The following is a 57,671-nucleotide window of genomic DNA, read 5'->3' as shown; positions in this document are numbered from 1 at the left end:
GCCGGTGCGCGAGTGCGATCGGCAGTGGCATCAGTTCGGGGGTGTCACGGATCGCATAGCCGAACATCAGCCCCTGATCACCGGCACCCTGAGCGTCGAGCGGATCCCGCTCGCCCTCGACTCGGGCCTCGTAGGCCTCGTCGACACCAATGGCGATGTCCGGCGACTGCGCGCCGATGCCGATGTTGACCCCGCAGGTCTCCCAGTCGAAGCCCTTCTCGGAGGAGTCGTAGCCGATCTCGCGGATCCGGTCCCGCACGGTCTTGGTGATGTCGGCGAACGCCTCCTTGGCGTTGGTGGTGACCTCGCCGACGACGTGCACCTGACCGGTGGTCACCAGGGTCTCCACCGCGACGCGCGATTTCGGGTCTCCGGCGAGCAACGAGTCCAGCACCGAGTCGCTGATGGCGTCGCAGATCTTGTCGGGGTGTCCCTCGGTCACCGACTCGCTGGTGAACAGCCGACCGCTCACGGTGTCAAACCCTTCTGATCCAGGAACGCGGCGATCGCGTCCACGATGCGGCTCGCCATCAGTGTCTTCGAGGCGTGCTCGAGGGTGGTCTCGGTGCCGTCCGCGGCCAGCAGCCAGCCGTCGTTGCTGTCCACCTCGAACGCGCGGCCTTCGCCGACGGCGTTGACCACCAGCAGATCGCAGGCCTTGCGCCGCAGCTTAGCCCGGGCATAGGACAGGACGTCGCCGTGGGCGTCGCCGGTCTCGGCGGCGAACCCGACGATCGCCCTCAGATCCGGAAGCTGTCCCTCGGCACGCTGGCGAACGACACCGGCCAGCACGTCGTCGGTGCGCACCAGTTCCACCGTCGGCCGCTCCCCGGCGTCGGCGCTCTTCTTGATCTTGGCCGGGGCGACCCGGGCGGGCCGGAAGTCGGCGACCGCGGCGGCCATCACCAGCACGTCGGCCGCGGGCACATGCTTGGACACCGCCTCATGCATCTGGGCCGCCGACGTGACGTGCAGCACGTGCACGCCGGCCGGATCGGCCAGCCCGGCGGTCTGACCGGCGATGAGGGTCACCTCGGCGCCCCGCTGGGCGGCGACCCGGGCCAGCGCGTAGCCCTGCTTGCCCGAGCTGCGATTGCCGACGAAGCGCACCGGGTCGATCGCTTCGCGGGTGCCCCCGGCGGTGACCAGGAACCTCACACCCCGCAGATCGTGGGGCAGGGCGTCGGCACGCTCGAGGAGCAGCTCCGCGAAGGTGGTGATCTCCTCGGGTTCCGGGAGCCGCCCGGCGCCGGTGTCGGCACCGGTGAGCCGACCGGTCGCCGGCTCCAGCACGATCGCGCCGCGGCGGCGCAGGGTCGCCACGTTGTCGACCGTGGCCGGGTGCTGCCACATCTCGGTGTGCATCGCCGGGGCGAACAGCACCGGGCAGCGCGCGGTGAGCAGGCATGCGGTGAGCAGGTCGTCGGCACGGCCGGTGGCGGCCCGGGCCAGCAGATCGGCGGTGGCCGGGGCGACCAGCACCAGATCGGCCTGCTGGCCGAGGCGAACGTGCGGCACCTCCGAAACGTCCTGGAAGACGTCGCTGCGCACCGGGTGCCCGGACAGCGCCTCGAAGGTCGCGGCCCCGACGAAACGCAGGGCCGCCCGGGTGGGCACCACCTGGACGTCGTGGCCTGCCTCGGTCAGGTGACGAACGACCGCACAGGCCTTGTAGGCGGCGATGCCGCCGGACACCCCGACGATGATCCGCTTGGGTCTCATGGGAGGAACCCGCGGTGGCCGCGGCTACTCGCCTTCGGTGTGTTCGAGTTTGTCGCCGTGGATCTCCCGCAGCGCGATCGACAGCGGTTTCTCCTGCAGCCCCGGCTCGACGAGCGGGCCGATGTATTCCAGGATGCCGTCGCCGAGCTGGTTGTAATAGTCGTTGATCTGGCGGGCGCGCTTGGCCGCGTAGATCACCAGCGCGTACTTGCTCGACACCCGGGCCAGCAGTTCGTCGATGGGCGGATTGGTGATGCCCAGCGGGGTGTCGTAGGCCCTGGCCGCGCCGGGCGCCGGATCGTAGTGATCCGAGTTGGTTGTCACGTGGACCTTCTCCTGGGTTTCGAGGGTTGTCAGGTGGGGCTCGCGGGTCGTTTCGCGATCTCTGCCTGACCGCTCGCGCCCGGTTTCGGCGCGTTTCCCACCAGCAACGATATCAATTCAGCGCAGGCCGATTCCAATCGGCTGTTGACCACGACAGCGTCGAACTCGTCCTGAGCAGCCAACTCCGCCTCGGCGGCGGCCAGCCGGCGCGCCATCCGTTCGGGGGTTTCGGTGCCCCGCTCGGCCAGCCGTCTGCTCAGGGCATCCCGATCGGGCGGAGCCAGGAAGACCGTCACGGCGTCCGGGAGCACCTTCTTCACCGCCCGGGCACCGGCCAGGTCGACTTCGATCAGCACCGGATGCCCCGCAGCGGCGGCCTGCAGAACCGGCGCCGACGGCGTTCCCGACCGGTGCAGTCCGCCGTGGATCTCGGCCCACTCCAGCAACTCGCCGCTGTCGATGAGGTGCTGGAAACGGTCCGGGGAGACGAAGGTGTAGTCCACGCCGTCGACTTCGCCCGGGCGTGGCTCCCTGGTCGTCACCGACACACTGAAGTAGAGGTCGGGAAACCGGTCGCGCAGCACCCGGACAACTGTCGACTTCCCCACCGCCGACGGGCCGGACAGCACCAGTACGCGACCACGGCGCGCGCTGTCGGGAGATGACCCCCCACTGCTGGCCGGTCCACCGCCGGGGTCGGTCGGTCTGGCCATCGTGCGGCTCAGGCCGGACTCAGGCCGGGCTAGGCGAAGTCGAACTTCTCCAGCAGGGCCTTGCGCTGCCGATCGCCGAGTCCGCGCAGGCGGCGGGTCGGGGCGATCTCCAGCTCGGTCATGATTTCCTGCGCCTTGACCTTGCCGACCTTGGGCAGGGCCTCCAGCAGAGCGGAAACCTTCATCTTGCCGAAGACCTCGTTGGTCTCGGCGTCCTTGAGCACCTGCTTGAGGTTGGTGCCACCGCGCTTGAGCCGATCCTTCAGCTCAGCTCGCGCTCGACGCGCAGCGGCGGCCTTCTCCAAAGCGGCTGCCCGCTGTTCGTCGGTCAACTGGGGAAGGGCCACGAGTTCCTCCGTCTCATCAGCTTCATTGATGTATTCGTTTATCTACTTTTTGCCTGGTCCGGGATCTCCAGCCAGCGACGATGACCGTACCCACGCCATCGCACGCAATCTAACCCCACCCCCAGGGCTGCGACGCAAACGCGCCGGTCAGTAGGGCTGCAGTCGCTGCTCGGCGCGGCCTGCCAGGTCCGTTCACAGCCTGGCCGGCGATGTCGGCCGCTAGGCTCCGATATGGCTTCTGAGCAGGGATTTCCCGGGCGATAGCGAGCCCGGCACCGATCCGCCGGGAGGCCCCGACCCCCGCGAGGGGCCGATCTGACTTGATTGCGCACGTCACGGCGTGTCGCGCGTGTCGCGCTCTGCCTGGTTATCCAGGCCCGATCACCCAGGCCCGATCACCCCAGGTAGGCCAGCACGTCGCGGAACCGTTCGGCGGCCGACCTCAGGGCGGCCGCCTGCGGTCCGGCCCGCAGGATGTCGCGCGCCACCGCTGCCAGCAGCTGACCTGGCCGCGCGCCGCCGAGGCCCCCGAGCGTCTCGGCGCGGCCGCCCTGCGCGCCCACTCCGGGCACCAGGACCGGACCGCCGAGTGCGGAGAGGTCGGGCACCTGCTGCAGGGTTGCACCGACCACGACACCGACCGAGCCCGGCGCGGGCAACGCCGCCCGGTTGAGCTTCGCGGCCTCGTCGACGATCGACTGCGCGACCGTGCGGCCGTCGGCGCGGGCGTTCTGCACCGAGGCGCCTTCCGGATTCGACGTGGCCGCCAGCACGAACACCCCGCGCCCGCGTGCCGCGGCCAACTCCAGCAGTGGCGTCAGCGAGCCGAAGCCGAGGTAGGGCGATGCCGTCACGGCGTCGGCGGCCAGCGGCCCCGCACCCACCCAGGCCTGCGCGTAGGCGGCCATCGTCGACCCGATGTCGCCGCGTTTCGCATCGGCGATCACCAGCACACCCGCCGCTCGCAGCGCCGCCGTGGTGCGCTCCAGCACGGCGAAACCCGTTGAGCCGTAGGCCTCGAAGAACGCGACCTGGGGCTTGGCAACCGCAAAACCGGCGAAGGCCTCGACGCAGATGTCGCAGAACCGGGCCAGGCCGTCCGCGCTGGACGGCAGTCCCCAGGACCGCAGCAGTTCGGGGTGCGGATCGATGCCCACGCACAGCGGACCGCGTGCGGCGATCGCGGCCACCAGCCGGGCCCCGAACACCGGGTCCCCTGCACCCGCCGCGGACCCCCCCACCTCAGGCGCCGCCGAGCGACGCGTGCAGTTCCTGCAGGGAGCGCACGTCGATATCGCCGCGGATGGCGGCTTCGATGCCCTGCACCGCCGCGGATGCGCCCTGCACGGTGGTCACGCAGGGGATGTTCATCGCCACCGCCGCCGACCGGATCTCATAGCCGTCACGGCGCGGGCCCGAGTTGCCGTAGGGCGTGTTGACCACCATGTCCACCTCCCCGGCGTTGATGGCGTCGACGGCCGACATCACCGGCCGGCCATTACCGGGTTGCTGGAAGTGCTTGCGCACCACTTCGCAGGGAATCCCGTTGCGGCGCAACATTTCCGCAGTGCCCTCAGTGGCCAGAACCCGGAACCCGAGGTCTGCCAACCGTTTGACGGGGAACACCAGCGACCTCTTGTCCCGGTTGGCGACCGAGACGAACACCGTTCCGGAGGTGGGCAGCGATCCGTAGGCCGCCGTCTGGCTCTTGGCGAACGCGCTGCCGAAATCGTGGTCGATGCCCATCACTTCGCCGGTCGATTTCATCTCCGGCCCGAGCAGCGAGTCCACTCCGGAGCCGTCCTCCCGGCGGAACCGGCGGAACGGCAGCACCGCCTCCTTGACCGCAATCGGGGCGTTGGGGTCCGGGGTGGATCCGTCGCCGATTGCGGCCAGCAATCCCTCCTGCCGCAACTGGGCGATGCTGGCCCCCAGCATCACCCGCGCGCACGCCTTGGCCAGCGGGATGGCGGTCGCCTTGGACACGAACGGCACCGTGCGGCTGGCCCGCGGGTTGGCCTCCAGGACGTAGAGCACGTCGTCCTTGAGCGCGAACTGGACGTTGAGCAGCCCGACGACTCCCACACCGTGTGCGATGGCCTCGGTCGCGCGCCGGACCGCCTCGATATCGCTTCGCCCCAGCGTGACCGGCGGCAACGCACACGCCGAGTCGCCGGAGTGGATCCCGGCCTCCTCGATGTGCTCCATCACCCCGCCGATGTACACCTCGGTCCCGTCGCACAGCGCGTCGACGTCGATCTCGATCGCGTCCTCCAGAAAGCGATCGACCAGTACCGGATGTTCGGGCGAGAGCTGGGTGGCCCGGGTGATGTAGCCGTGCAGCGTCTGCTCGTCGTAGACGATCTCCATGCCGCGTCCGCCGAGCACGTAGGACGGGCGCACCAGCACCGGGTAGCCGATGGTGGCGGCGATCTGGCGGGCTTCCTCGAAGGTGGTCGCGGTGCCGAATCTCGGCGCGGGCAGGCCGGCATTGGTGAGCACCTGGCCGAACCGGCCGCGGTCCTCGGCGAGGTCGATCGCCTCCGGCCGGGTGCCGACGATCGGGACCCCGGCGTCGGCAAGCCGCTGGGCCAGTCCGAGCGGCGTCTGCCCGCCGAGTTGCACGATCACCCCCGCCACCCCCGGACCGCCCTCGCCGGAGTGCGCCTCGGCCTGGTAGACCTCCAGGACGTCCTCGAAGGTCAGCGGCTCGAAGTACAGCCGGTCGGCGGTGTCGTAGTCGGTGGAGACCGTCTCGGGGTTGCAGTTGACCATCACCGTCTCGAAGCCGGCCTGGCTCAGGGTGGTGGCGGCGTGCACACAGCTGTAGTCGAACTCGATGCCCTGCCCGATGCGGTTGGGGCCCGAGCCGAGGATGAGCACCTTGGGCCGCGAGGTCTGCGGAGCCACCTCCGTCTCGGCGGCAGGGTCGAGCTCGTAGCTCGAGTAGTGATAGGGGGTCTTGGCCTCGAACTCGGCGGCACAGGTGTCGACGGTTTTGTAGACCGGGCGGATACCCAGCCGGGACCGCAGCGAGCGCACGCCCGCCTCGCCGGCCAGTTCGGGACGAAGCGCCGCGATCTGGCGGTCCGACAGCCCGCTGTGCTTGGCCCGGCGCAGCAGATCGGCGTCCAGCACGGGAGCGGCGATCAACTCCGCACGCAGCCGCACCAGACCGTTGATCTGCTCGACGAACCACGGGTCCACCTTGGAGGCGTCGGCGACCTGCTCCACGCCGGCCCCGAGCCGCAGTGCCAACTCGATGTCGTAGAGCCTGCCCTCGGTCGGGGTGCGCAGCCGGGTCAGCACGTCATCGACCCAGCCGTCGTCGTCGGGCGCGGTCCAGAATCCGGCCCGGGTGGTCTCCAGCGACCGCATGACCTTGCCCAGCGCCTCAATGAAGTTGCGGCCCAGCGACATCGCCTCGCCCACCGACTTCATCGTCGTGGTCAGCGTGGGGTCCGCACCGGGGAACTTCTCGAAGGCGAACCGCGGCGCCTTGACCACCACGTAGTCCAGCGTCGGCTCGAAGCAGGCGGGGGTCTCCTTGGTGATGTCGTTGACGATCTCGTCGAGGGTGTAGCCGATGGCCAGTTTCGCGGCGATCTTCGCGATCGGGAAACCGGTGGCCTTGGAGGCCAGCGCGCTGGAGCGGGACACCCGGGGATTCATCTCGATGACGACCAGTCGGCCGTCCAGCGGATTGACCGCGAACTGGATGTTGCACCCGCCGGTGTCGACGCCCACTTCGCGCAGAATCGCGATCGCGAGGTCGCGCATCTTCTGGTACTCGCGGTCGGTCAGCGTCATCGCGGGCGCCACCGTGACCGAGTCGCCGGTGTGCACACCGAGCGGATCGACGTTCTCGATCGAGCAGACCACCACGACGTTGTCGTTGCCGTCCCGCATCAACTCGAGTTCGTATTCCTTCCACCCGAAGATCGACTCTTCGATCAGCACGTTGGCACTCGGCGAGGCGGCCAGACCGTCACCGGCCATCCGCTCGACGTCCTGCACCGTCTGGGCCATACCCGATCCCAGCCCGCCCATCGTGAAGGACGGCCGCACCACGACCGGCAGACCGAGCTCGGCGACGGTCTCCCGAACCTCCTCGAGGGTGAAACACACCCGGCTGCGGGCCGACTCGCCACCCACCTTGGCGACGATGTCCTTGAAGCGCTGCCGGTCCTCGCCGCGCTGAATCGCCTCGAAGTCGGCACCGATGAGTTCGACCCCGTAGCGGTCCAGCGCCCCGTTCTCGGACAGGGCGACCGCGGTGTTCAGCGCCGTCTGCCCGCCCAGGGTCGCCAGCAGGGCGTCAATCCGGTTGCCGCGGGCGGCCTGCTGGGCGATCACCCGTTCGACGAACGCGGGCGTGATCGGCTCGACGTAGGTGAAGTCGGCGAACTCCGGGTCGGTCATGATCGTCGCCGGATTGGAGTTGACCAGGCTGACGGTGAGGCCTTCGGAGCGCAGCACCCGGCAGGCCTGTGTGCCGGAGTAGTCGAACTCACACGCCTGACCGATCACGATCGGCCCGGATCCGATCACCAGGACGTGGCGCAGGTCCGTTCGGCGCGGCATCAGCGGTCCCCTTCTGCGCGGGTCACGAGCGCGCCTCCATCAACTCGGCGAACTGATCGAACAGGTAGTTGGCGTCGTGCGGACCGGCCGCGGCTTCCGGGTGGTACTGCACCGAGAAAGCCCGGCCGTCGACCAGCCTGACCCCCTCCACCACCCCGTCGTTGGCGCAGGTGTGGCTGACCGCGGCGGGCCCGAAGTCGGTGTCGAAAACCTCGCCCCGTTCTCCTTCCAGGGCGAACCCGTGGTTCTGCGCGGTCACCGCCACCCGCCCGGTCGCGTGGTCGATGACCGGCACGTTGATGCCGCGGTGACCGAACACCATCTTGTAGGTCGGGCGGCCCAGCGCCCGGCCGAGTATCTGGTTGCCGAAGCAGATTCCGAACAGCGGGATCCCGGCACCGAGCACCTCGCGGGTGACGGCGACGACGCCGTCCGCGGTGGCCGGGTCCCCGGGACCGTTGGAGAGGAAGACTCCATCGGGCTTGATGTCGGCGATCTGAGCGAACGTCGCCGTCGCGGGCAGCACGTGGGTGCGGATGCCGCGCTGGGCGAAATTGCGCGGGGTGTTGGTCTTGATCCCGAGATCCAACGCGACCACGGTGAAACGCTGCGGCCCTTCGGGTTCCACGACGTACCCCTCGGTGGTGCTGACCTCGCCACAGAGGTCAGCACCCAGCATCGCCGGCTGATGGCGCACGCGGTCGAGCAACTCGGCCTCCGCCGCCAGCGCCGGACCGGAGAACACCCCGGCGCGCATGGAGCCCTGGGAGCGCAGGTGGCGGACGACCGCACGGGTGTCGACGCCGGCGACACCCACCACGTTCTGGCTCGCCAACTCGTCTTCGAGCGTCCCGGTTGCCCGCCAGTTCGACGCCCGCGGCGACGGGTCACGCACGACGTAGCCGGCGACCCAGATCATCTCGCCCCGGCTCTCGGCGTCCTCGTGGTTCCAGCCGGTGTTGCCGATCTGGGGCGCGGTGGCGACCACGATCTGGCGGTGGTAACTGGGATCGGTCAGGGTCTCCTGATACCCCGACATGCCGGTCGAGAAGACCGCCTCGCCGAGAGTCTGCCCGATCGCGCCGAACGCGCTGCCGCGATAGACGCGGCCGTCCTCGAGTACCAGGACCGCCGGCTGCCGGTTCACTGGGAACCTCCTGTCTGCTGGATCCACTGGCTGTAGTCACGCGGGGGGTCGCCGCGAAATCCGGTGTCGATCTCGGTGCCCGAGGGCAGCCGCCACCGGATCACCAGGATGCCTCCCGGCCCGCCCGAGCCCGCGCCGGGCACGACCTTGCCGGCCAGGCCGCGCTCGGAACGCACCGCGGTGACCGACGCCTGCGGAATCCAGATCGGGCTCGCGCCCTGCCGGTCGACGAGGATGCCCTCAGGGTAGCGAGTGAGCACGGCCTTGGCGCGGTCGCCCAGATCGCCCACCGCGACGCGCTCCAGCCAGTTCGGGGCCAGGGTACTGCCGACGTACAGACCGCGGTCGGGCCCGACGACCGCCGGGCTGAGCCGGTCGGGCAGCGGCGGCAGAGTCCCGATCAGATCAGCCTGCCGCCGCGCCCGGCCCTCCCAGCCGCGCAGCATCCGGCGGATGGTCAACCCGATCAGCAGGACGATGACGATTCCGAAGACGTAGGTCGAGATGGCCGTCTCGGTGTTCACCTGCTGCCCGCCTGCACGATCGCACCGGCGCGGGCGGTGATGCGGCCGCGCAGCAGGGTCGCGGTCACGGTGGCCGGCAACGTCATCGACTCGAAAGGGGTGTTGGCCGAGCGGCTGGCCAGAGCGGCACCCTCGACCGTCCAGGTGGCCTCCGGGTCGATGACGACAAGGTTGGCGGGTTCCCCGACCTCCAGCGGACGGCCGTGGTCGTCGAGTCCGGCGATGCGGGCCGGGTTCTCGCTCATCACCCGGGCCAGGCCCCGCCAGTCCAGCAGACCCGGGACGACCATGGTGTCCACCACCACCGACAGCGCGGTCTGCAACCCGAGCATGCCCGGGCGCGCGGTGGCGAACTCACACGACTTCTCCTGCAGGGCGTGGGGAGCGTGATCGGTTGCCACACAATCGATCACGCCGTCGGCCAGCGCACGCCGCAGCGCGTGCACATCGCTGGCCTCCCGCAGCGGCGGGTTGACCCGGTTGACGCCGTCGTAGGTCTGCAGTCGGCTGTCGTCGAGCATGAGGTGGTGCGGGGTGACTTCCGCGGTGATCGCGATCCCCTGCCGGCGTGCCCAGTCCAGGATCGCAACGGTGCCCGCGGTCGATGCGTGACAGATGTGCACCCGCGCGCCGGTGTCGCGGGCGAGCAGCGCGTCGCGAGCGACGATCGATTCCTCAGCGGCCCGCGGCCAGCCGGCCAGTCCCAGCCGCGCGGCCGTCGGCCCCTCGTGAGCGACCGCCGACGCGGTGAGCCTCGGCTCCTCGGCGTGCTGGGCGACCAGCACCCCCAGTCCGCCGGCGTACTCCAGCGCGCGGCGCATCACCAGCGGGTCGTGCACGCACATCCCGTCGTCGGAGAACATCCGCACCTGGGCGACTCCGGCCGCCATCAGCCCCATCTCGGCGAGTTGTCGGCCGGCCAGTCCCACCGTCACCGCGCCGACGGGGTGCACGTCGACCAGTCCGACCTGCTGGCCGCGCCGCCACACGTAATCCGTCACCACCGGGGTGTCGGCGACCGGATCGGTGTTGGCCATGGCGAACACCGCGGTGAAACCGCCCAGTGCCGCGGCGGCCGACCCGGTTTCGATGTCCTCGGCGTATTCGCGGCCCGGCTCCCGCAGGTGGGTGTGCAGGTCGACGAGCCCGGGCAGCAGCACCTGGCCGGCCGCGTCGATCACCTCGGCGTCACCGGGTACCGGCAGAGCAGGGCCGATGGCCGCGATCTGCCCGTCAGCCACCAGCACGTCGACCCGCTCACCCTCCCCGTAGAGACGGACACCCCTGAGCGCCACGCTCACACGCCCACCTCCTCGCCGGTGCCGACCAGAAGATGGAAGAGCACCGCCATGCGCACGTGCACGCCGTTGGAAACCTGCTGCAGCACCGCCGACTGCGGCGAATCAGCGACGGCGAAGGCGATCTCCATGCCGCGCACCATCGGGCCGGGATGCAGCACCGCGGCGTGCCCGGGCAGCATCGCCTGGCGCCGGTCGGACAGTCCGTAGAGCGCCGAGTACTCCCGGGCCGACGGGAAGAAGCCGCCGTTCATCCGCTCCTCCTGCACCCGCAGCATCAGCACCGCGTCAGCGGCAGGGAGTTCCGCATCAAGGTCGTGCGAGATCGCCGCGCCGCCCCAGTCGGCGACCCCGAGCGGCAGCAGCGTCGGCGGTGCGACCAGAACGACCTCGGCGCCGAGGGTTTTCAGCAGTGCGACGTTGGAGCGCGCCACCCGGCTGTGCAGCACATCGCCGACGATCACCACCCGCCGGCCCTCGATCCCGCCCAGCCGCTGGCGCAGCGTGAGCGCGTCGAGCAGCGCCTGGGTGGGGTGCTCGTGGGTGCCGTCACCGGCGTTGATCACGCTGGGCCCGCCCGGGTCCTCTTCGGTGGCGGTCCACTCGGCCAACCGCTGGGCCGCGCCCGAGGCCGGATGCCGGATGATCAGCGCATCGGCGCCGGCGGCCCGCAGGGTCAGCGCGGTGTCGCGCAGCGACTCCCCCTTGGCCACCGAGGAACCCGAGGCGCTGACGTTGATGACGTCCGCGCTCATCCACTTGCCGGCGACCTCGAAGGACACCCGGGTGCGGGTGGAGTTCTCGTAGAACATCGTGATGACGGTCCGGCCGCGCAGCGTGGGCAGTTTCTTGACATCGCGGCCCAGCAGGGCCTGGCGGAACCGGTCGGCATCGTCCAGAATCGCCGTCGCCGCGTCCCGGGTCAGATCGGCGGCCGAGAGCAGGTGCCTGGCGTTCATCGTTGCGTCCCGCTGATGGTGACCGCGTCGCGGCCGTCGTGCTCGACCAGCAGCACATTCACCGTCTCGGCCAGCGACGTCGGCACGTTCTTGCCGACGTAGTCGGCGCGGATCGGAAGTTGGCGGTGGCCGCGGTCGATCAGCACGGCCAGCTGGACGGCCCTGGGCCGGCCGATATCGCGCAGGGCGTCCAGCGCCGAGCGCACCGAGCGGCCGTGGAAGAGCACGTCGTCGACGAGGATCACCAGCGCGCCGTCGACGCCGTCGGCCGGGATCGAAGTGTCCTCCAGCGGCCGGGGCGGTTTGAAGTTCAGGTCGTCGCGGTACAGCGTGATGTCCAACGCCCCGTGGGCGACGCGCACACCGGAGAACTCCTCGATGCGGGCGGCCAGCCGAGCGGCCAGATCCACGCCTCGGGTCGGAATCCCCAGCAGGACCACCCGCGGACCGTCGCCGTCGAGGGCGGTCTTCTCGATGATCTGGTGAGCGATGCGGGAAACGGTCCGGCCGACGTCCGCTGCGGACATCAATTCCCGGCCGGTGGACCCGCCAGAGGTGGCCACGCTTGTCCCGGACCTCCTTCTCCGCCTCTCCGGACGGATCGTTAAAGGATGTCGAACGCCGCCAGCCTAGCACCCGCCGGTCGCGCCGCGCTGGGTAGACTCGCGCGGTGAGTCTCGCCGACAACCAGGTCCCCATCCGCGAGGCGGTCGACTCCGGCCTGCTCGCCGGCGCAGTCACCCTGGTCTGGCAGCGCGGAAAAGTGTTGCAGGTCAACGAGATCGGCTACCGGGACGTCGAAAGTGCGCTGCCGATGCAGCGCGACACCATATTCCGGGTCGCCTCGATGACCAAGCCGGTCACCGTTGCCGCCGCGCTCGCGCTGGCCGAACAGGGCAGGCTCGCCCTCGACGATCCGATCAGCCGGTGGCTGCCGGAAATGGCCGACATGCGCGTGCTGACCCAGCCGGCCGGGCAACTCGACGACACCGTGCCCGCCGACCGGCCGATCACCGTCGAGGATCTGATGACCCACCGCAGCGGGTTGGCCTACATGTTCTCGGTGTCCGGTCCGATCAGCGCGGCCTACGCCGGTGTCTCCCAGCGTCAGGATCAGGACCGCTGGCTGGCCGAGATCGCCGCGCTGCCCCTGATGCATCATCCCGGCGAGCGGGTGACCTACAGCCACGCCACCGAGGTGCTGGGCATCGCCCTGTCCCGCATCGAGGGCAAACCGCTGCACACCGTGCTGGAGGAGCGGGTGCTCGGCCCGCTGGGTATGGCCGACACCGGGTTCTTCGTCTCCCCCGACAAGCGGCCGCGCGGGGCCATCATGTACCGGCTCGACGAGTCCGGTCTGCATCGCGACGCGCTGGGACCCGTTCCGGTGCGCGAACCGCGGTTCTGCCAGGGCGGATCGGGACTGGTCTCCACCGCCGACGACTATCTGCGGTTCATCCGGATGCTGCTGTCCGGGGGCACCGTCGACGGCGTGCGGGTGCTCTCCGAACAGTCGGTGCAGGCGATGCGCGCCGACCGTCTCTCCGACGAACAGAAGCTCCAGCCCTTCCTGGGCGCGCCGTTCTGGGTGGGCCGGAGCTTCGGCCTCAATCTGTCGGTGGTGACCGACCCGGCGACATCGGGGCGGCTGTTCGGACCCGGCGGGCCGGGCACCTTCAGCTGGCCGGGCGCCTACGGGACCTGGTGGCAGGCCGACCCGGCCAACGACCTGATCCTGATCTACCTGATCCAGAACTTTCCCGACCTGACCACGATGGCCACGGCCGTCGGCGGTACCACGCCGTTCGCCCGGCTGCAGGCCGTCCAGCCGCGCTTCGCGCGGCGTACCTACCAGGCACTGGGCTGCTAGCTAGTTCGCTTCGGTCTGACCGCGCAGGATGTCGGCGGCCGCCTTGATCTGGGGCGTCACCGTCATCACCTGACCGAGCACGCCGTTGACGAACCCCGGCGACTCGTCGGTGGACAGTTCCTTGGCCAGTTCGACGGCCTCGTCGACCGCCACCGGCGCGGGCACGTCGTGGGAGTAGAGCAGTTCCCACACCGCCACCCGCAGAATCGCGCGGTCGACGGCGGGCAGCCGCTCCAGCGTCCAGCCCTGGAGGTGCGACGAGATCAGCTCATCGACGTGGTCGGCGTGCGCACTGACGCCCCGCGCGATGGTCACGGTGTAGGCGTTGAGCGGCGTCACCTCGGCGTCCGACCCGGCCAGCGCCGCCCTCGACTCCGCCACCTCGGCCGCCGACAGGCCCCGCGCCTCGGCCTCGAAAAGCAGGCCGACCGCGCGCTTGCGCGCCTGATGCCTGCCCTTCTCGGGCTTGCGGCCGGCCACGGTCAGGCCTCAGGCATTGACTCGGCCCAGATAGCTGCCGTCGCGCGAATCCACTTTCAGTTTGTCGCCGGTGTTGATGAACAGCGGCACCTGGATCTCCGCACCGGTCTCCAGGGTGGCCGGCTTGGTGCCGGCGTTGGATCGGTCGCCCTGCAGTCCGGGTTCGGTGTGGGTGACCGCCAATTCGACGGTGACCGGCAGTTCCAGATACAGCGGGCTGCCCTCGTTGAAGGCGATCTGCACCGGCATGCCCTCGAGGAGGAAGTTGGCCGCATCGCCGACCAGCGACGCGGGCAGCGGGTGCTGCTCGTAGTCCTGGCTGTCCATGAACACGAAATCGCTGCCGTCGCGGTAGAGATAGGTCGCGTCGCGGCGGTCCACCGTGGCGGTCTCCACTTTGACCCCGGCGTTGTAGGTCTTGTCGACCACCTTCCCGGACAGCACGTTCTTGAGCTTGGTGCGCACGAAGGCCGGTCCCTTGCCGGGCTTGACGTGCTGGAACTCGATGATCGTCCACAGCTGGCCGTCGATGTTGAGCACGAGGCCGTTCTTGAAGTCGGCAGTGGTTGCCACGGTGGATCGGTCTCCTTAACATCTGCGGGCGCTGCGGGAACTGTGCGGAGCTTACCCGCCGCGTTTACCCGGCCTCGGCCCCGAGCGGCTGATACCGTCAGCCGCGTCGGTTGGTTTCCCGGGAAGTTTCCGGGATCGAGCGGCGCAGGTGCGCCGTGAGAGGGAACCCGGTGGGAATCCGGGACTGACCCGCAGCGGTATGCAGGAACGAAAACCGCCACCCGCACTGGCCGCGAGGCCGGGAAGCGGCGGTGAGTAGGTGCACCGAACAGGTGCGGGCCTGCGAGTCCGAAGACCTGCCAGCCGTGCCGGGCGCGCCGCGCCCGGCGGCGCATCGCCTCGTGGATTGGGCGCGCGGCCGAACCGGTTGCGCGCTCGCGGGCGAGAGCCAGAGGCTTCCATCCGAAGGGAACGTCCGTGCACATCGAACCGGGGATCGTCGAAGGGTCCAAGATCGCGCTGAGTTATGCCACCGCCGGGGGTGCCGGACTCTATGCGGTGCACGCGGCCCGCCAGGCGGTCGAGCAGCGCAACCTGCCCGCGCTGCTGGCCCGCAGTCTGGCCGCCACCGCCTTGGTGCTCATCGCGTTCCAGGTTCTCCCGCACCCGCCGGTGGGCGTCTCCGAAGTCCACCTGATCTTCGGTTCGACGCTGTTCCTGCTGTTCGGCACGGCGCCGGCCGCCCTGGGCCTGGCCGCGGGCCTGCTGATCCAGGGCATGCTGTTCGCGCCGTTCGACCTTCCCCAGTACGGCATGAACGTCACCACCCTGCTGGTGCCGCTGTTCGCGCTGCAGCTGGTGGCCGGTCGCGTGATCGCACCCAGCACTCCCTACGTGCAGCTGCGCTACCGGCAGGCACTGGCGTTGTCGACCACCTATCAGGCGGGCATCGTCACCTGGGTGGGCTTCTGGGCCTTCTACGGTCAGGGCCTGACCGGCCAGACCCTCGCCTCGGTGGCGACATTCGGGGCGGCGTATCTGGCGGTGATCGTCCTCGAGCCGCTGGCCGACCTGGCGGTCCTGGCCGCCGCCAAGGGCCTGCGCCACGCCGAGGGCCCGCTGCTGCAGCGGCGCCTGCTCAATCCGGCCTGACGGCCGGTCACACCACCGTGAGGCTTTTGGGGTAGCGGGTCAGCACCTCCGGGCCGCGCTCGCCGACGGCCACCGTGTCCTCGATCCGCACCCCGCCCCGGCCGGGCAGGTACACGCCGGGCTCGACGGTCACCGCCATGCCGGCCCGCAGGGTGCCCTCGGCGGCGGAGTTGATGCCCGGCGCCTCGTGGATCTGCAGTCCGACACCGTGGCCCAGGCCGTGCCCGAAGTTGTCGGCGAACCCGGCGGCGCCGATCACCCCGCGGGCGGCGGCGTCGATCTCGCACAGCGGCGCGCCGACCTCAAGGGCCTCCAGGCCCGCCTGCTGCGCACTGGCGACCAGACCGTAGAGGTCGCGCTGCCAGTCCGCGGGGCCGCCGAGGACGAACGTGCGGGTCATATCCGAGTGATAGCCGCCGACCAGCGCCCCGAAATCGATCTTCACCAGGTCGCCGTCGGCCAGCGCGGCATCGGTCGGACGGTGGTGCGGCACGGCCGAGTTCGCCCCGGTGGCGACGATGGTCTCGAAGGCGGGTCCGTCGGCGCCGTGGTCGAGCAGCAGGGCTTCCAGCTGCCGGGCGACGGCGCGTTCGGTGCGGCCGGCCCGCAGACCGCCGCCGTCCACCAGCTCCGTCAGCGCCGCGTCGGCAGCCTGACAGGCCAGCCGCAGCAGCGCGACTTCGCCGGCGTCCTTGACCTCGCGCAGCGTCTCCACCAGTCCCGGCGCCCGGACCAGCTCCGCGGGAGGGATGCCGGTGGGAACACCCTCGAGGGTCTCCGCAAGAGTCCGGTGGCCGTCGACGGTGACCACGTGACTCTCGAAACCGATACGGCGGGCACCCGCCGCGGCGGCCAGTTCGACGAGGTGGCGCCCGCACGCGCGCACCACCGCCAGCTCGAGATCGGGGGCCTGGCGCCCGGCCTGGGTGCGATACCGCGCGTCGGTGGCCAGAACCGCCGGGGTGTCGGCCGCGAACACCAGAAGCCCGGCGTTGGAGCCGGTGAAGCCGGACAGATAGCGCACGTTGACCAGGTCGCTGACCAGCAGGGCGTCCAGTTCCTGCGACGCCATCCGGGCGGCGAGCCGGACCCGCCGCTGGGAATGTGTCACGCCGACCGACGGTACTCGCTACGCTAGGCCCCCATGACAACGTGGTTGCTGCGCGGACTGGTGTTCGCCGCCGGGATGGTCGTCGTCCGCCTCGCGCAGGGAACCCTGATCAACCAGGCCGCGGCCAGTTCGCTGCTGATCAGCGTCATCCTGCTGGCGCTCTACTGGGTGGGCGCCTTCGTGTGGGGCCTGCTCGACGGACGGGCCGACGCCAACGACAGCCCCGATCCCGACCGCCGCCGCGACCTGGCGATGCGCTGGTTGCTCGCCGGGATGGTGGCCGGCGCGGTGAGCGGCCTGGTCACCTGGCTCATCTCGCTGTTCAACAACGACATCTACGTCTCGGGCCTGATCGCCGAACTCACCGCGGTCGCGGCGTTCACCGCCCTGGCGGTCTTCATCCCGGCGATCATCGCGGTCTCCCTCGGCCGCTTCCTGGTCGACCGGGCCAACCCCTACCAGGGCCGGCGGCGGGTCACCGACGGCGACGGCACCGACGTGTTCGACGCGGTCAGCGAGGACTACGAGGCGCCCAGCGACCGGGTCGCCGTCGCCGAGCGTCGCGAGGAGACGTGGCGCCAGGAGGCCCGGGACGCGGTCGAAGAGGTCCACGAAGCGGCCCGGCAGCGCCAGTACGGCCACGGCCGCGACGAGTAGCACCGGACCGCCAGGGGCGGCCAGGGGCGGCCAGGGGCGGCCCAGCCAACCGCCCGTCAGCTGATCGCAGCCAGGTACCGCAGCGCCAGCAGGTATCCCTGCACGCCGAGTCCGACGATGACGCCGGTGGCGACCGCGCTGAGGTAGGAGTTCTGCCGGAACTCCTCCCGCGCATACACATTGGAGATGTGCACCTCGATCAACGGGGCGCGCAACTCGGCGCAGGCGTCGCGCAACGCGATCGAGGTGTGCGTCAGCGCGCCGGCATTGAGGATCACCGGGTCCCCCGCGTCGGCCGCGGCATGCAACCACGCCAGCAGTTGCGCCTCGCTCTCGCTCTGACGCACCACGGCCGCCAGTCCCAGCTCGCCCGCCTCGGCCTCGATCATCGCCACCAGGTCGTCATAGCTGGTGTTGCCGTAGACCTCCGGCTCACGCCGGCCCAGCCGTCCCAGATTCGGGCCGTTGAGCACCAGCACGGTCGGCGGATTCGGGTCGTTCGGGGTCACTGCACCACCTCCTGGTCGCTCCGGTCACCCTGGGAACCCTCGCCGGCCACCTCCGCGTAAGCGGCGGCCAGCAGGGCCGGATCCGGACCCTCCAGCCGGCCGGGTTTGGCCAGACCGTCGAGCACCACGAAACGCAACACCCCCGAGCGGGTCTTCTTGTCACCGGCCATGGACTCCAGCAACTCGGGCAGCGCGTCGGCGTCGTAGCAGACCGGCAGCCCCAGGGCCGTCAACACGGCTCGGTGGCGCTGTGCGGTCTGGTCGTCGAGCCGGCCGGCCAGCCGGGCCAGTTCGGCGGCGAAGACCAGGCCGACCGACACCGCCGCTCCGTGCCGCCACCGGTAGCGCTCGCGGCGCTCGATCGCGTGCGCCAGGGTGTGGCCGTAGTTGAGCACCTCGCGCAGGGCCGACTCGCGCTCGTCGGCGGCGACGACGGCCGCCTTGACCGCGATCGCCCGGTGGATCAGTTCGGGCAGGACCGGACCCGCCGGGTCGGTCGCCGCGACCGGGTCGGCCTCGATCATCTCCAGGATCCGCGGGTCGGCGATGAATCCCGCCTTGACCACCTCGGCCATCCCCGCCACCAGTTCGTTGCGCGGCAACGTCTGCAAGGCGGCGAGGTCGACCAGCACCGCGCGGGGTTGGTGGAACGCGCCGACGAGATTCTTCCCGGCGGCGGTGTTGATCCCCGTCTTGCCACCGATCGCGGCGTCGACCATGCCGAGCAGAGTGGTCGGCACATGGACGATGTCGACCCCGCGCAGCCAGGTCGCCGCGGCAAAACCGGCGACGTCGGTGGCGGCCCCACCGCCCAGACTGACCAGGGCGTCGGTGCGGCCGATACCGATGCGCCCGAGCACCTCCCAGATGAACCCGACGACGGGAAGGTCCTTTCCCGCCTCGGCGTCGGGTAGCTCGATGCGGTGCGCGTCGACTCCCCTGCCGGCCAGATCCTCCCGGATCGACTCGGCGGTCTGGGCCAGCGCGGGCTGATGCAGGACCGCGACCCGGTGCCGGGACTGCAGAAGCGTGCCCACTTCGCCGAGCACACCGCTGCCGATGATGACCGGGTAGGGCGGGTCGACGGCGACCTCGACGGTGACCGGAGGGGTGCCGGAAGCGGTCGGCTCGGTCCGGTTCACTTGCGGATCCCCGCACGGCGGGCGGCCAGCGTCGCGGGGGTGACCGGTGCCGGGTCGGTCCGTTCCGACGGGGCCGGCTGGACGGCCTCGGACGGTTCGCGAGCGGCCTGCGGTGTGCGGTTCGCCGAATCCTGCCAGGGCGACGGGCGGCGTCGTGGCGGGCTCGGATTCTCCAGGCGCCCAGCGATATACCGCACCACCGCACCCGGATTTCGCCGGTTGGTGTTGACCCGGAAGGTGGCCACCCGCCGGTAGAGCGGGACACGCTCGTCGACCAGCTGCTGATACTTCTCAGCGCGGTCGGGCCCGGCGAGCAGCGGACGCACGGTGCTGCCGCCGGTGCGCCGCACGCCCTCGTCCGCACTGATCTCCAGATAGACCACGGTGTGGCGATCCAGTGCGGCGCGCACTCCGGCGGTGGTGACCGCGCCACCGCCCAGCGACAGCACACCGTCGTGGGTCTCGAGGGCCTCCCGGATCACCTGTTCTTCGATATCCCGGAAGGCCGCTTCGCCGTCGGTCGCGAAGATCTCGGCGATGCTGCGCCCGGTGCGTTGCTCGATCACCGCATCGGTGTCGATCAGCGTCAACCCGAGCGCTTTGGCAAGCCGCCGACCGATGGTGGATTTCCCCGAGCCCGGCAGGCCGATGAGTACGGCTTTCGGCGCCATCTCCGCTACCCCGAGAGAGCCGGGGACGATCCGTCGAAGGCTTCCCGTCCGGCGACCTCGCGCAGATAGCCCGCGACATTGCGCCGGGTCTCGGCCAGCGAGTCGCCGCCGAACTTCTCCAGCGCCGCGCGGGCGAGCACCAGCGCCACCATGGTTTCGGCCACCACCCCGGCAGCGGGCACCGCGCAGACATCCGAACGCTGGTGGATCGCCACGGCTTCCTGTCCGGTCGCCAGGTCGACGGTGGCCAGGGCGCGGGGCACCGTGGAGATCGGCTTCATCGCCGCGCGTACCCGCAGCGGCTGACCGTTGGTCATACCGCCCTCCAGGCCCCCGGCGCGGTTGGTCGAACGCACCACGCCGGCCGGGCCGGGGAACATCTCGTCGTGCGCGCGGCTGCCGCGGCGGCGCGCCGTCTCGAAGCCGTCGCCGATCTCGACCCCCTTGATCGCGTGGATCCCCATGACCGCGGCGGCGAGCTGGCTGTCGAGGCGGTTGTCCCCGCTGGTGAACGAGCCCAGTCCGACCGGCAGCCCGGTGGCGACGACCTCCACCACCCCGCCGAGGGTGTCGCCGTCCTTCTTGGCGGCTTCGATCTCGGCGATCATCGCCTGCTCCGCCGCGGGGTCCAGGGCGCGGACCGGGCTTTCGTCGATGCGGGTGAGATCACCGGCTTCCGGCGGGGGCCCGGCGTAGGGCTCCGACCCGCCGATCGAGATGACGTGGGAGAGCACCTCGACGCCCAGCGCCTGGCGCAGGAACACCCGTGCGATTGTCCCGGCGGCGACCCGGGCCGCGGTCTCGCGGGCGCTGGCCCGCTCCAGAACCGGCCGGGCGTCCTCGAATCCGTACTTCAGCATGCCGGCGTAGTCGGCGTGGCCGGGGCGCGGCCGGGTCAGCGGGGCGTTGCGCGCCCCGCCCTCCTCGTCCAGCGCGGCGGTCTCGACCGGATCGGCCGACATCACCGTCTCCCACTTCGGCCACTCGGTGTTCCCGATCTCGACGGCGATCGGCCCGCCCAGCGTGCTGCCGTGCCGGACTCCCGCCAGCACGGTCACCGCGTCCTGTTCGAACTTCATCCGCGCGCCGCGCCCGTAGCCGAGCCGGCGCCGGGCCAGTTGCGCGGCGATGTCGGCGGAGGTGATCTGCACACCGGCGACCATGCCCTCGACGACCGCGATCAGGGCGCGGCCGTGGGACTCTCCGGCGGTGGTCCAGCGCAACACGCCACTCATCTTCCCACGTCGCGGCTAGAACACCGCGAGCGCGGCCGCGGCCAGGCTCGCGACGCACATCGACGGACCGTGCGGCACGGTGGCCGACCGACGGCCGGCGGCCGTCAGCAGACCCGAGATCGCCGTCAGCACCGGCGCGCCGAGCGCCGCCAGGATCCACACCTGGCAACCGAACGCCCCGGTCAGTCCGCCCAGCCCGAGGGCCAGTTTGACGTCGCCGCCGCCCATCGCGGCCGGATCGGCGAGGTGGACCACCAGGTACAGCCCGCCCAGGGCGAGCGCCCCCGCCAGCGCGGGCAGGCCGCGCCCGCTCAGCGCCGCGCCCGCCAGGATCGCGGCCGCACCGGAGAGAGTGGCGGCGTTGGGCAGCCGACGCCGGGTGAGGTCGACCAGGCTCAGCCCGGCCGCCCAGGCCAGCACCGCCGCGCAGCAGCACAACCCGGGGACGCCCATCGGCGGCAGGCTAACCCAGGGCCGCCGCCATCGCCTGTCGCGGAGCGGGTTGCCCTGTGAATTGCTCGACCTGACTGAAGGCTTGGTGCAGCAGCATCTGCAGGCCGCTGATGACCTCACCCCCGGCACCCTCGACCGCCCGGGCCAGGCGGGTCGGCCACGGGTCGTAGATCACGTCGAGGACCACCGGAACCGGCGCGAAGGTCGCGGCGTGCGCGGCCGCCGCCGCGGCCGGGATCGTGCTGACCATCACGTCGGTGCGCGCCACCACCGACGGCAGGCCGGGGTCGGCCAGGTCGGTGAACGCGACACTGACGGCCAGCGCCGATCCCAGCTCCAGCAGCCGGGCCGCCCTGGCCCGGCTGCGTGCGACCACGGTGATCTCCGGCACCCCGAGGTCGGCCAGTGCGACCACCGCCGCCGGGGCGGTGCCCCCCGAGCCCAGCACGATCGCGCTGCGCGCACCGGGGCGTGGTCCCAGCGCGCCGGTGACGCCGTCGACGTCGGTGTTGTCCGCGCGCCAGCCCCTCTCGCCGCGTACCAGGGTGTTGGCCGAACCCACCAGATCGGCGCGGGTCGTGCGCTCGTCGGCGAAGTGCAGGGCGGCGAACTTGTCCGGCATGGTCACCGACACCCCGACCCATTCCGGACCGAACGATCCGACCAGCGCGGGCAACTCGTCCGGGGTGCACTCGATGCGGTCATAGGTCCAGTCGACCAGACCGAGCGCCCGGTACGCGGCCAGGTGCAGCTGCGGCGAACGTGAGTGCGCGACAGGCGAACCCAGTATTCCGGCCCGGCGCGCCGGCCGGGCCGTCATCGCCCGGAGTCGAGTACGCCGCTGTTCAGCGCCCGCTCGCGATTGGCCAGATGTTCTTGGTAGTCACTGGTGAACAGGGTGGTGCCGGTCTTGTCCACCGTCACGAAATACAGCCAGTCACCGGGCGCGGGGTTTTCCGCGGCGCCCAGCGCCTCGTCACCGGGAGAGCAGATCGGCGTCGCGGGCAGGCCCGCCTTGGCGTAGGTGTTCCACGGCGTCTCGGTCTTGCGGTCGGCGTCGGTCGTCGCGACCTCCTGGCGGTCCAGCGGGTAGTTCACCGTGGAGTCGAACTCGAGCCGGTCGTACTCGCTGTCGAGCCGGTTGTAGATGACGCGGGCGACCTTGGCGAAGTCGGCCGGTTTGGCCTCCTTCTGCACCAGCGAGGCGACGATGAGCACTTGGTAGGGCGACATCGTGGTCGTCGTCGCGGCATCGAGCAGCCCACCCGCGACATAGTGGTCGGCGCTCTCGGCGACCAGGGTCGCCAGGATGTCCTTGGGCGAGCCGAACGGGTCCACGTTCCACGCGCCGGGGGCGATCAGCCCCTCCAGACGGCGGTGGCTGTTGCCCATCACCGCGGCGCCCGTCGCCGCCCAGTCCGGAACGTTCAGTGCGGACAGCGGGCCGTCGCCCGCGGCAGCGCGCAGATCCTGCGCCGCCACGCAACTGCGCGTGCCGTTGAGTTCCACGCAACTGGCCTTGGCGATCAGGGTGAAGATGCCGTCGGTCACCGCGCCCGTTCCGACCATCGTGATGTCGTCGAGTTGACGCCCCTCCGGGATGACCAGTTTCCCGACCCGGTTCGCCGGGTCGATCAGTTTCTGGACCGCCAGCGCCGGCGGGATCTCGGTGCGCAGTTTGTAGTACCCGGGCTGGATCGCGGCGATCTCGGCGTTGCCCTGGGCGGCTTGCAGGAACCCTTCGACGTTGGCGACGACATTCTTCTCGCGCAGGTTCTCGGCGATCTGGGTGGTCGTCTCGCCGGGATTGACGGCGATGAGGACGTCCTCGCGCCCCTCACCGCTGAAGTCCGAGCGCGGCCCGCCGAACAGCCGGGGTCCGACGACGAGCACGGTGAGGACTCCCAGCACCACCAGCCCGAGCAGGATCAGGGTTCCCCGCCGGCCCCCCGTCCGCCGCTCGCGGCGGCGCGCCGGAATCTGTTGCGGCCGGGCGCGTTCGGGTTTATCCGCAGACTCGCTCATCGTTCCTTCCTCGCCGGGTCCCTGCTAGCGGGTCGGCGCCGTGTTACGGCGCTGGTCGAGCCAGCCCTGCAAAATCTCCACCGCGGCGGCCTGGTCGATGATCGCGCGCTGCGCCCGGGCAGGCACCCCGGACTCCCGCAGAGCGCGGGCCGCGCCCACGGTGGTCAGGCGCTCATCGGCCATCCGCACCGGAACCGGGGCGACGCGTCCGGCTAGCGCGTCAGCCATCTCGGTGGCGTCGAGCGCCGACTTTCCGGCCCGGTCGGCGAGGGTTCGCGGCAAACCCACCACCACCTCGACGACCCGCAGTTCCGCGACCAGGGCCGCCAGCCGGGCCAGGTGGCCGCCCGCGCGGTCGCGCCGGACGGTCTCCAGCGGTGTGGCCAGGATCGCGTCCGGGTCGCTGACGGCCACCCCGATGCGCACCGTGCCCACGTCGACCCCGAGCCGCCGCCCCGGGCCGGGGTCGTCCTGGCCCGCTCTGTCGGGCTTGCGGTCCTGCGGCAACGGCGGCCTCAGCCCCCGGCCATCTCGGCGCGCACCGCCGCCAGCGCGGCGTCGATCCCGGCCGGATCCGTGCCGGAACCCTGCGCCAGGTCGGCCTTGCCGCCGCCGCGCCCGCCGACCGCCGTCGCGACCACCCGGGCCAGCTCGTCGGCCCGCACCCCGGCGTCCTGGGCGGCCTGGTTGGCCGCCACCACGAACGGCACGGCGGCGCCGTGTTCGGCGAGCAGAACCACCACACCCGGGTCGGAGCCGAGCCGTCCGCGGATATCACCCACCAGCGAGCGCAGATCGGCGGCGGTCATCCCGCCTGCCGTGCGTTGAGCCACCAGACGGACATTACCGACCAACTCCGCCGTGCCGGCGGCGTCCGCCGCATTGGCGCGCGCGGCCGCCAACCGGACTCGTTCGAGTTCCTTCTCGGCCGACTTCAGCCGCTCCACCAGGGTGGCCACCCGGCCCGGAACTTCCTCGGAGGGCACCTTCAGCGAGGCGGCCAGTCCCGCCATCAGCGCACGCTCCTTGGCGAGGTGGCGGAACGAGTCCAGTCCGACGAAGGCCTCGACCCGGCGGACGCCCGATCCCACCGAGGACTCGCCGAGAATCGTGACCGGCCCGATCCGGGCGGAGTTGTGGACATGGGTGCCGCCGCAGAGTTCCAGCGAGAACGGGCCACCGATCTCCACGACCCGGACCTCCTCGGGGTACTGCTCACCGAACAGCGCCATCGCGCCCATGGACTTGGCCTGCTCCAGCGCGGTGGTGAAGGTGTTGACCGGGTAGTCGGCCTCGACCGCCTCGTTGGCGATTTCCTCGATCCGGCCGCGCTGTTCCTCGCTCAGCGGTCCCTGCCACTGGAAATCGAACCGCAGATAGCCGGGGCGGTTGAGCGAGCCGGCCTGCACCGCGTTGGGGCCCAGGACCTGGCGCAGTGCGGCGTGCACGAGGTGGGTGCCGGAGTGACCCTGGGTCGCCCCGTGCCGCCAGCCGGAGTCGACCGCGGCCTCGACGGTGTCGCCTTCGACGAACTCCCCCGACTCGACACTGACCCGGTGCACCCACAGCGTCTTGGCGATCTTCTGCACGTCGGTGACGGCCGCCCGGGCGGTCGCGTTGGCGCCCGTGCCGGTGATCACGCCGGTGTCGGCGATCTGACCGCCCGACTCCGCGTACAGCGGGGTGCGGTCCAGCACGATCTCGACGCGCTGCGGCGGCACCGTCTGCGAATGCTCCCGCGGGTGGTGGGCGATAACCGGCACTCGCTTGCCGTCGACGAAGAGTCCCAGGATGCGGGCGGTCGAGGTCAGTTCGTCGAACCCGGTGAACTCGGTGGGTCCGCCGTCGACCAGATCGCGGAAGGCCGACAGGTCGGCGTGGGCGTGCTTGCGGGCGGCGGCGTCGGCTTTGGCCCGGCGGCGCTGCTCGGCCATGAGCTCCCGGAAACCCAGCTCGTCCACCGACAGCCCGGCCTCGGCTGCCATCTCCAGGGTCAGCTCGATCGGGAACCCGTAGGTGTCATGCAGGGCGAACGCGTCGGCGCCGGCAAGTTCGGTCCTGCCGGCCGAGCGGGTCGCGGCGGCGGCGTCGTCGAACAGCCGCGATCCCGAGGCCAGCGTCCGGTTGAAGGCGGTCTCCTCGGCGACCGCGATGCGGCTGATCCGGTCGAAGTCGGTCACCAGTTCGGGATAGGAGGGCCCCATCGCGTCGCGCACGGTGGCCATCAGCTCACCGACCAGTGGGCGGTCGATCCCCAGCAGCTTCGCGGCCCGCACGATCCGGCGCAGCAGCCGGCGCAGGACATAGCCCCGGCCCTCGTTGGACGGGGTGACTCCGTCGGCGATGATGATCGCCGCTGTCCGACTGTGGTCGGCGATGATGCGGTAGCGCACGTCGTCGATGTCGTTACCGCGGCCGTACCCCCGCGGCGCGTACTCGGCTGTCGTGTCGATCACCGGGCGCAGCAGGTCCGTTTCGTAGACGTTGTCGACGCCCTGCAGTAGACAGGCGATGCGCTCGACCCCCATACCGGTGTCGATGTTCTGGCGGGGCAGCGGGCCGAGGATCTCGAAATCCTCCTTGCTCGAGCCCTCCCCGCGCTCGTTCTGCATGAACACCAGGTTCCAGATCTCGATGTAGCGGTCCTCGTTGGCCTCCGGCCCGCCCTCGATGCCGTACTCCGGGCCGCGGTCGTAGTAGATCTCCGAACACGGGCCGCACGGTCCGGGGATGCCCATCGACCAGTAGTTGTCCGCCATCCCCCGGCGCTGAATCCGCTCCGGCGGAAGGCCGGCGACTTCCTGCCAGAGTTGGACGGCTTCGTCGTCATCGTAAAACACTGTGGCCCAAAGTCTTTCGCGCTCCATCCCGTAGCCTCCCTCGGCGATCGGCTTGGTCAGCAGATCCCAGGCCAACTCGATGGCACGGCGTTTGAAGTAGTCGCCGAAGGAGAAATTGCCCGCCATCTGGAAGAAGGTGTTGTGCCGGGTGGTGATACCCACCTCGTCGATATCGGGAGTGCGGATGCACTTCTGAATGCTGGTGGCGGTGCTGTAGGGCGGCGTGCGCTGGCCGAGGAAGTACGGGACGAACTGGACCATTCCGGCGTTGACGAACAGCAGATTGGGGTCGTCGAGGATCACCGAGGCGCTGGGCACCTCGGTGTGGCCTGCCTGCACGAAGTGGTCGGTGAACCGCTTCCTGATCTCGTGGGTCTGCACGGGTGTGGGCTGTCCTCGCGTCGTGTCGGGCCGCTGCTCGGCGACCGCACCACCCTACCGGGCGGCCAGGAAGCTCAGCCGAACCGTGCGTCGCGGGTTATCCCGGTTGAGGTCGACCAGCACGACGCTCTGCCAGGTGCCCAGCAGCGGGCGGCCGTCGGCGACGGGGACGGTCACCGACGGTGCGACGATGCCGGGCAGCACGTGGTCGGCGCCGTGCCCGGGCGAGCCGTGCGCATGCCGGTAGCGGTCGTCGCGCGGCAGCAACCGCTCCAGGGCATCGACCAGGTCGGCGTCGGAGCCCGCCCCGGTCTCGATGATGGCAAGACCCGCGGTGGCGTGCGGCACGAAGACGTTGCACAACCCGCTTCCCCGGCCCGCGCAGAAGGCCCGGAGCTGATCGGTCAGATCGACGGTCCGGCGTCGCGTGGTGTCGACGTCGAGTACCTCAGAATCCACGCGCTCCAGCTTAGGAGCGCCCGGCTGAGCTGCTCTCAGCTCGTGTCGCGGTAGGCACGTCGGTTCCTGATCCGCTGGGCACGGCCGGCTTCGCGGGTGCGATGCCGCCGGGGCACCCGCGACACGCGCCAGCCTGGCGTGCATGCGGCGCTGTCGATGTCCGCAAGCGCACCGGTGCTGGTATCCCAGCCCGGGAAGTAGATCCGGGCACCCGGGTGGGTGATGTAGGAGTGCCCGGTCGGAGAAGTCCAGATGATGGTGCCGTCGGGCAGCTGCCGATCACGCCAACCACCCTCGCCGACCCAGAACGTCCGGAGCAGGTGATGCTTTCGGCACAGACACCGGAGGTTGGACGGGTGGGTGGGGCCGAGCGGGTAGGGGATGGCGTGATCGATGTCGCACACCTCCGCCGGGGCATCACAGCCCGGAAACCGACAGGTCAGGTCGCGGCAGCGGACGAAGCGTTGCAGCGCTGTCGACGGCCGATACCGGGCCTCGGCCTGCTCGCACGGCGTGATCAGCGGAACGATCTGCGCTCCGTCTCGAATGAGTTGCTCGAGAAGCGGATTGGGGATCACTCCGCCGTTGGTCATCACCGCGCGCCCGCGCGGCTCCAGCCTGTACGGCGTATGCCGGTCCTGCGCGGCGGCCGCCGCCTCGCCACGGGCGTGGTCCACCGCCGCCCGATCGGCCACGACGTGAATGACCACGTGCTCCTTCAGGGGTCCTTTCTCAGACCCCTCCGGAGACCCGTTCATCCCTGTGCCGGCCGGATTGCGGCAGTCCGGCGCACCGCAGCGGCAGGCGATGCCCTCGGCGCCCGCGAACACCGCCCCGAGCGCCTCGGCGCGCCGCTGCCCGATCGGGCGGGGATCGGCGTCACACACGGCGCGCGCGATGGCGGTGAGTCGCCGTTCGATCAGTTCGGCGTGGGTCGCGAACAGCCGCCCCCACACCGAACGGGTCCCGCTGTCGTCGTCGGGCTTGCCGAACTGCACATCCATCCCCCGGGCGGCTTCCAGAAACCATGTCCGCGCCTGCGGGTCGTGGGCGTCCACCGCGGCGTCGATCAGCGTTTCGACCCTGCGGTCCGACAGCGGACCCCAGCACTGCGCGGCGTCGGCGATCTCCGCGTCGATGGCGGCCATCTCCGCCGTGCCCACCACGCAGTGCGTCCGCCACGAGATCGTCGCCACCAGCCGCGCCCCGATCCGGCCCGCCAGGAACAGGGCATTCACCCTGGGCAGTCGCTCCCGCAGCGATTGCGCCAGGTACATCTGCGAGGACGCCCGGCGCGCGCTGATCCCCAGCGCCGCCCCGATCTCCGCGGCGGCGGCGTCCCAGCGGTCGCAGGCCCACCGGACCCGTTCGTCGACCACATCGGGGTCATCCACGCCGACCGGGCAGCGCCGGGCGACAAGCTCGCCGATGGCGGCCAGCCGCCGCGCCGCCGCCGCGTTCTCCCCGCGCGCCCAGCCCCCGACGGCGTCGACCACCGCGGCGTCCCCGGCGCGGGCCAGCGCTTGCGGGTCGAGACTATCGAACATACATTCGATAGTGGCACGGGGGTCCGACAAACCGGGATCGGCGGGGACGATCAGCGGCGCCGGATGATGGCGCGCAGCTTGGCCAGCCGGCCGCCGATCTCCCGTTCGGCCCCGCGACCGGTCGGCCGGTAGTAGTCCACGCCGACCAGGTCGTCGGGCGGGTACTGCTGGGGAACCACACCGTCGGGATCATCGTGCGGATAGCGATAGGCCTGCGCGTGGCCCAGGCGCGAAGCCCCCGAGTAGTGCCCGTCACGCAGGTCGGGGGGCACCAGACCCGCCTTGCCGGCCCGGATATCGCTCATCGCCGCGTCCAGGGCGACGGTCACGGCGTTGGACTTCGGCGCGGCGGCCAGGTGGACGGTGGCGTGCGCGAGGGTCAGTTGGGCCTCGGGCATACCGATCAGGGCGACCGTCTGGGCCGCCGCGACGGCGATCGGCAGCGCCGTCGGATCAGCCATCCCGATGTCCTCGCTGGCCAGGATCATCAGCCGGCGCGCCACGAACCTCGGGTCCTCACCGGCCACCAGCATCCTGGCCAGGTAGTGCAGGGCGGCGTCGACGTCCGAGCCGCGGATCGACTTGATGAACGCGCTGACGACGTCGTAGTGCTGGTCGCCGTCGCGGTCGTAGCGCACTGCCGCGCGGTCCAGTGACTGCTCGACCGCCTCGACGGTGAGCGCGCCTCCGGTCGCGGTCTCCGCGGCGACCTCCAGCGCGGTCAGCGCCCGGCGGGCGTCCCCCGCCGAAAGGGCGACCATCAGCTCGACCGCGTCGTCGCTGACCTCGACCGCGCCACCCAGCCCGCGCGGATCGGCCACCGCCCGGCGCAGCACCGCACGGATGTCATCGGCACCGAGCGGGCGCAACTGCAGGATCAGCGACCGCGAGAGCAGCGGGGCCACCACCGAGAAGGACGGGTTCTCCGTGGTCGCCGCCACCAGCAGCACCACCCGGTTCTCGACGGCCGCCAGCAGGGCATCCTGCTGGGTCTTGGAGAAGCGGTGCACCTCGTCGATGAACAGCACCGTCTGCCGGCCGTCGAGCAGCGCCCGGCGGGCATTCTCGACGACCGCCCGCACCTCCTTGACCCCGGCAGTCAGTGCCGACAGTGCCTCGAAACGCCGGCCGGTGGCGTGCGAGATCAGCGAGGCCAGGGTGGTCTTCCCGGTGCCCGGCGGCCCGTAGAGAATCACCGACGCCGCGCCGCTGCCCTCGACGAGGCGCCGCAGCGGCGAACCGGGCCCGAGCAGATGGTCCTGCCCGACGACGTCGTCGAGTGCGGCCGGGCGCATCCGCACCGCCAGCGGAGCCCCGGCAGGCGGCGGCGCATCAGCCCCGGGACCGTCCCCGGCGGGCAGGTCGAAGAGGCTGTCGGGCACGGTTCAGGCTTACCACGCCCTGCGCTCTGCGGCGGCGCTAGACGGGTGCCGTGGCGTGACGCGGCAGCTCGTCAGCCGGGGCGACCGGGAGCTCCGGCGCCGGCGGCCAGTTCTGCGCGGGCGGACGCGGCCGCACCACGTGCGGCCACCAGAACCAGCGCCCGAGCAGGGCGGCGATCGAGGGCGTCATGAAAGCCCGGATGATCAGGGTGTCGAACAGCAGCCCCATGCCGATCGTCGTGCCGACCTGAGCGAGGATCTTCAGTTCGCTGAATGCCATCGCCGTCATCGTCATCGCGAAGACCAGTCCGGCGGCGGTCACGACCGAGCCGGTGCCGGCCATCGACCTGATGATCCCGGTGTTGATGCCCGCGCCGATCTCCTCCTTGAACCGGGCCACCAGCAGCAGGTTGTAGTCCGAGCCCACCGCCAGCAGGATGATCACCGACATCGCCAGCACCATCCAGTGCAGTGGAAGCCCGACGAGGTCCTGCCAGATGAGAACCGACAGGCCGAAGGACGTGCCCAGCGAGAACACCACGGTGCCCACGATCACCGCCGCCGCCACCACCGCGCGGGTCATGATCAGCATGATGATGAAAATCAGGCAGAGCGCGGCGATGCCGGCGATCAGCAGGTCGTAATTCGCGCCTTCCTGCAGATCCTTGAAACTGGTCGCCGCCCCGGTCAGGTAGATCTTCGAGCCCTCCAGAGGCGTCCCCTTGATCGCTTCGAATGCCGCGTTCTTGATCGGCTCGACCAGTTTCAGCCCGTCCGGGGACATCGGGTCGCCCTCGTGGGAGATGATGAACCGCACGGCTTTCCCGTCCGGGGACAGGAACATGTCCATGCCGCGTTTGAAGTCGGCGTTCTGGAATACCTCCGGGGGCAGGTAGAAGGAGTCGTCATTCTTCGCCTCGTCGAACGCCTTGCCCATCGCGTTCTGGTTTTCCTGCATCTCCTGCATCTGGTCGTACATCCCGGACTGCGTGCTCTGCATCGTCAACTGCATCGTCCGCATCGACTCCATGGTCGCGATCATGGGCGGCATGATCGTGCGCATCTGCGATGTCAGCCGATCCAGCATTTCAAGGTCAGGCATCAGGCTCTGGAACGTGTCGGTCGTCGCGTCGATCCCGTCGATCGTGTCGAACACCGAGCGCATCGCCCAGCAGACCGGGATGTCGAAGCAGTGCGGCTCCCAGTAGAAGTAGTTGCGGATCGGCCGGAAGAAGTCGTCGAAATCCGCGATATGGTCGCGGAGATCCTGAATATCGGCCAGCGTCACATTCATCTTGCCGACCATGGAGTGCGTGGTGGCGTTGAGCTCACCCATGAGGTCGTACATCTTGCGCATGTTGTCGACGTTGACCTGCATGTCGTCGCCCATCTTGAGCATGTCGTCCATGCGGTCCTGCAGATAGGACATGTTCATGGTCTGCAACGTTCCCTGCATACCGACCATGAACGGGATCGAACTGTGCTCGATGGGTGTCCCCTGCGGGCGGGTGATGCTCTGCACCCGGCCCACTCCGGGCTGCCCGAAAATCGCCTTCGCGACCCGTTCGATCACCAGGAAGTCCGCCGAGTTACGCATGTCGTGATCACTCTCGAGCATGAGCATCTCCGGGCTGAGCCGGGCGGCCGGGAAGTGCCGTTCAGCCGCCGCGAAGCCCTGTGCCGCGGGGATGTCGGTCGGCAGGTAGTGGCGGTCGTTGTAGTCGGTCCGGTAACCGGGAAGCGCGAGCAGGCCCACCAGGGAAAGAGCCACCGTCGCGACCAGAATGGGTCCCGGCCAGCGCACTATCGCGGTGCCGATGCGGCGCCAGAAACGGATCCGCATGGCGCGCTTGGGCTCCAGACCCTTCAGAGCGCTGGCGACGGTGACCACGGCCGGTCCGAGGGTGAGCGCTGCCGCGACCACCACCAGCATGCCGACGAACAGTGGGACGCCCAACGACTGGAACGTCGGCAGCCGGGCGAAATGCAGGCAGAGCAGGGCCCCGGCGATGGTCAGCCCCGAGGCCAGGATCACGTGCGCGGTGCCGCGGTACATCTCGTAGTAGGCGGACTCCCGGTCGCTGCCCTTGGATCTCGCCTCCTGATAGCGGCCGAACAGGAAGATCACGTAGTCGGTGCCTGCCGCGATCGCCACCATGGTGAGTAGATTGACGGCGAACGTCGACAAGCCGATGAGATGGAAGTGGCCCGCGAAGGCCACCACCCCGCGGGCCACCGCGACGCCGAGGAACACCATGACCAATGCCAGCAGCACGGTGACCACTGACCGGTAGACGAACAACAGCATCACGGTGATGACGCCGAACGTCAGCAGCGTGATGTAGTGCAGGCTGCGGTCGCCGGCGATGTGCGTGTCGGCGACCAGCGCCGAGGGACCGGTGACGTAGGTCGTCACGCCGGGCGGAGCCGGAACGCTCGCGACGATCTTCTGGGCGGCCTCCACCGATTCATTCGCCAAGCCCTCGCCCATGTTGCCGGCCAGGTACACCTGCACGTAGGCGGCCTTGCCGTCAGCGCTCTGGGATCCGGCTGCGGTGAGCGGATCACTCCAGAAGTCCTGCACATGCTCGACGTGCTTGGTGTCGGCGTTGAGCTTGCCGACGATTTCGTCGTAGTACCGGTGGGCGTCGTCGCCCAGCTTCTCCGTGCCCTCGAGCACGATCATGACCGAGGTGTTCGAGTCGAACTCGTCGAAAACCTCACCGATGCGTTTCATCGCGATGGTCGACGGGGCGTCGTCGGCGGCCATCGGTACCGCCTGGGCCTTGCCGACCGCCTCGATCGAGGGCACGGCGACATTGGTGACGACGGTCAGCAGAATCCAGCCGAGGATGATGGGCACCGCCAGGCGCCGGATCCACAACGCCACCGACTGCCGGGCCGGGTGATCTTCGGCATCGATGCGGCGCGGCCGGGACAGGGTGATCATCCGGATTTGACCAGACAGAAGGTCTGCGCGTTGACTCCGTTCGAGACCCGTTCGTCCTTGAGTTCGCCGTCGACGGTGATGCGGCAGCCGATGGTGTCGCTGTCGCCCTGGGCGACGATGTTGGCCGCAGCCGCCGGCGCGGTCGTCTCCAGCTTCAGCGTCCAGGGCAGGGTGACATCCCGGACGATCTGCGGATCGGCGTCGAGGTCGAGGTAGTTGATGGTGGCCACGGTGCCTTCGGGGCCGAAGATCTCATAGACCACGACCTTGGGATTGAACGGTTCGGGGTCGTTGACCAACCCGCTGCCGGGCCGGGTCGTCTCGGTCTTGCCGAACACGCCGCGCAGGCGGTCGACGGCGAAGGACGCCACGACCACCACGACCAGGATCAGCAGCACCATCCAACCCCGCCGGAGCAGCCGCACCGCCCAGAACCCCGGGCCGCGGCGCGGCGGTTGGGGCCGCGCCGGCGCGTCCGCGGAGTTGTCCACCGTCACCACCGCTCCCCCGCCGGACCCCTCGCGACCATCCACACCACCACTACATAGTAGGTCTAACAGAACATAGTAGGTCTAACAGGTGGGGCTAGCGGCCTGGCGGGTTCACTCCACGGTCCCGGTCAATGCGAAGTCGGCCAAAATGCGCTCCACCGCGTCCCGAAGCCAGCCCGGGGAGAACGCCGGGTCGGCGCTGGCGTAGCAGACACTGACGAACACCGTGCCACCGATCCGGCCGGTCTCCAGCGGGAACAACAGTTCGCCGGCCCGCTGGATGGGTGTGCCCCGGCAGGTCAGCTGGTTCCACGTGCCACGCAGCGCGAACCAGCCGGCGTCGGTGCCGTCCGGCCGATTGACGGCCGGATCGAGTTCGCCGAGGCTGGAGCAGCTGATGAGCCGGTTCTGCAGCGCCTTGACTTCGACCTGGCGCGCGACGACCTTGGGGATCAGCGGAGTCAGCGGCAGCGGTCCGCCGATCGAGATGGGTTCGTCGCTCAGCGCCGACAGGGCCTGCTTGACGCCCGCCCGGACCTCGGTCAGGTCCGAGGTCACCCGCTCGGGGCGCACACGGAGCGTCACCCCGGTCAGCGCATTGCCCCGGGTGTCGTCCCCGGTACGGTCGCTGACCGGCATGACCAGGTTCACCGAGCCGTCGTCCTCGGTCCAGCCCAGCGCCTCGCCGAGCCGGGCTGCGATCCCGAGGAAAAGCGACGTGCTGGTGCCGCCGAGACTCTCGGCGCGCTTGTCCCAGAGTTCGCCGTCGACATGCACGGTCACCGAGTGCTGGCGCACGGGTCTTCGCAGGGCGGCCCGGCCCGCGCCGCGGCGGGTGGCGCGGCGGGCAGGACGGCCCTGCGAACCCCAACTCGGAAGATCCCGGGCCGCCGTCGCCAGCGTCGCCACGGCCCTGGCCATGTCGGGCACCGTGCGCAGCACCTCGCGGGCGTCCTCGATGACCGCTGCCGTTTTCGTGCGGGTCACAGCGTCGGGATAGCCGAGATCGGTGGTCACGCCGTTGACGGCGGCGGCGACGGCGTTGAGCAGTCCGACGCCGTCGGCGATGTTGTGCGACACGACCAGCGTCACCGCCGCACCGCCTTCGGCGATCGGCTGCAGTGCCAGCCGCCAGGGCCGTAGCTCGGAATCGATCGGGATCGCGGCCTGCTCGTCGATCCAGGCCGGGATCTCGCCGCGCGGGCGGGGCTTGGCGGCGATCTCGACATCGGCCGGTCCCGGCCAGGCGATCCACCGGTGTCGTCCGAACGGCAGCGGCGAGGGCTCCACGCGGCGGCCCAGGTGACCGTGAGCCAGATTGCGCTGAAAGCGCCGCAGGCCCTCGCGGTCGACGTCGTGGTCGTAGATCCAGGTCATCTGGACGATCGGCCCGTGACCGAGTGCCCGCTGGCTCAGGAAGAACACCTGATCGAGATAGGCGAGCGTGTTGTCCATCAATCGAGCCTAAGCCAAAGCCCCGTCGATGACCCCGAGCCCCGAAACCGGCGCCGGTTCGTCGCCTCGAGGCACGATTCGGCATGAAAACACCCGACAACCCTCCGAGACAGGTGGCGACTCGCGCGCGGCACATCTGCCCGGTCGGTACATTCCGATCTGTACCGAACAGGCTCGCACGAGGCGGAGCGCCATGATCCCGAATGCGCGGCCCTTTGCCCGTCCCTGCGTCGGCCGAGGGCTCGGCTGATGCGCCGCGTCGTCATTGAGGAGCACTTCTGGTCCGATGCTCTGGAGACCAACGGCTGTTACACCGACGGGCCCAGCCCCTTCACCCGGGCGACGATGGACGAGGTCCGGTCCCGGCTGACCGACTTCACCGAGCACCGACTCCCCGACATGGACCGCGACGGCATCGACGTGCAAGTCCTGTCGTTGACAGCCCCTGGGATATCTATGCAGCCCGACATCGCGGTCGCGGTGAGCGACGCACGGCGCGCCAACGACATCCTGGCCGGCGTGATCCGCGGCCACCCGGACCGGTTCGCAGGCTTTGCCACCCTTGCGCTCCAGGATGTCCCGGCAGCCGTGGTCGAACTCGAACGCTGCATCGGTGAATTGGGGTTCGTCGGCGTCCTGGTCAACGACCACACCCTCGGTCACTATCTGGACGAGCCGGTGTTCGAGCCGCTGTGGGACAGGTTGGAGCACCTCGGGGTACCGCTGTACCTGCACCCGAGTGCATCCTTCGATCAGTGGCACGTCCTGGACGGTCACCCGGAACTGCAGGGTGCGACCTGGGCCTTCCAGGCCGCGACCGGAGGCCACGCGATGCGACTGGTGTTCGGCAAGGTCTTCGATCGTCACCCCGATGCCCAGCTAATCCTCGGCCACATGGGCGAGTTCCTGCCCTTCCAACTCAGCCGCTTCGACGACTGCGCGCAAAGCCTCGTCCTTCCCGAACCGCTCGATCACCCGCCGTCGGAGTATTTCGGCCGCAACATCGTCATCACCACAACCGGCGTCTTCTCCCACGCCGTGCTGCTGGCGGCGATCGCAATCATGGGCATCGACAACATCATGCTGTCCACGGACTATCCCTACGACGACGCCGGGAAGGCAGTTCGCTTCCTGGACACTGCCCCGATCGCCGACAGCGATCGGCGAAAGATTGCTCACGCCAACGCCGATCGCATTCTCAGCCTTACCGCACACGCCTCCGGATAGGGCCGATCAGTGGATGCGCGCCACACGAGCGGCTGGTGTTACTTCCGTGGGTGTCGTTGGACATCCGCGTCACTTCGTGGCACGCCCTATTCCGAGCCTACGGTCGGCCAGGACCGGCCGGCCGCGCATCGATCCCGGACTCCTTGCGCTGCTGCGCGGTGATCGGCGCGGGGGCGTCAGTGAGCGGATCCACCCCGCCGCCGGATTTGGGGAAGGCGATCACCTCCCGGATCGAGTCAGCGCCGAACAGCAGCGCGGTGATGCGATCCCAGCCGAAGGCGATCCCGCCGTGCGGCGGCGCACCGAAGGTGAAGGCCTCCAGCAGGAATCCGAACTTCTCGTCGGCCTCCGCACCGTCGATACCCATCACGGCGAACACCCGTTCCTGGATGTCACGGCGGTGGATGCGAATGGATCCCCCGCCGATCTCGTGGCCGTTGCACACGATGTCGTAGGCATCGGCGAGCACGGCACCGGGGTCGGCGTCGATGAGGTCCTCCTGGCCGGGCTTGGGCGCGGTGAAGGCATGGTGCACCGCCGTCCAGGTACCCGAGCCGACAGCGACGTCGCCGGCGGCGGCCGCCTCCTGAGCCGGTTCGAACAGCGGCGGATCGACGATCCAGACGAACGCCCAGGCATCCTCGTCGATCATGTCCAGCCGCCGGGCGATCTCGGCCCGTGCGGCACCCAGCAGCGCCCGCGACGATTTGGCCCCACCGGCCGAGAAGAACACGCAGTCGCCCGGTGCGGCGCCGACGTGTGCAGCCAGCCCGTCGCGTTCGGCGTCGGAGAGATTCTTGGCGACCGGCCCGCCGAGGGTGCCGTCCTCGCCGACGAGCACGTAGGCCAGACCCTTGTGGCCGCGCTGCTTGGCCCATTCCTGCCAGCCGTCCAGGGTGCGCCGGGGCTGCCCGCCGCCGCCGGGCATCACCACCGCTCCGACGTAGGGCGCCTGGAAGACCCGGAACGGCGTCCCGGCGAAGTAGTCGGTGCATTCCACCAGTTCCAGGCCGAAGCGCAGATCGGGCTTGTCCGAGCCGAATCGGCGCATCGCCTCCGCGTAGCTCATCCGCGGGACGGGGCGGGGCAGCTGGTAGCCGATCAGCGCCCACAGCGCGGCGAGGATCTCCTCGGCGACGCCGATGACGTCCTCGGCGCCCACGAAGCTCATCTCCACGTCGAGTTGGGTGAACTCGGGCTGCCGGTCGGCGCGGAAGTCCTCGTCGCGGTAGCACCGCGCGATCTGGTAGTAGCGCTCCATGCCGGCCACCATGAGCAGTTGTTTGAACAGCTGCGGACTTTGCGGCAGCGCGTAGAACGATCCGGGTTGCAGCCGGGCCGGGACCAGGAAGTCGCGCGCGCCCTCCGGGGTGGAACGGGTCAGCGTCGGGGTCTCGATCTCGACAAAATCGCGGGCCGCCAGCACAGCGCGCGCGGCGGCGTTGGCCCGCGAGCGCAGCCGCAGCGCATCCCCGGGCCCGCCGTCCCGGCGCAGGTCGAGGTAGCGGTGTTTGAGGCGGGCCTCCTCCCCGGCGGGCTCGTCGAGTTGGAACGGCAGCGGCGCGCACTCGCCGAGCACGGTCAGCGCGGTGGCGTTCACCTCGACGTCGCCGGTGGGGAGCTCGGAATTGGCGTTGCCCTCGGGACGGATCTCCACGACACCCTCGACGGCGACGCAGAACTCGGCGCGCAACCGGTGCGCGGCGGCGAGCACCGCGGGCTCACGGAAGACCACCTGAGCGACTCCCGAGGAATCCCGCAGGTCGATGAAGATCACCCCGCCGTGATCACGCCGACGGGCCACCCAGCCGGCCAGGGTCACCGTCCGGCCGGCGTCGGAGGCCCGCAACGAACCGGCGGCGTTGCTGCGCAGCAATGACACTCCTTGGGGGGACCGACCAACCGGGAGAAGTCTAGGGAGCGCGCCCGCGCTCTCCACGACCGCCACCCGCAAACCGCAGTGTGGCAAGCTGGTGATGGCCGTTCACCGGCGAGCGCAAGGAGTACCGATGACCTTCAACGAAGGTATGCGGATCGACACCAGCATGACCTCGACCGGTGGTGGCGGGCGCGGCATCGCGATCGGGGGCGGCGTCGGGGGGCTCGTCATCATGCTGCTGGCGTTGTTCCTGGGGGTCGACCCGGGCCAGGTGATCAGTCAGCAACAGATCGGTACGAGCCAGGGCGGCCAGTCGAACTACGACCTCTCCAAGTGCAAGACGGGAGCCGACGCCAACGCCTACGTCGAGTGCCGCGTGGTGGCGACCGGAAACTCGGTGGACGCGGTCTGGCAGCAACTGCTGCGCGGCTACAGCCGGCCCCAGATGAAGCTGTTCAGCGGCCAGATCAACACCGGGTGCGGGCCGGCGGACAGCAGCATCGGCCCGTTCTACTGCCCGGCCGACAAGACCGCCTACTTCGACACCAGCTTCTTCAAGGTGCTGCGCACCCAGTTCGGGTCCAGCGGCGGTCCGCTGGCCGAGGAGTACGTGGTGGCCCACGAGTACGGCCACCACGTCCAGAATCTGACCGGCGACCTCAGCCGCGCCCGCCAGGGTGCGCAGGGCGCCACCGGCGGTGGTGTGCGATCGGAGCTGCAGGCCGACTGCTACGCGGGGGTGTGGGCGCACTACGCGGCGATCACCAAGCAACCGGGAACCGACGTCACCTACCTCAAGCCGCTGACCGATGCCGACATCGCCGACGCGCTGTCGGCCGCCGCGTCGGTCGGCGATGACCGCATCCAGAAGCAGGCCACCGGACGGGTGAACCCGGAAAGCTGGACCCACGGGTCATCCGAGCAGCGCCAGAGGTGGTTCACCGTGGGCTACCAGAGCGGTGACCCCAATCAGTGCGACACCTTCAGCGCGCGCGACCTCGGCTGAGCGGCTACCAGGGCCGCAGCGCGCACTGCACGCCGCTGCCGCCCTGGGCAGACGTCACGACCTGGCCGTCGACGGCGATCTCGCAGCGGAACTCGGGGTTGACCCGCAGGCCCCCGCTCGCGCTGACGAACGCCCACTGGGTGGGATCGGTCAGGGTGGTCTGGAAGGTCCACGGCGCGCCGGGTCCGATGGGAACGCGGGCCAGCGGCATGTACTGCGGGTCGTTGGCGGCGGACTGGCTGGGCGGGTCGGCGCTGACGTAGTAGATGTTGGCGATCAGATCGCTGGTGGTGGTCACGGTGTAGGTGACCTGTTGGCCGGCGCCGGGATCGGCGGACGAGGGCGCCGTCAGGGCCGTCGGCGCGGCCACGCAGGCCAGAACGGCGGCCGACGCCATCAGCGTTGAACCCGGTTTGAGCTGCATATCGTCTGTATCGGTCGGGGCGTGAGCTCTGTTACCGGGCTCAGCCGGCGTCGGCGAGGCGACCGGGTTCGCGCCCGGTTGGCCCGGGTGGCCCGGTTGCGACGGCATCGAGGTTCCCGAAGAGTTCGATCGCCCAGGCCAGGGTGCGATCGATGAACTCCGCGGCCGCGGTCAGGTCGGCCGGGTGCCCGCGGGTCACCAGCGTCGCGCCGACCCGGGTCGGGTCGGACGACTCGTGGACCGCCGTCTGGACATCCACACCGCCGGTGGCCGGGTCCCAGGCGGCGGCCAGTTTCGCGAGCCGCGTGCGGGCCTGCGCCGGGTAGAAACGGTCGGGGGTCGCGGTGACCTGGATCACGCCGTCTGAGGCCACCGACAGGTTGACGAACAACCGTCCGGGCGACGCGGCCGGGGTTCCGCTGTAGACGCAGTCGACCACGAAGAAGTACTCGTCGTCCCGGTAGCTGCGAAAGCACCGCACACCGCGGGTACGCAGAAAATCCACCAGTTCGGGCATGTCCAGGCAACGTCGGCGGCGCGCCCCGGGGTTCCCGGCCGGTCGTCAAGAACGTGCTGAACCGGCCGCCAGCCGGTCCAGCACGTGCGCGACGACCGACCCGATCGCCACGTCCACCTGCTCGCCGGTCGCGAGGTTTTTCACCCCGACCGAGCCGGCCTCGACGTCGCGGTCGCCGGCCACCAGTGCGAAGCGCGCGCCGGAACGGTCGGCGGCGCGCATCGCGCCCTTCACACCCCGGCCGCCGTAGGCCAGGTCGACGCGCAGACCGGCGCCGCGCAATGCCGCGGCCACTCGGGCCAGTTCGATCTTCGCGCGCTCCCCCATCGGGACGCCGTAGACGTCGCAGTGGGTGGTGTCGCCGACTGTCTTGCCCTCCGCGCGCAGTGCCAGCAGGGTGCGGTCCACTCCCAGTCCGAAGCCGATCCCGGAAAGATCACGCCCGCCGAGTTCGGCCATCAGCCCGTCGTAGCGCCCACCGCCGCCGATCCCCGACTGCGCACCCAGGCCGTCGTGGACGAACTCGAAAGTCGTCTTGGTGTAGTAGTCCAGGCCGCGCACCAGCCGCGGGTTGATGACGTAGGCCACCCCCATCGCGTCGAGGTGGGCCAGCACCGTGTCGAAATGTTCGCGGGCAGGAGCGGAGAGGTGGTCGAGCATCACCGGGGCGTCGGCGGTGAGCTGACGCACCTGCGGTCGTTTGTCGTCGAGTACCCGCAGCGGGTTGGCCTGCGCGCGCCGACGGGTCTCCTCGTCGAGGTCGAGGCCCAACAGATAGTCCTGCAGTAGCTGCCGGTAGCGCGGACGGCAGCTGTCGTCGCCGAGCGAGGTGAGCTCCAGCCGGAACCCGTCGAGACCCAGGCCGCGGAAACCCGCGTCAGCGACGGCGATCACCTCGGCGTCCAGGGCGGGATCGTCGACGCCGATGGCTTCGACGCCCACCTGCTGGAGCTGGCGGTAGCGGCCGGCCTGCGGGCGTTCGTAGCGGAAGAACGGCCCGGCATAGCAGAGCTTGACCGGCAGCGCGCCGCGATCCAGGCCGTGCTCGATGACCGCCCGCACCACCCCCGCCGTGCCCTCCGGGCGCAGCGTCACCGACCGGTCGCCGCGATCGGCGAAGGTGTACATCTCCTTGGCGACGACGTCGGTGGACTCGCCCACCCCGCGGGCGAACAGTGCGGTGTCCTCGAAGACCGGCAGTTCGATGTCGGCGTAACCGGCCCGGCGCGCGGCGTCGAGCAACCCGTCGCGCACCGCGACGAACGCCGCGGACTGCGGCGGCACGTAGTCCGGGACACCCTTGGGCGCCTGGAATTCACTCACCGGCTCAGGCCCTCGAGAAAGGGGTTGGCCCGGCGTTCGAATCCGATCGTGGAGGACTCGCCGTGGCCCGGCAGGACCACCGTCCGGTCGTCGAGGACCAGCAGTTTCTCCACGATCGACCCCAGCAGGTCGCGGCCGCTGCCGCCGGGCAGGTCGGTGCGGCCGACGGATTGTTTGAACAGCGTGTCCCCGGTGAAGACCAGATCACCGGCGTTGCCGTCTGCACCGTCGGAGACCCGGAACACCACCGAACCGCGGGTGTGCCCGGGCGTGTGGTCGACGGCGACCGCGATGCCGCCGAAGTCGAGTTTGTCGCCGTCCCGCTCGAGTTCGACGACCTGCTTGGGCTCCCGGAACAGCGCACCGAGTGCGACTTGGCCCAGCCGCGGACCGATGCCGCGGATCGGGTCGCTCAACAGGTGGCGGTCTTCGGGGTGGATGAACACCGGGCACCCGTAGCTGTCGGCGACCTTCTGCGCCGACCACATGTGGTCGATGTGGCCGTGGGTCAGCAGCACCGCCGCCGGGGTGAGCCGATGCTCGTCGAGAATCCGGCGCAGCGGCGTCATGGCGCGCTGACCGGGATCGATGACGACGGCGTCGGCTCCCGGGTGCGGAGCAAGCACGTAGCAGTTGCAGGCCAGCACGCCGGCCGGGAACCCGGTGAGCAACACGCCGACCAGCGTCCCACATCGGCGCCCCGATCCGGTGGCTGGCACACTCGGTGGGCGAACAGGACGGCCGGACAGGCGAGACAGGAAGGACCCGGTTCAGGTGCCGACAAACGAGCAACGGCGGGAGACGGCCAGGCGCAACCTCGAGCAGCAGCTCGAGCGGCGCGCCCGGAATGCCAAGCGGAACCGCGTCCTGGCGGTGGTCGGGTCGGTGGTTGCGGTGGCCGCCGCGGTGGCGGCGATCGTCACGTTCGTGATGACCGACCGCAACGCCGGGTCGACCTCCGCCTCCCCGACGACCTCGGCGGCCCCGACCGGAACCGCGCCGCGCGGCGGGCCGGACCAGTTGCCGGTGTTCGCCGCGGCCGCCGACCTGGGAGCGAACTGCCAGTACCCGAAAGCCCAGCAGAAGGCGGCCAAGCAGGTAGACCCGCCGAACGCGGGCCGGGTGCCGACTGAACCGGCCACGGTCAGCGTCAGCATGTCGACCAATCAGGGCAACATCGGCCTGATCCTCAACAACGCCGAGGCGCCGTGCACGGTCAACAGCTTCGTGAGCCTGGCGCAGAAGGGGTTCTTCAACGACACTCCCTGTCATCGGCTGACCACCGCGTCGGCTCTCGGCGTGCTGCAGTGCGGGGATCCCGGCGGAACCGGCGGCGGCGGCCCCGGCTACCAGTTCGCCAACGAGTACCCCACCACCCAGTTCCCCGCCGACGATCCGGCGCTGGAGAAACCGGTGCTCTACCCGCGAGGCACGCTGGCCATGGCCAACGCCGGTCCCGGGACCAACGGCAGCCAGTTCTTCCTGGTCTACAAGGATTCCCAGCTGGCTCCGAAGTACACGGTGTTCGGCACCATCGACGCGACCGGGTTGGCCACCCTGGACAAGGTCGCCCAGGCCGGAGTGGCCGGCGGCGGCGAGGACGGCAAGCCGGCCACCGCGGTCACCATCAAGTCGGTGCTGCTGGACTGACCCCGCAGCGGGCGCCGGAACCGGTGCCGGGCGGGTGTCAGTCCAAACCGGCCGCGGTCGACGCGTCGATCCCGGCGTGCAGGATCGCGACCGGGCAGCGCGCGTGCGCGACGACCTTCTGGCTGACCGACCCCATCACCAGGCCGGCGAAGCCGCCCATGCCGCGACTGCCGACGACCAGCAGTTCGGCGCCGACGGCCTCGGTCAGCAGGACTTCCGCCGGTCGTCCGCTGCCGGCGACGAAGGACACCGGGACGTCGGGGAACGACGAGGCGGTCACGATCACCGGCGCCGTGAAGGCCCCGGTGTCCGATCCGGGCACCGCCAGTCGCGGATTGACCTCGACCGATTCGGGCTCGCCGCGGCCGGGTTCGACGGTCACCACCACCACCCCGCAGCCCAGAGCCTCGGCGTGGCGGAAGGCGAACGCCGCCGATCGGTTCGATGCCGGTGAGCCGTCGTAGCCCAGGACGACCTGACCGGGGTTGCCCGCCCCGGCGAACTCGTACTCGTCAGTCCCGGGCAGGTGAACCACCACGACCGGGCATTGGGCGTAGGGCGCAAGGTGCAGGGCGGTCGACCCCAGCAGCAATCCGCGGAAACCCTCGACGCCGCGCGAGCCGATCACGACCACGTCGGCGCTCGCGCTGGCGGCAAGCAGTGACGCCACCGGCGAGTCGGGCATCTGCAGTGCCCGGACATCCAGGCCGGGATGGCGGGAGCGGGCCAACTCGACCGCCTCGCCCAGCGGTCCGGAAGGCTCGGTGATGAGCTCGGGTTGCGCGGCAACATCGGGCCGGGCGTGCAGCACCGTCAGTGGATTTCCGTAGGCCAGCGCGGTGTCGGCGGCCCAGGCGGTCGCCGCCTGGCCGTACTCCGAGCCGTCGACACCGACCACGACGCCGGTCTGCTCGACCCCGATTATCTCGACCAACGCGGCCACCTCGGTCATGGTTTCGACTCCTTCCGGCCGGCGCCGGCGCACTGCACGGCGAATTGCACGAAGTCAAGCAAACACCACCGGGCGGCCGTCGTGTCGACGGTATCGTGCAATCCCAGGTCACAGTCAGCAGCTTTCCGAACCCGTGGGGGCCCGCATGCCAGAAGAAACTCAGGCCGTGCAGCACGCCCCAGAAGCCGACCTCCACGAGAAAGGCCTGTCGCGGAACTCCATCGGCGTCTTCGGCAGCGTCATCCTCGGCATCTCCTCGGTCGCACCCGCCTACACCCTGACCGCCATCATCGGCATTCTGGTGACCCAGGCCGGGACCAAGATGGCGGTGGTCATCATCGCCGGCTTCCTGCCGATGTTCTTCGCCGCCTACGCCTACCGCGAGTTCAATAAGGTCGCGCCGGACTGCGGCACCTCGTTCACCTGGACCACCAAGGCTTTCGGTCCCTACATCGGCTGGATCGGCGGATGGGCGGCGATCCTGGCGACCGCGATCGTCCTGTCCAACCTCGCCGGGGTGGCGGTGGAGTTCTTCTACCAGTTCCTCGGTGACCTGTTCCGCAACAAGGCGGTGGGCGCGCTGTGGCAGACCCCGTGGGTCAACGTGCTGACCTGCATCACCTTCCTGGCCATCGCCACCTGGGTGGCCTACCGCGGCATCACCACCACCGAGCGCGTCCAGTACGTGCTGGTGGGTTTTCAGCTGCTGATCCTGCTGACGTTCTCGGTGGTCGCCATCGCCCGGTCATCCTCCACGCCCACCGGCACCCCCTTCAGTTGGGACTGGTTCAGCCCGACCGGCCTGACCATCTCGGCTTTCATCGCCGGGCTGTCCGGTTCGATCTTCGCTTTCTGGGGCTGGGACACCTGTCTGACCGTGAACGAGGAGTCGAAGGGCTCTGATAAGACCCCGGGGCGGGCCGCGCTGCTCACGGTGCTCTCGATTCTGCTGACCTACCTCACCGTGGCGACCGCCAGCCAGATGTTCGCCGGAACCGGGACCGAGGGGATCGGGCTGGGCAACGAGGAGAACGCCGCGAACGTCTTCGGCGAACTCGCCGAGCCGGTCCTCGGACAGCCGTGGCACCTGCTGCTGTTCCTGGCGGTGCTGGCCTCCAGCACGGCGAGTCTGACCACCACCTTCCTACCCTCCTCGCGCACGATGCTCGGTATGGCGAGCTACGGAGCGCTGCCCCCGCGTTTCGCAGCCATTCATCCGCGTTACCTCACCCCCTCCTACGCCACGGTGGCGGCCGGCGTGGTCGCCGGCACCTTCTACACGGTGCTGCACCTGGTCAGCGAGAACGCCCTCACCGACACCATCTACGCGCTGGGCATCATGATCTGCTTCTACTACGGACTGACGGCCTTCGGCTGCATCTGGTTCTTCCGCCGCGAACTGTTCGTCAACCTCAACAGCTTCGCCTTCAAGTTCCTCTTCCCCCTGCTGGGCGGCCTGGGACTGCTGGCCGTGCTGATCATCACCCTGCGCGACAGTGCGTCACCGGAGTACGGCAGCGGGGCGAGCGTCTTCGGTGTCGGTCTGGTCCTGGTCGTCGGGCTCGGTCTGATCCTGCTCGGACTCATCCTGATGATGGTGTGGCGATCGCGGTCGCCGGCTTTTTTCCGGGGCGAGACGCTGCACAAGGACACCCCCATCATCATCGCCGACTAACGACCACCGGTCAGTGGCAGGCGCCGGCCTGCCCCTTGGGGGTCGGCGGCGCGTCGATCGAGGGGTTGCGGTCGAAGAAGCCCGACGGTTTGAGCCAGAACGACACCACATCCACCGACATGATCGGCCACTCCTCGACCCGGGTGATGTGGTGGATACCGAAGACGTACCACAGCACCACGTCGGTGTTCTCCAGTGGCGCGTCGTCTTTGATCCACTCGGTCATGCCGGTGTCGACCTCGGACTGGGTGGGGTAATCGCCGGCCGGCCATCGCTCATCGGGATGGTTCTTGGTCACCCACAGCGTGTGGCCGATCACCGGCGCCCGCAGATACTGCACCGTGGAGGGATCCATCATCGCCGGGAAGCACCCGCCGGGAACGAGCTTGTAGGCGACGTTCGTGCCGTGCTTGTTGACCTTGTTCGGGTTGACGACCTTCCACGCGCGCTGGGTGGACCAGTCGAAGTCGCGGGCCGACTCCGCCTCCGAGGCGATCGTCTTCGAGGTGGTGACCAGCGCCAGTCCGTAGGGGTTGTCTTTGGACACCGGGGGCGCCGAGGAGTCGACCTCCATCACCGTGTTGTCCTCGCCGTCGACGTCGAGATCGAGCCGCGCCACCAGGAAGTGCTGATGGAAGGGCGCGTAGGTGTTCTCATCGACGATGGTGCCGAACGGCGGGGCCTGCTGGCCGTCGGGGTAGGGCGTGGTGACCATGATCCCGGTGGCGCGAATCTCGCACTCGATGTTGCCGTCCTGGTAGAGGCGCCAGTAGACGAGGTACTCGTAATTGGCCACGGTCGCGTGGCAGGAGATCACCATCCGGCGCTGCCGGCGCACCTCCGGGCCGGTCTTGTGGTCGACGTGCTTCCACAGCACCGCGTTGTCCTCCTCGTGCAGACAGATCGCGTTCTTGACCGTGTACGGCTCGCCGGAGGTGTCGGACAGAACCGCGTCGACGTAGGTGATCTCGCCCAGGCAGTCGCAGCCCAGCTCCAGTGAGGTGGTCATCGCGCCCAGGCCCCATTCGCCGATGTCGTAGGCCGTCCTGCGGTAGTGGTCGAAGCTGGGGTCGCGGTAGGGCACCACCATCTCGGCCAGCGAGATCCGGTAGGCGACGTCGCGCCTGGTCCCGTCATCGTCGAAGGCCAGCTGATAGATCACCGGACCCTCCCGGAAGTTGAAGCCCAGCCGCATGCTCCAGTTCTGCCATCTCAGCTCCGAGCCCTCGAGGGTGAACGACGCGCCTTCGGGCTGGGTGATGTGCAGCGGCTTGAGGTCGGTGCGTGGCTCGATCCCGCGCACCGACGGGATGTACTCGCAGTCGACGTTCGGGTGGCCGTGGTCGTAGTCGCGTTCGATCTCCAGCAGTTCGTGGGTGTTCATGTCGACGATCAGCTTCAGGCCGGAGACCGGGTGGCCGTAGGGATTGCCCTCCGGGGTCGCCCGCGCCCACAGGTCGCACCAACCCAGCCGGCGGTCCCGGTACTTCTCGGGCATCAGCGCCTTGGCGAAGGTCCAGGTGTCGATCAGGATGAGGTTGACGTCGGGGAAGCCCCACTCCGCCAGGGCGGCGATGACGTCGGGATGCTTGCGCATCGCTTCGTCGATCTCGTGGAACTCGTCCAGGGTGAAGTTGGGCTGTACGCCGGGGATGTGCTCCACCGACTCGACGGTGCCCTCGCCGAGATCCACGGTGGCCTCGTAGGTCTTGTTCTCCTTGCGGTCCAGCAGCACCGCGAACGCCGTGCGGGTCACCGGCTGACCCGGCCGCCACGCCTTCACGTCCGCTTTGGGCGGCTCCTTGAGTTCGATCGAGGTGAATCGCCACCCGTCGGTGACCGGGCCCTCGCACCGGAGAATCTCGGCGGTCCGCCGGAATTCCTCGGCCGAGAGCGAGTCCAGTGGATGCTGTGCCATCAGCGCACCTCCATGTCGAGCCAGTCGAACCCCTAGTCAACCGTTTACCGGTCGCTGTTGTCTCCGGCATGGGAGAATTCACCCCCGGAACAGGACCGACGGACGGAGAGCCGAACGTGATATCGAACGTCTTCCGCTCTCGCGGGCTCAAGGGCATCTCCGAGATCCGGACCTTCTTCCGAACCAACGAACAGCCGATTTTCTTCATCGGGCCGACCGGGTTCAACCTGCTGGGCATCGACCGGTGGGTCCGCGGGTTCGAGTACATCGTCTACTACGACTCCTGGGACGGCGCCCACCCGCGGGTGTTCACCCCGACCAGCAAGCCCTACGTGGAGTTCAACAGCTCCGAGGAGATCAACAACTACCTGCTGCGCGATGCCGAAGTGCAGCGTTTCATCGAGTCGCGGTGCGAACGACCCGGGGTCCGCCCGATGATCGCAATGGTGTTCTTCGACGAGGAGACCGAGCAGATCTGCGAGGAGCTCGACTACGACCTGATCCTGCCGAAGGACTCGCTGCGCAGGCACCTGGACTCCAAGATCGTCACCACCCGCCTCGGCGAGGAGGCGGGCGCGCCGTCGGTGCCCAACGTCCTCGGGCGCGCCGACAGCTACGAGGAGCTCAGCAAACTGGCGGGTGACGCGGGTCTTGGGTCAGACTTGGTGGTTCAGACTCCCTACGGAGACTCCGGCAAAACGACCTTCTTCATCACCCAGGAAGCCGAGTGGGACCGCAACAGCGAGGACATGGTCGGCCAGGAACTCAAGATCATGAAGCGGATCAACAACCGCGCCGTCGCGGTGGAGGCCGTCAACACCCGCCACGGAACGGTCGTGGGACCGTTCATGACCGATCTGACCGGCTACCCGGAGCTGACCCCCTACCGCGGCGGCTGGTGCGGGAACGACCTGTTCCCCGAGGCCCTCTCCGAGGCCCACCGCACGACCGCGATCGGGCATGTGCGACGCCTCGGTGACCGGCTCCGGCAAGAGGGCTACAAGGGATTCTTCGAGGTCGACGTCCTCGTGGACCTCGACTCCGACGAGGTCTACCTGGGCGAGCTGAATCCGCGGATCTCCGGCGCGTCCTCGATGACCAACGTCACCGCCGGCGCCTACGCCGACATCCCGCTGTTCCTGTTCCACCTGCTGGAGTTCATGGACATCGACTACAAACTCGACGTCGGCGAGATCAACGATCGCTGGCGCGAACTGGCCGCCGTGGACGTATGGGCCCAGCTGATCATGAAGGAGCCCGACGACTCGGTGGAGCGGATCCTGGCCGCTCCGGAGACCGGCCGCTACCGGCTCAACGAGCAGGGCGGACTGACCTTCATCGGCGTCACCAACGACTGGCACGACGTCACCCACGAGGATGAATGTTTCTTCATGCGCGTCTACGGACCCGGCGACTACCGCTTCAAGGGCGCCGACCTGGGAATCCTGGTGACCAAGGGCCGGATGCAGACCGACGAGGGACTGACGAAGCGCTGCCGCGACTACATCGACGGCATCCGGGCGATGTACTCCAGCGAGGTGCTGCCCAATCCCCCGACCCTGACGCCGATCGGCTACGTGAAGTAAGCCGCGTCAAGTAAGCCGCGGCTCAGCTCTGCCCGCGTTCGCGACCCTCGACCACACCGATGGGCCCGGTCGCGTGAGTTCGTTGGCGGCTGGCGCCGGCCAGGCCGGACAGGTGCTGGCCGGCGGCCGCGAAGGCCCGGATGGTGTCGAACAGGTACGCCGGCCACTGCGCGGCCGGCCAGGTGGACATTTTGACCGCGACGGTGCGAGTCGCCCGATCCACCAGCACCATCTGGCCGTGGATTCCCAGGCAGAGTTGAAGATCGCCGAGTGGGCCGGGAACGAACCAGAACTGATTGCGGTACCACCCGCCGGGTAGCTGCGCTTCGGAGTCCGACGCCGAGAACGCGCCGCGGATGTCGGGATCCAACGTGCGGGAGGCACTGAGCCATCGCTGCGGAACGACCGGCGTGCCGGCGACATAGCCGTCCTCGAGAAGCAGTTGCCCGAATCGGGCCATGTCTCGGGCCCGCGCTGAGAGCCCGCCGTCATGAATGGCTGATCCGACGCCGTCACAGGAGATCTCGGCGTCGAACTCCGCTCCCATCGGCTGCCAGATCAACTGCGCGATCAGGTCGGCCATCCGGGTGCGGGCGGCACGTTCGCACACCCAGCCCAGCATGTTGGTGTCCGCGGAGTGGTACACGAACGTCCCGCCGTGCGGGCCCGCAGTCCCCAGCGTGGTCAGGTAGGCATACAGCCCGCCGTCCTCGCCCGGACTCAGCCCCGGCCGCCATCCGATGTAGCGCTCCATGGTGCGCACCTCGGCCTCGGGATTGGTGTACTCCTCGCTGAAGGCGACGCCGGTGCGCATGTCCAGCAGATCGCGAACCGTCGCCCCGCCGTAGCCTGACTCCGCGATTTCCGGCACGTAGGCGCTGACCTGTTGGTCGGTGTCCAGCATCCCGCGGGCGGCGAGCACACCCGCCACGCAGCCGACCACCGACTTGGTCACCGACATCATCAGGTGCGGGGTGTCGGGGGTCATCCCGTTGTCGTAGCTCTCGTACACCACTCGTCCGCCGTGCAGGATGATCGCGGCATCGGTCCAGGTGTCGGCCAGCACCTCAGAGACGCTGCCGGTGGTGCCGTCGACCCGCTGAACCTCGACGGCGTCGGGATCGAACGCCTTCTTGTCGTGAGCGAGCCGAGTGACCGGGCCGCTGCCGCGCGGGATGCGCTGGGTCGGGATGAGTTCCCTTAGGTGCTGGAAGGACCACCGGTTGAACGGTGGGTCCTGCCAGTTCAGCAGGGTCACCCGGAAATCGGGCTCCGACGGGAACCCGCTCATCAGGGGCACGTCGGGCGGCGCCGGCACCGCGGGAGCCGCAGGTGAACTCGACGATCGACGAGGCATGGTCCATGACCCTACCGTTGCCGGGCGGTGGCCCTGGCGGGCATCGCCGAATTACGCCGCGCTGGTCACCCGGTACACGTCGTAGACGCCCTCAACATTGCGTACGGCGTTGAGCAGGTGGCCGAGATGCTTCGGGTCGCCCATCTCGAAGGTGAAGCGGCTCACCGCGATTCGGTCATCAGAGGTGGTCACCGACGCCGAGAGGATGTTGACACGCTCATCGGCCAGCACGCGGGTGACGTCGGAGAGCAGGCGGTGCCGGTCGAGGGCCTCGACCTGGATGGCAACCAGGAAAACCGAGGTCGGCGAGGGTGCCCACTGCACCTCGATGATCCGTTCGGACTGCTGCTGGAGGTCGGTCGCGTTGGTGCAGTCGGTGCGGTGCACGCTGACCCCGCCGCCGCGGGTGACGAATCCCATGATGTTGTCTCCCGGGACCGGAGTGCAGCACTTGGCCAGCTTGGTCAGTGTTCCCGGGGCACCCGGGACCGCGACCCCGTTGTCCTCGGTGCCGCGCTGGCGCACCGGCATCGTTGCCGGGGTGGCGCGCTCGGCCAGTTCGTCCTCGGCGCCCTCGGCGCCGCCGAGTTGAGCCAGTAGGCGCTGCACGACGTGGCGGGCCGAGACGTGACCCTCACCGACCGCGGTGTACAGCGCCGACACGTCGGCGTAGCGCAGTTCCTTGGCCAGCGCCGCCACCGCATCTCCGTTGACCAGGCGCTGCAGCGGAAGCCCGCCGCGGCGAACTTCGCGGGCGATCGCATCCTTGCCGGCCTCGAGCGCCTCCTCGCGACGCTCCTTGGCGAACCACTGGCGGATCTTGGCTTTGGCGCGCGGGGATACCGCAAAGCCCTGCCAGTCGCGCGACGGTCCGGCATTGGGAGCCTTGGAGGTGAAGACCTCCACCACCTCGCCGCTTTCCAGGGTGCGCTCCAGTGCGACCAGCCGCCCGTTCACCCGCGCACCGATGCAGCGGTGACCGACCTCGGTGTGCACCGCGTAGGCGAAGTCGATCGGCGTGGACCCGGCGGGCAGTGTGATCACATCGCCCTTCGGGGTGAACACGAAGATTTCCTTGGTGGCCAGGTCGTAGCGCAGCGACTCGAGGAACTCACCCGGGTCGGCGGCCTCGCGCTGCCAGTCGAGCAGTTGGCGCATCCACGCCATGTCGTCGATCTCGGCTGCGGCCAGCGGATGCGGAACCGCGTTGCGCCCCTTGGCTTCCTTGTAGCGCCAGTGTGCGGCGATGCCGTATTCGGCGGTGCGGTGCATGTCGCTGGTGCGGATCTGCACCTCGAGTGGCTTGCCCTCCGGCCCGACGACCGTGGTGTGCAACGACTGGTAGACCCCGAAGCGGGGCTGGGCGACGTAGTCCTTGAACCGGCCCGGCATCGGTTGCCACAGCGAGTGGACCACACCCATCGCGGCGTAGCAGTCGCGGATCTCGTCACAGAGGATGCGGACCCCGACGAGGTCGTGGATGTCGTCGAAGTCACGGCCCTTGACGATCATCTTCTGATAGATCGACCAGTAGTGCTTGGGTCGGCCTTCGACCACCGCGTGGATCTTCATGCCGCTGAGCGCCGAACCGACCTCTTCGCGAACCTTGGCCAGATAGGTGTCGCGCGACGGTGAGCGGTCGGCGACCAGACGCACGATCTCGTCGTACCGCTTGGGGTGCAGGATCGCGAACGACAGATCCTCCAGCTCCCACTTGACCGTCGCCATGCCGAGGCGGTGCGCCAGCGGTGCGATGACCTCGAGGGTCTCCCGGGCTTTGCGGGCCTGCTTCTCCGGCGGCAGGAAGCGGATCGTGCGCATGTTGTGCAGCCGGTCGGCGACCTTGATCACCAGCACCCGCGGATCGCGGGCCATCGCGATGATCATCTTGCGGATGGTCTCGCCCTCGGCGGCGGTGCCCAGGACCACCCGGTCGAGTTTCGTCACGCCGTCGACGAGATGTCCGACCTCGTCGCCGAAGTCCTCGGTCAGCGCGCCCAGCGAGTAACCGGTGTCCTCCACGGTGTCGTGCAGCAGCGCGGCCACCAGCGTGGTGGTGTCCATTCCGAGCTCGGCGAGGATGGTGGCCACCGCCAGCGGATGGGTGATGTAGGGATCGCCGGACTGGCGCAACTGGGTGGCGTGTTTGGCGTCGGCGACCTCATAGGCGCGCTGCAGGATCGCCAGGTCCGCCTTGGGGTAGACCTCGCGGTGCACGGCGACCAGCGGCTCGAGCACCGGGTTGGTCGCGCTGCGCTGCGCGGTCATCCGGCGCGCCAGGCGAGCCCGGACCCGGCGGGTGGCGCTGGTCGCGGTCTTCGCGGTCTCCGGGGACGGCCCGGGAGCGGGCAGGTGTGCGGCGGGGCGCGACTGGGTGGCCGCGCCGCCCGGCTCATCCGCCATGCTCACCTCCACGCCGCCGATTCCAGGCTGCTGCTCTGAGGATATCGCCTCCGGGCAGGCCTACTGGCTGCGCAGGCTGTGCACGCGCATCGGCTCCAGCCGCCTTCGCCCGCCGAGACCGGCCAGCTCCAGCACCACGGCGGCCTCCGAGACCCGTGCGCCGGCCGCGTCGAGCAGGTCGCGGGCCGCGGCCACCGTGCCACCGGTGGCCAGCACGTCGTCGATGATCGCGATCCGGCGGCCGGCCAAGTCCAGGCCCTGCGCGGGGATCTCCAGGGCCGCCGTGGCGTACTCCAGCGCGTAGTCGCGGCGATGGACCGGCGGCGGTAGCTTTCCGCCCTTGCGGATCGCCAGTACCCCGACCCCCAGCCGGTGCGCGACCGCGCCCCCGAGCAGGAACCCGCGGGCATCGATCCCGGCGATGAGGTCCGCGCCCTCGACGAGGCGGGCCAGCGCCTCGGTGACCACCGCCAGAGCCCGGCCATCGGCGAGAACCGGGGTCAGATCACGGAACAGCACGCCGGGGCTCGGGAAGTCGGGTACCTCGCGGGTCAGGGCGCCGATCACCTCCGCCGGATCATCGCCGGGCCCTACGGCTCCAGGCGCCATCGGTCCATGTTCCAGCCGGCTCCCCACTTGGTGGGGTTGGCCTCGACGGCGAACATCTTCTTGGAGGCCATCACCGTGCGCTGCTGGCGGTACAGCGGCAGGGTGGGCATGTCCGACCAGAGCATCGGCGCCGCGTCGGCCAGCAGCCGGGACTGTTCCTTGGGATCGGTGGTCACCGCCAGCGCTGCGATGATGCCGTCGACCTGCGGGTTGGAGTAGCCCGGCAGATTGTTGCCGTTGCCGGTGTACAGCGCGTAGGCGTCCATGGCTGACGACCCGGTGGAGCCGCTGCCTGCCGCCCCGCCGGTGCTGGCAACCAGCACGTCGATCTGGCCGTCGCGTAAGGCCTGCGGTCCGGTGGACTCGTTGGTGACGTCCTGGACGGCGATGCCCGCCGCCCCGCAGGCGGCGGTGATGGCGGCGACGGTGGCCGCCAGTCTCGGGTTGGGCGCCTGGTAGGCCATCCGCACGGTCAGCGGCGCGCCGGTCAGGGCCGCCCGGGCGGCCTCGGGGTTGGCGACACTGAACTGGCCTGCCTCCGCGGCCGCCTCGGTCGCACCGAAAACGTCGTCTCCGGCCGGATTGAGCCGAGTGTTGGCGATGGGCACCGCGGCGTTGCGCGCGATCACGTCGCGCGGGGTACACAGGGCCACCGCCCGGCGCGCCGCCGGGTTCGACAGCGGTCCCTGCGCGGAAAAGATCAGCTGTTCGACACCGCCCGAGGCGATGTCGGTGCGTTGGTAGTCATCCGGCGTGGTGAGCGTGCCCGAGGAGCCGGTCGCCACGTCGACCACCTGGAAGCTGCCCGCGTTGATCCGGTCCTGGATGTCGACCCGGCGCGGCCAGACGACGACGCGCTTGGTGACCGGCTTGGCGCCCCACCACCGGTCGTTGACCGTCAGCACCACCGCACCCTCGGGCAGAACCGAGTCGATCCGGTAGGGACCCGACGACGGGAATCGTTTGAGGGCTTCGGAGTCCATTCCGGGCCGCAGATCCCAGAGGGTGTTCCAGGCCTCGGCGATGCGTGCGATCGCCGCCGGATCACCGCCCTGGATGGTGGCGGCGACGTCGATCCCCAACTGGTCACCGATCACGTGGGAGGGCATCAGCGAGGTCGCGGTGAACAACTGGGCGTAGTCGACGACGCCGCGATTGGGCAGGAAGTTCACCCGCGCCCTCTTCTGGCCGGGCTGGCACTCGATGCCCGCGACGTCGATGTAGCCCGCGCGGCTGGCGGAGTTGAACCCTGGGTAGCGGCCCGACTGCGCTGCCCAGGTCAGCACCATGTCGTCGCAGGTGATCGGCTTTCCATCGGAGTAGACCGCGCTGTCGGCGATCTGATAGTCGACGACCAGCGGTTCGCGGCCGACCACCGTCATCGACCCGAAGTCGTAGTCGGCGAGCACCTGAGCGTCGGGGCCGTGCAAGCTGAACCCGGAGAGCACCCGAGCGAACGCCTGCGGGCCCGCCGTGGCCGCTCCTGTCACCGTGTTGGTGTTGTACGAGGACAGCGCGCCGTCGACGGCGAAGTTCACCTGGTCGGCCGCTCCCCCCGAGCAGGAGATCAGCGCGGGTGCCACGGCGGCGAGGACCGCCAGGGGGGCGGCCAGAGCGCGGGGACGCCGGAGGACCACCGCGGCCCTACCGCCCTCGCGCGCTGCGCTTGCCGGTGGGGCGGCCCGGCCGCAGCGGGCGGGCGCCGGGCTCGGGGATGGAGATCCCGGGAACGTACTCCGCCTCCCCCGACGTCGAGTCTCCGGAGCCTTTGCGGCGGTTGAGCACCCGGCGGGTGTGGTCGCGCACCACGCCGGTGCGTTCCCGCAGCGTCACCATCAGCGGGGTGGCGAAGAAGATCGAGGAGTAGGTGCCCACCAGCACGCCCACCAGCTGGACCAGCGCGAGGTCCTTGAGCGTGCCGACGCCGAGCAGCCATACCGCCACCACCATCAGCGCCACCACCGGCATGGTCGCGATCAGGCTGGTGTTGATCGAGCGCATGAAGGTCTGGTTGATGGCCAGGTTGGCATGTTCGGCGTAGGTCCGCCGGGTGGTGTGCTCGAAGCCCTTGGTGTTCTCCTCGACCTTGTCGAACACGATGACGGTGTCGTACAGCGAGTAGCCGAGGATGGTCAGCAGGCCGATGACGGTCGCCGGGGTCACCTCGAAGCCCACGAAGGAGTAGACGCCTGCGGTGGTGACCAGGTCGAAACCCAGCGTCGTCAGCGCTGCAGCGGCCATGAACTTCTCGTAGCGCAGCGTGATGTAGATGGTGACCACGACCAGGAACACCGCAAGCGCGATCAGAGCCTTCTGGGTGATCTGCCCACCCCAGGTCTCCGACACCGCCGAGTCGCTGATCGTCTGCTTGCTGGGCTGTCCGTCGATTCCCTTGGGTTGGAATCGTTCGAACAGCGCGTCGCGCAGCGTGGCGGTCTGGTCGTTCGTCAGTGTCTCCGAACGGATCTGCACCGACGCCGTAGAGCCGGTGCCGACCACCACCACCGACTCCGGATTGTTGCCGATGGCCTTGCTGAACGTCTCCTCCACCTGGGTGACGTCGGCGTCGCCGGTCACGCCCGCGCGGGGGAAGGACACCTTGGTGCCGCCCTCGAAGTCGATTCCGAAGGTGAAGCCCTTCAGCAGGATGCTGGCGACCGCGGCTGCCACGACAAGCGCGCTGATCGCGAACCACAGCTTGCGCCGGCCGACCACCTCGAAGGCGCCGGTGCCGGTGTAGAGGCGCGTCAGGATGCCGTGGCGCGGCAGCGGACCGGCAGCCTCGCGATCCTCGGCGGGCGAGGTGGACGTCGCCTCGGATCCCTCGTCGAGGACCTGGGTGTCCGTCTCGGTGTCGTTGGTGTCGGTCATCTAGCGCGCCCCACTCTGTCCGGCTGCAGCAGGGATCTGCCCGGCCGCCCGCCGCTCCCGGGCGATCTGCTGCACCGCACCCAGGCCGTTGAGGGCCGGCTTCGCCAGCAGCGCCGACTTCGACGCAAGGTACAGCAACGGCCAGGTGACCACGAAGACCACCACCGTGTCCAAGATGGAGGTCAAGCCGAGGGTGAACGCGAAGCCCTTGACCTGGCCGACCGCGAGCAGGTAGAGCACCGCCGCCGCGATGAAGCTGACCGCGTTGCCCGACAGAATGGTCTTGCGGGCCCGGACCCAGCCGCGCGGCACCGCTGACCGGAACGAGCGGCCCTCGCGGATCTCGTCCTTGATCCGTTCGAAGAACACCACGAACGAGTCGGCGGTGGTACCGATGCCGATGATCAGGCCGGCGATACCGGCCAGGTCCAGGGTGTAGTTGATGTACCTGCCGAGAAGCACCAGGATGCCGAAGATCATGGCACCGGAGGCGACCAGCGAGAGCATGGTCAGCAGACCCAGCGCCCGGTAGTACAGCAACGAGTACACCAGGACCATCGCCAGACCGATGGCGCCGGCGATCAAGCCGGCCCGCAGCGAGGTCAATCCCAATGTGGCCGAGACGGTTTCCGCCTCGGAAGACTCGAAGGACAACGGTAGCGATCCGTATTTGAGCACGTTGGCCAACTGGCCGGCGGTCTCCGCGGTGAAGGGCGGGTCCCCGCCGCTGATCTCGGTTCGTCCGCCGGGGATGGCTTCGCGGATCACCGGCGCACTGACCACCTTGGAGTCCAGGGTGAACGCAGTCTGGGTGCCGACGTTGGATCCGGTGAAGTCAGCCCACGTGGTGGCGGCCTCGTCCTTGAACTCGAGATAGACCAGATAAGCCGCCTTCTGTTGATCGAAGCCCGAGCTGGCGTCCTTGATCTGATCGCCGGCGATGATGGACTTGTCCAGGATGTAGACCGACTTGTCGTCCTCCGAGCACGTCACCAGAGGCAGGTTCGGATCGTCGTTGCCGGCCAGGAAGTCCTCGCCGCCGCAGGTTCCGGCCACGTATTGGACCGCGAACAGCAGCAGGGTCTGGTTGGTGCTCTGCCGCAGATCCTTCTCGAACTTGATCCGCGCGGCGAGATCCTTGCGGGGGTCCGGCGGCCCGGGCGGCGGGGCCGGCTGGCCCGGTCCCGGCGGCGCGGGCGGCGCCGGGGAGGTGGTCGGCGCAAGCGGATAGGGCCGGGGCTGCGGCGCCGGCGGGCGCGGCTGCTGGCCGACGGCGCCGCCGGAGGGCGGAGCCGGGGCGGGAGCCGGCGCAGGTGCCGGAGCGGGCCGCGGC

The 57,671-nt window shown here is 69.6% G+C and carries 50 protein-coding genes, 1 pseudogene and 1 riboswitch (1 of these 52 running past the window's edge); of the genes and pseudogenes, 8 read left to right on the top strand and 43 right to left on the bottom strand.

All coding sequences use genetic code 11. The features are described from left to right. The 12 genes from metK to pyrR form a co-directional block, all read right to left on the bottom strand. Positions 1–472, bottom strand: partial view of a methionine adenosyltransferase gene (gene metK / locus ACKOB8_RS01525; RefSeq protein ID WP_526374919.1) — the beginning only. The gene continues 734 nt to the left of window position 1, outside the view; only the first 472 of its 1,206 coding nucleotides appear in the window; it begins with the start codon at positions 470–472; the stop codon falls past the left edge of the window. After that, positions 469–1,722 (bottom strand): bifunctional phosphopantothenoylcysteine decarboxylase/phosphopantothenate--cysteine ligase CoaBC, encoded by a 1,254-nt coding sequence (coaBC, locus tag ACKOB8_RS01520; protein WP_526374917.1) that lies wholly within the window; start codon positions 1,720–1,722, stop codon positions 469–471. The genes metK and coaBC overlap by 4 nt, the downstream gene beginning before the upstream one ends. A gap of 24 nt (positions 1,723–1,746) precedes the next feature. Then, entirely contained in the window at positions 1,747–2,046 is a 300-nt protein-coding gene (gene rpoZ / locus ACKOB8_RS01515) for a DNA-directed RNA polymerase subunit omega (RefSeq protein WP_526374915.1), read from the bottom strand. A 29-nt stretch (positions 2,047–2,075) separates the two neighbouring features. Then, complete coding sequence (gene gmk / locus ACKOB8_RS01510) at positions 2,076–2,759, bottom strand: guanylate kinase (protein WP_526374913.1); 684 nt, start codon at positions 2,757–2,759, stop codon at positions 2,076–2,078. Between the two features lie 29 nt (positions 2,760–2,788). Further along, complete coding sequence (gene mihF / locus ACKOB8_RS01505; protein ID WP_526374911.1) at positions 2,789–3,106, bottom strand: integration host factor, actinobacterial type; 318 nt, start codon at positions 3,104–3,106, stop codon at positions 2,789–2,791. A 395-nt stretch (positions 3,107–3,501) separates the two neighbouring features. After that, the gene (gene pyrF / locus ACKOB8_RS01500) at positions 3,502–4,314 is read right to left on the bottom strand and encodes an orotidine-5'-phosphate decarboxylase (RefSeq protein ID WP_526374909.1); all 813 of its coding nucleotides are present in this window, start codon (positions 4,312–4,314) and stop codon (positions 3,502–3,504) included. A 34-nt stretch (positions 4,315–4,348) separates the two neighbouring features. Further along, complete coding sequence (carB, locus tag ACKOB8_RS01495) at positions 4,349–7,690, bottom strand: carbamoyl-phosphate synthase large subunit (protein WP_526374907.1); 3,342 nt, start codon at positions 7,688–7,690, stop codon at positions 4,349–4,351. Between the two features lie 22 nt (positions 7,691–7,712). Beyond that, positions 7,713–8,837 (bottom strand): glutamine-hydrolyzing carbamoyl-phosphate synthase small subunit, encoded by a 1,125-nt coding sequence (gene carA, locus ACKOB8_RS01490; RefSeq protein WP_526374905.1) that lies wholly within the window; start codon positions 8,835–8,837, stop codon positions 7,713–7,715. Further along, the gene (locus tag ACKOB8_RS01485; protein WP_526374903.1) at positions 8,834–9,361 is read right to left on the bottom strand and encodes a PH-like domain-containing protein; all 528 of its coding nucleotides are present in this window, start codon (positions 9,359–9,361) and stop codon (positions 8,834–8,836) included. The genes carA and ACKOB8_RS01485 overlap by 4 nt, the downstream gene beginning before the upstream one ends. After that, entirely contained in the window at positions 9,358–10,662 is a 1,305-nt protein-coding gene (locus ACKOB8_RS01480) for a dihydroorotase (RefSeq protein ID WP_526374901.1), read from the bottom strand. The genes ACKOB8_RS01485 and ACKOB8_RS01480 overlap by 4 nt, the downstream gene beginning before the upstream one ends. Further along, positions 10,659–11,618, bottom strand: a complete 960-nt coding sequence (locus tag ACKOB8_RS01475; protein WP_526374899.1) for an aspartate carbamoyltransferase catalytic subunit — start codon at positions 11,616–11,618, stop codon at positions 10,659–10,661. The genes ACKOB8_RS01480 and ACKOB8_RS01475 overlap by 4 nt, the downstream gene beginning before the upstream one ends. Continuing rightward, a complete protein-coding gene (gene pyrR, locus ACKOB8_RS01470; protein WP_526374897.1) occupies positions 11,615–12,181 on the bottom strand; it encodes a bifunctional pyr operon transcriptional regulator/uracil phosphoribosyltransferase PyrR in 567 nt (188 codons plus the stop codon). The genes ACKOB8_RS01475 and pyrR overlap by 4 nt, the downstream gene beginning before the upstream one ends. A gap of 107 nt (positions 12,182–12,288) precedes the next feature. On the opposite strand from pyrR, the gene ACKOB8_RS01465 reads away from it, so the two are divergent. Next, positions 12,289–13,488, top strand: a complete 1,200-nt coding sequence (locus ACKOB8_RS01465) for a serine hydrolase domain-containing protein (RefSeq protein WP_526374895.1) — start codon at positions 12,289–12,291, stop codon at positions 13,486–13,488. Here ACKOB8_RS01465 and nusB read toward each other — a convergent pair whose 3' ends face one another. Together nusB and efp are read right to left on the bottom strand one after the other, a co-directional pair. Beyond that, positions 13,489–13,968: a transcription antitermination factor NusB gene (gene nusB, locus ACKOB8_RS01460; protein ID WP_526374893.1), complete on the bottom strand. Its 480-nt coding sequence runs from the start codon at positions 13,966–13,968 to the stop codon at positions 13,489–13,491. A gap of 9 nt (positions 13,969–13,977) precedes the next feature. Further along, entirely contained in the window at positions 13,978–14,541 is a 564-nt protein-coding gene (gene efp, locus ACKOB8_RS01455) for an elongation factor P (protein WP_526374891.1), read from the bottom strand. Between the two features lie 94 nt (positions 14,542–14,635). Next, positions 14,636–14,859, top strand: a riboswitch (cobalamin riboswitch). A gap of 99 nt (positions 14,860–14,958) precedes the next feature. Here efp and ACKOB8_RS01450 point away from each other — a divergent pair. Continuing rightward, on the top strand, positions 14,959–15,633 hold the full coding sequence (locus tag ACKOB8_RS01450) for an energy-coupling factor ABC transporter permease (protein ID WP_526374889.1): 675 nt from the start codon (positions 14,959–14,961) through the stop codon (positions 15,631–15,633). A gap of 7 nt (positions 15,634–15,640) precedes the next feature. On the opposite strand, the gene ACKOB8_RS01445 is transcribed toward ACKOB8_RS01450, so the two are convergent. Further along, positions 15,641–16,744, bottom strand: a complete 1,104-nt coding sequence (locus ACKOB8_RS01445; RefSeq protein ID WP_526374887.1) for a M24 family metallopeptidase — start codon at positions 16,742–16,744, stop codon at positions 15,641–15,643. Between the two features lie 33 nt (positions 16,745–16,777). Between ACKOB8_RS01445 and ACKOB8_RS01440 the strand changes: the two genes are divergently transcribed. Further along, positions 16,778–17,401, top strand: a complete 624-nt coding sequence (locus tag ACKOB8_RS01440) for a B-4DMT family transporter (RefSeq protein WP_526374885.1) — start codon at positions 16,778–16,780, stop codon at positions 17,399–17,401. Between the two features lie 56 nt (positions 17,402–17,457). Here ACKOB8_RS01440 and aroQ read toward each other — a convergent pair whose 3' ends face one another. The 15 genes and pseudogenes from aroQ to ACKOB8_RS01365 all read right to left on the bottom strand — a co-directional run bounded on the left by aroQ (position 17,458) and on the right by ACKOB8_RS01365 (position 34,941). Further along, positions 17,458–17,880, bottom strand: coding sequence for a type II 3-dehydroquinate dehydratase (gene aroQ, locus ACKOB8_RS01435; protein WP_526374929.1), 423 nt, complete (start codon positions 17,878–17,880; stop codon positions 17,458–17,460). Between the two features lie 26 nt (positions 17,881–17,906). Next, positions 17,907–19,052, bottom strand: coding sequence for a 3-dehydroquinate synthase (gene aroB / locus ACKOB8_RS01430; RefSeq protein ID WP_526374883.1), 1,146 nt, complete (start codon positions 19,050–19,052; stop codon positions 17,907–17,909). Positions 19,053–19,210: 158 nt separating this feature from the next. Then, positions 19,211–19,723 (bottom strand): annotated as a pseudogene (locus tag ACKOB8_RS01425) (shikimate kinase); the annotation flags it as partial. Positions 19,724–19,728: 5 nt separating this feature from the next. Further along, positions 19,729–20,949, bottom strand: a complete 1,221-nt coding sequence (gene aroC / locus ACKOB8_RS01420; RefSeq protein ID WP_526374881.1) for a chorismate synthase — start codon at positions 20,947–20,949, stop codon at positions 19,729–19,731. 24 nt (positions 20,950–20,973) lie between these two features. Further along, the gene (locus tag ACKOB8_RS01415; RefSeq protein WP_526374879.1) at positions 20,974–21,411 is read right to left on the bottom strand and encodes a prepilin peptidase; all 438 of its coding nucleotides are present in this window, start codon (positions 21,409–21,411) and stop codon (positions 20,974–20,976) included. A gap of 10 nt (positions 21,412–21,421) precedes the next feature. After that, on the bottom strand, positions 21,422–22,231 hold the full coding sequence (locus ACKOB8_RS01410) for a shikimate dehydrogenase (RefSeq protein WP_526374877.1): 810 nt from the start codon (positions 22,229–22,231) through the stop codon (positions 21,422–21,424). Beyond that, on the bottom strand, positions 22,228–23,436 hold the full coding sequence (locus ACKOB8_RS01405) for an endolytic transglycosylase MltG (protein WP_526374875.1): 1,209 nt from the start codon (positions 23,434–23,436) through the stop codon (positions 22,228–22,230). Before ACKOB8_RS01405 ends, ACKOB8_RS01410 begins: the two co-directional genes overlap by 4 nt. A 24-nt stretch (positions 23,437–23,460) precedes the next feature. Continuing rightward, complete coding sequence (gene ruvX / locus ACKOB8_RS01400) at positions 23,461–23,943, bottom strand: Holliday junction resolvase RuvX (RefSeq protein WP_526374873.1); 483 nt, start codon at positions 23,941–23,943, stop codon at positions 23,461–23,463. A gap of 8 nt (positions 23,944–23,951) precedes the next feature. Further along, positions 23,952–26,657 (bottom strand): alanine--tRNA ligase, encoded by a 2,706-nt coding sequence (alaS, locus tag ACKOB8_RS01395; protein WP_526374871.1) that lies wholly within the window; start codon positions 26,655–26,657, stop codon positions 23,952–23,954. Positions 26,658–26,711: 54 nt separating this feature from the next. Then, positions 26,712–27,116, bottom strand: coding sequence for a secondary thiamine-phosphate synthase enzyme YjbQ (locus tag ACKOB8_RS01390; protein ID WP_526374869.1), 405 nt, complete (start codon positions 27,114–27,116; stop codon positions 26,712–26,714). Positions 27,117–27,151: 35 nt separating this feature from the next. Further along, entirely contained in the window at positions 27,152–28,663 is a 1,512-nt protein-coding gene (locus ACKOB8_RS01385; protein ID WP_526374867.1) for an HNH endonuclease signature motif containing protein, read from the bottom strand. A 50-nt stretch (positions 28,664–28,713) separates the two neighbouring features. Next, positions 28,714–30,045: a replication-associated recombination protein A gene (locus ACKOB8_RS01380; RefSeq protein WP_526374865.1), complete on the bottom strand. Its 1,332-nt coding sequence runs from the start codon at positions 30,043–30,045 to the stop codon at positions 28,714–28,716. A gap of 37 nt (positions 30,046–30,082) precedes the next feature. Continuing rightward, entirely contained in the window at positions 30,083–32,995 is a 2,913-nt protein-coding gene (locus ACKOB8_RS01375; protein ID WP_526374863.1) for an MMPL/RND family transporter, read from the bottom strand. Continuing rightward, on the bottom strand, positions 32,992–33,420 hold the full coding sequence (locus tag ACKOB8_RS01370) for an MmpS family transport accessory protein (protein WP_526374927.1): 429 nt from the start codon (positions 33,418–33,420) through the stop codon (positions 32,992–32,994). Before ACKOB8_RS01370 ends, ACKOB8_RS01375 begins: the two co-directional genes overlap by 4 nt. A 177-nt stretch (positions 33,421–33,597) precedes the next feature. Next, positions 33,598–34,941, bottom strand: a complete 1,344-nt coding sequence (locus tag ACKOB8_RS01365; RefSeq protein WP_526374861.1) for a hypothetical protein — start codon at positions 34,939–34,941, stop codon at positions 33,598–33,600. A gap of 249 nt (positions 34,942–35,190) precedes the next feature. Here ACKOB8_RS01365 and ACKOB8_RS01360 point away from each other — a divergent pair, with 249 nt between their 5' ends. Continuing rightward, entirely contained in the window at positions 35,191–36,168 is a 978-nt protein-coding gene (locus ACKOB8_RS01360; protein ID WP_526374859.1) for an amidohydrolase family protein, read from the top strand. A gap of 97 nt (positions 36,169–36,265) precedes the next feature. On the opposite strand, the gene aspS is transcribed toward ACKOB8_RS01360, so the two are convergent. Beyond that, positions 36,266–38,050 (bottom strand): aspartate--tRNA ligase, encoded by a 1,785-nt coding sequence (gene aspS / locus ACKOB8_RS01355; protein ID WP_526374857.1) that lies wholly within the window; start codon positions 38,048–38,050, stop codon positions 36,266–36,268. 127 nt (positions 38,051–38,177) lie between these two features. On the opposite strand from aspS, the gene ypfJ reads away from it, so the two are divergent. Further along, positions 38,178–39,053, top strand: coding sequence for a KPN_02809 family neutral zinc metallopeptidase (gene ypfJ / locus ACKOB8_RS01350; RefSeq protein WP_526374855.1), 876 nt, complete (start codon positions 38,178–38,180; stop codon positions 39,051–39,053). A gap of 4 nt (positions 39,054–39,057) precedes the next feature. Here the strand turns inward: ypfJ and ACKOB8_RS01345 are convergent, their stop codons facing one another. Genes ACKOB8_RS01345 through ACKOB8_RS01330 form a run of 4 tightly spaced genes read right to left on the bottom strand, consistent with a single transcriptional unit; the run spans position 39,058 to position 41,991 of the window. Beyond that, positions 39,058–39,477, bottom strand: a complete 420-nt coding sequence (locus ACKOB8_RS01345; RefSeq protein WP_526374853.1) for an Rv2576c family protein — start codon at positions 39,475–39,477, stop codon at positions 39,058–39,060. 40 nt (positions 39,478–39,517) lie between these two features. Beyond that, complete coding sequence (locus tag ACKOB8_RS01340) at positions 39,518–39,994, bottom strand: hypothetical protein (protein ID WP_526374851.1); 477 nt, start codon at positions 39,992–39,994, stop codon at positions 39,518–39,520. 45 nt (positions 39,995–40,039) lie between these two features. Then, complete coding sequence (gene hisS / locus ACKOB8_RS01335) at positions 40,040–41,317, bottom strand: histidine--tRNA ligase (protein WP_526374849.1); 1,278 nt, start codon at positions 41,315–41,317, stop codon at positions 40,040–40,042. After that, positions 41,314–41,991: an MBL fold metallo-hydrolase gene (locus tag ACKOB8_RS01330; RefSeq protein ID WP_526374847.1), complete on the bottom strand. Its 678-nt coding sequence runs from the start codon at positions 41,989–41,991 to the stop codon at positions 41,314–41,316. The genes hisS and ACKOB8_RS01330 overlap by 4 nt, the downstream gene beginning before the upstream one ends. Positions 41,992–42,091: 100 nt before the next feature. On the opposite strand from ACKOB8_RS01330, the gene ACKOB8_RS01325 reads away from it, so the two are divergent. Continuing rightward, a complete protein-coding gene (locus ACKOB8_RS01325; protein WP_526374845.1) occupies positions 42,092–42,967 on the top strand; it encodes a peptidylprolyl isomerase in 876 nt (291 codons plus the stop codon). A 37-nt stretch (positions 42,968–43,004) separates the two neighbouring features. Here ACKOB8_RS01325 and ACKOB8_RS01320 read toward each other — a convergent pair whose 3' ends face one another. Beyond that, on the bottom strand, positions 43,005–43,919 hold the full coding sequence (locus tag ACKOB8_RS01320; RefSeq protein ID WP_526374843.1) for a universal stress protein: 915 nt from the start codon (positions 43,917–43,919) through the stop codon (positions 43,005–43,007). A 166-nt stretch (positions 43,920–44,085) separates the two neighbouring features. Between ACKOB8_RS01320 and ACKOB8_RS01315 the strand changes: the two genes are divergently transcribed. Continuing rightward, entirely contained in the window at positions 44,086–45,594 is a 1,509-nt protein-coding gene (locus tag ACKOB8_RS01315) for an amino acid permease (protein ID WP_526374841.1), read from the top strand. 10 nt (positions 45,595–45,604) lie between these two features. On the opposite strand, the gene ACKOB8_RS01310 is transcribed toward ACKOB8_RS01315, so the two are convergent. Further along, on the bottom strand, positions 45,605–47,512 hold the full coding sequence (locus ACKOB8_RS01310; protein ID WP_526374839.1) for a primary-amine oxidase: 1,908 nt from the start codon (positions 47,510–47,512) through the stop codon (positions 45,605–45,607). A 116-nt stretch (positions 47,513–47,628) separates the two neighbouring features. Here ACKOB8_RS01310 and ACKOB8_RS01305 point away from each other — a divergent pair, with 116 nt between their 5' ends. Then, complete coding sequence (locus tag ACKOB8_RS01305) at positions 47,629–49,098, top strand: biotin carboxylase (protein ID WP_526374837.1); 1,470 nt, start codon at positions 47,629–47,631, stop codon at positions 49,096–49,098. A gap of 22 nt (positions 49,099–49,120) precedes the next feature. Here ACKOB8_RS01305 and ACKOB8_RS01300 read toward each other — a convergent pair whose 3' ends face one another. From ACKOB8_RS01300 to secD, 6 genes are all read right to left on the bottom strand, one after another. Then, positions 49,121–50,389, bottom strand: a complete 1,269-nt coding sequence (locus tag ACKOB8_RS01300) for a serine hydrolase domain-containing protein (protein WP_526374835.1) — start codon at positions 50,387–50,389, stop codon at positions 49,121–49,123. A gap of 117 nt (positions 50,390–50,506) precedes the next feature. After that, the gene (locus ACKOB8_RS01295) at positions 50,507–52,858 is read right to left on the bottom strand and encodes a RelA/SpoT family protein (RefSeq protein ID WP_526374833.1); all 2,352 of its coding nucleotides are present in this window, start codon (positions 52,856–52,858) and stop codon (positions 50,507–50,509) included. Between the two features lie 60 nt (positions 52,859–52,918). Beyond that, complete coding sequence (locus ACKOB8_RS01290) at positions 52,919–53,467, bottom strand: adenine phosphoribosyltransferase (RefSeq protein ID WP_526374831.1); 549 nt, start codon at positions 53,465–53,467, stop codon at positions 52,919–52,921. Beyond that, positions 53,449–55,104 carry an ABC transporter substrate-binding protein gene (locus tag ACKOB8_RS01285; RefSeq protein ID WP_526374829.1) on the bottom strand — a complete coding sequence of 552 codons (1,656 nt, stop codon included), beginning with the start codon at positions 55,102–55,104 and terminating at the stop codon, positions 53,449–53,451. The genes ACKOB8_RS01290 and ACKOB8_RS01285 overlap by 19 nt, the downstream gene beginning before the upstream one ends. Before the next feature lie 7 nt (positions 55,105–55,111). Then, positions 55,112–56,338 (bottom strand): protein translocase subunit SecF, encoded by a 1,227-nt coding sequence (secF, locus tag ACKOB8_RS01280; RefSeq protein WP_526374827.1) that lies wholly within the window; start codon positions 56,336–56,338, stop codon positions 55,112–55,114. Further along, positions 56,339–57,671 (bottom strand): protein translocase subunit SecD (gene secD, locus ACKOB8_RS01275; protein ID WP_526374825.1); only part of this gene is annotated, 1,333 nt, incomplete at its 5' end.

The organism is Mycobacterium sp. (assembly GCF_046091765.1).
Lineage (GTDB): Bacteria > Actinomycetota > Actinomycetes > Mycobacteriales > Mycobacteriaceae > Mycobacterium.
The sequence above is the reverse complement of the archived record's forward strand: the minus strand, read 5'-3'. Positions and strand labels throughout refer to the sequence as shown.

Excerpts from the sequence above, each read along its gene's own strand:
- coaBC (WP_526374917.1), bottom strand. The coding sequence starts at position 1,722 with ATGAGACCCAAGCGGATCATCGTCGGGGTGTCCGGCGGCATCGCCGCC.
- gmk (WP_526374913.1), bottom strand. The coding sequence starts at position 2,759 with ATGGCCAGACCGACCGACCCCGGCGGTGGACCGGCCAGCAGTGGGGGG.
- carB (WP_526374907.1), bottom strand. The coding sequence starts at position 7,690 with ATGCCGCGCCGAACGGACCTGCGCCACGTCCTGGTGATCGGATCCGGG.
- ACKOB8_RS01475 (WP_526374899.1), bottom strand. The coding sequence starts at position 11,618 with ATGAACGCCAGGCACCTGCTCTCGGCCGCCGATCTGACCCGGGACGCG.
- ACKOB8_RS01440 (WP_526374885.1), top strand. The coding sequence starts at position 16,778 with ATGACAACGTGGTTGCTGCGCGGACTGGTGTTCGCCGCCGGGATGGTC.
- ACKOB8_RS01415 (WP_526374879.1), bottom strand. The coding sequence starts at position 21,411 with ATGGGCGTCCCCGGGTTGTGCTGCTGCGCGGCGGTGCTGGCCTGGGCG.
- ACKOB8_RS01410 (WP_526374877.1), bottom strand. The coding sequence starts at position 22,231 with ATGACGGCCCGGCCGGCGCGCCGGGCCGGAATACTGGGTTCGCCTGTC.
- ACKOB8_RS01405 (WP_526374875.1), bottom strand. The coding sequence starts at position 23,436 with ATGAGCGAGTCTGCGGATAAACCCGAACGCGCCCGGCCGCAACAGATT.
- ACKOB8_RS01385 (WP_526374867.1), bottom strand. The coding sequence starts at position 28,663 with ATGTTCGATAGTCTCGACCCGCAAGCGCTGGCCCGCGCCGGGGACGCC.
- ACKOB8_RS01375 (WP_526374863.1), bottom strand. The coding sequence starts at position 32,995 with ATGATCACCCTGTCCCGGCCGCGCCGCATCGATGCCGAAGATCACCCG.
- ACKOB8_RS01365 (WP_526374861.1), bottom strand. The coding sequence starts at position 34,941 with ATGGACAACACGCTCGCCTATCTCGATCAGGTGTTCTTCCTGAGCCAG.
- ACKOB8_RS01360 (WP_526374859.1), top strand. The coding sequence starts at position 35,191 with ATGCGCCGCGTCGTCATTGAGGAGCACTTCTGGTCCGATGCTCTGGAG.
- ypfJ (WP_526374855.1), top strand. The coding sequence starts at position 38,178 with ATGACCTTCAACGAAGGTATGCGGATCGACACCAGCATGACCTCGACC.
- ACKOB8_RS01345 (WP_526374853.1), bottom strand. The coding sequence starts at position 39,477 with ATGCAGCTCAAACCGGGTTCAACGCTGATGGCGTCGGCCGCCGTTCTG.
- ACKOB8_RS01340 (WP_526374851.1), bottom strand. The coding sequence starts at position 39,994 with ATGCCCGAACTGGTGGATTTTCTGCGTACCCGCGGTGTGCGGTGCTTT.
- ACKOB8_RS01320 (WP_526374843.1), bottom strand. The coding sequence starts at position 43,919 with ATGACCGAGGTGGCCGCGTTGGTCGAGATAATCGGGGTCGAGCAGACC.
- ACKOB8_RS01310 (WP_526374839.1), bottom strand. The coding sequence starts at position 47,512 with ATGGCACAGCATCCACTGGACTCGCTCTCGGCCGAGGAATTCCGGCGG.
- ACKOB8_RS01300 (WP_526374835.1), bottom strand. The coding sequence starts at position 50,389 with ATGAGCGGGTTCCCGTCGGAGCCCGATTTCCGGGTGACCCTGCTGAAC.
- ACKOB8_RS01295 (WP_526374833.1), bottom strand. The coding sequence starts at position 52,858 with ATGGCGGATGAGCCGGGCGGCGCGGCCACCCAGTCGCGCCCCGCCGCA.
- ACKOB8_RS01290 (WP_526374831.1), bottom strand. The coding sequence starts at position 53,467 with ATGGCGCCTGGAGCCGTAGGGCCCGGCGATGATCCGGCGGAGGTGATC.
- secF (WP_526374827.1), bottom strand. The coding sequence starts at position 56,338 with ATGACCGACACCAACGACACCGAGACGGACACCCAGGTCCTCGACGAG.